At 41.1% G+C, this 56899-nt stretch carries 59 protein-coding genes, 10 tRNA genes, 1 rRNA gene, 2 pseudogenes and 1 riboswitch (1 of these 73 cut by a window edge); of the genes and pseudogenes, 20 read left to right on the forward strand and 52 right to left on the reverse strand.

The window, feature by feature from the left end:
• From ACZYRN_RS13090 to ACZYRN_RS13240, 31 genes are all read right to left on the reverse strand, one after another.
• Window positions 1–117: ribosomal RNA gene (locus ACZYRN_RS13090) — 16S ribosomal RNA — on the reverse strand; the annotation flags it as partial.
• 174 nt (window positions 118–291) lie between these two features.
• A tRNA-Gly gene (locus ACZYRN_RS13095) sits at window positions 292–365 on the reverse strand.
• A gap of 29 nt (window positions 366–394) precedes the next feature.
• A tRNA-Pro gene (locus tag ACZYRN_RS13100) sits at window positions 395–471 on the reverse strand.
• A gap of 13 nt (window positions 472–484) precedes the next feature.
• A tRNA-Arg gene (locus tag ACZYRN_RS13105) sits at window positions 485–561 on the reverse strand.
• Window positions 562–570: 9 nt separating this feature from the next.
• Window positions 571–656: transfer RNA gene (locus ACZYRN_RS13110), tRNA-Leu, on the reverse strand.
• Between the two features lie 95 nt (window positions 657–751).
• Window positions 752–827: transfer RNA gene (locus tag ACZYRN_RS13115), tRNA-Lys, on the reverse strand.
• 4 nt (window positions 828–831) lie between these two features.
• Window positions 832–906: transfer RNA gene (locus ACZYRN_RS13120), tRNA-Gln, on the reverse strand.
• A 14-nt stretch (window positions 907–920) separates the two neighbouring features.
• A tRNA-Asp gene (locus tag ACZYRN_RS13125) sits at window positions 921–997 on the reverse strand.
• A 55-nt stretch (window positions 998–1052) separates the two neighbouring features.
• A tRNA-Glu gene (locus ACZYRN_RS13130) sits at window positions 1053–1124 on the reverse strand.
• A 17-nt stretch (window positions 1125–1141) separates the two neighbouring features.
• Window positions 1142–1232 (reverse strand) — tRNA-Ser (locus ACZYRN_RS13135).
• Between the two features lie 8 nt (window positions 1233–1240).
• Window positions 1241–1315: transfer RNA gene (locus ACZYRN_RS13140), tRNA-Asn, on the reverse strand.
• A 131-nt stretch (window positions 1316–1446) separates the two neighbouring features.
• Window positions 1447–1908 carry a SprT family protein gene (locus ACZYRN_RS13145; protein WP_488912296.1) on the reverse strand — a complete coding sequence of 154 codons (462 nt, stop codon included), beginning with the start codon at window positions 1906–1908 and terminating at the stop codon, window positions 1447–1449.
• 2 nt (window positions 1909–1910) lie between these two features.
• Window positions 1911–4061: a Tex family protein gene (locus ACZYRN_RS13150; RefSeq protein ID WP_488912056.1), complete on the reverse strand. Its 2151-nt coding sequence runs from the start codon at window positions 4059–4061 to the stop codon at window positions 1911–1913.
• Window positions 4062–4277: 216 nt separating this feature from the next.
• A complete protein-coding gene (locus ACZYRN_RS13155) occupies window positions 4278–4874 on the reverse strand; it encodes a PP2C family serine/threonine-protein phosphatase (RefSeq protein WP_488912057.1) in 597 nt (198 codons plus the stop codon).
• Window positions 4874–5668, reverse strand: a complete 795-nt coding sequence (gene sigB, locus ACZYRN_RS13160; RefSeq protein WP_488912058.1) for an RNA polymerase sigma factor SigB — start codon at window positions 5666–5668, stop codon at window positions 4874–4876. Before sigB ends, ACZYRN_RS13155 begins: the two co-directional genes overlap by 1 nt.
• Entirely contained in the window at window positions 5646–6113 is a 468-nt protein-coding gene (gene rsbW, locus ACZYRN_RS13165) for an anti-sigma B factor RsbW (RefSeq protein WP_488912059.1), read from the reverse strand. The genes sigB and rsbW overlap by 23 nt, the downstream gene beginning before the upstream one ends.
• The gene (locus ACZYRN_RS13170) at window positions 6113–6442 is read right to left on the reverse strand and encodes an STAS domain-containing protein (protein ID WP_488912060.1); all 330 of its coding nucleotides are present in this window, start codon (window positions 6440–6442) and stop codon (window positions 6113–6115) included. Before ACZYRN_RS13170 ends, rsbW begins: the two co-directional genes overlap by 1 nt.
• Before the next feature lie 89 nt (window positions 6443–6531).
• Complete coding sequence (locus ACZYRN_RS13175; RefSeq protein ID WP_488912061.1) at window positions 6532–7542, reverse strand: PP2C family protein-serine/threonine phosphatase; 1011 nt, start codon at window positions 7540–7542, stop codon at window positions 6532–6534.
• Window positions 7543–7552: 10 nt separating this feature from the next.
• On the reverse strand, window positions 7553–7948 hold the full coding sequence (locus ACZYRN_RS13180; protein ID WP_488912062.1) for an anti-sigma regulatory factor: 396 nt from the start codon (window positions 7946–7948) through the stop codon (window positions 7553–7555).
• A gap of 4 nt (window positions 7949–7952) precedes the next feature.
• A complete protein-coding gene (locus tag ACZYRN_RS13185; RefSeq protein WP_488912297.1) occupies window positions 7953–8309 on the reverse strand; it encodes an STAS domain-containing protein in 357 nt (118 codons plus the stop codon).
• An 8-nt stretch (window positions 8310–8317) separates the two neighbouring features.
• Entirely contained in the window at window positions 8318–9139 is an 822-nt protein-coding gene (locus tag ACZYRN_RS13190) for an STAS domain-containing protein (RefSeq protein WP_488912063.1), read from the reverse strand.
• Between the two features lie 189 nt (window positions 9140–9328).
• The gene (locus tag ACZYRN_RS13195; RefSeq protein ID WP_018395451.1) at window positions 9329–9679 is read right to left on the reverse strand and encodes a type II toxin-antitoxin system PemK/MazF family toxin; all 351 of its coding nucleotides are present in this window, start codon (window positions 9677–9679) and stop codon (window positions 9329–9331) included.
• Between the two features lie 5 nt (window positions 9680–9684).
• Window positions 9685–9966: a CopG family ribbon-helix-helix protein gene (locus ACZYRN_RS13200; protein WP_018395450.1), complete on the reverse strand. Its 282-nt coding sequence runs from the start codon at window positions 9964–9966 to the stop codon at window positions 9685–9687.
• 136 nt (window positions 9967–10102) lie between these two features.
• On the reverse strand, window positions 10103–11242 hold the full coding sequence (alr, locus tag ACZYRN_RS13205; RefSeq protein WP_488912064.1) for an alanine racemase: 1140 nt from the start codon (window positions 11240–11242) through the stop codon (window positions 10103–10105).
• 92 nt (window positions 11243–11334) lie between these two features.
• Window positions 11335–12303: a LolA family protein gene (locus tag ACZYRN_RS13210; protein WP_488912065.1), complete on the reverse strand. Its 969-nt coding sequence runs from the start codon at window positions 12301–12303 to the stop codon at window positions 11335–11337.
• Between the two features lie 48 nt (window positions 12304–12351).
• Window positions 12352–12699, reverse strand: a complete 348-nt coding sequence (gene acpS, locus ACZYRN_RS13215; RefSeq protein ID WP_488912298.1) for a holo-ACP synthase — start codon at window positions 12697–12699, stop codon at window positions 12352–12354.
• 61 nt (window positions 12700–12760) lie between these two features.
• A complete protein-coding gene (gene cshA / locus ACZYRN_RS13220; RefSeq protein WP_488912066.1) occupies window positions 12761–14251 on the reverse strand; it encodes a degradosome RNA helicase CshA in 1491 nt (496 codons plus the stop codon).
• Between the two features lie 135 nt (window positions 14252–14386).
• Entirely contained in the window at window positions 14387–15073 is a 687-nt protein-coding gene (locus ACZYRN_RS13225; protein ID WP_488912067.1) for an alpha/beta hydrolase, read from the reverse strand.
• A 23-nt stretch (window positions 15074–15096) separates the two neighbouring features.
• Window positions 15097–16473: a UDP-N-acetylmuramoyl-tripeptide--D-alanyl-D-alanine ligase gene (locus ACZYRN_RS13230; protein ID WP_488912069.1), complete on the reverse strand. Its 1377-nt coding sequence runs from the start codon at window positions 16471–16473 to the stop codon at window positions 15097–15099.
• Between the two features lie 12 nt (window positions 16474–16485).
• Entirely contained in the window at window positions 16486–17541 is a 1056-nt protein-coding gene (locus ACZYRN_RS13235) for a D-alanine--D-alanine ligase (RefSeq protein WP_488912070.1), read from the reverse strand.
• 219 nt (window positions 17542–17760) lie between these two features.
• Window positions 17761–18534 carry a hypothetical protein gene (locus ACZYRN_RS13240; protein WP_488912071.1) on the reverse strand — a complete coding sequence of 258 codons (774 nt, stop codon included), beginning with the start codon at window positions 18532–18534 and terminating at the stop codon, window positions 17761–17763.
• A gap of 196 nt (window positions 18535–18730) precedes the next feature.
• On the opposite strand from ACZYRN_RS13240, the gene mgtE reads away from it, so the two are divergent.
• From mgtE to ACZYRN_RS13270, 6 genes are all read left to right on the forward strand, one after another.
• Complete coding sequence (gene mgtE, locus ACZYRN_RS13245; RefSeq protein WP_488912072.1) at window positions 18731–20089, forward strand: magnesium transporter; 1359 nt, start codon at window positions 18731–18733, stop codon at window positions 20087–20089.
• 198 nt (window positions 20090–20287) lie between these two features.
• Window positions 20288–21193 carry a hemolysin family protein gene (locus tag ACZYRN_RS13250; RefSeq protein WP_488912073.1) on the forward strand — a complete coding sequence of 302 codons (906 nt, stop codon included), beginning with the start codon at window positions 20288–20290 and terminating at the stop codon, window positions 21191–21193.
• Window positions 21194–21275: 82 nt separating this feature from the next.
• A complete protein-coding gene (locus ACZYRN_RS13255) occupies window positions 21276–21983 on the forward strand; it encodes a polysaccharide deacetylase family protein (RefSeq protein WP_488912074.1) in 708 nt (235 codons plus the stop codon).
• A complete protein-coding gene (locus tag ACZYRN_RS13260) occupies window positions 21984–22568 on the forward strand; it encodes a DedA family protein (RefSeq protein WP_488912075.1) in 585 nt (194 codons plus the stop codon).
• A gap of 15 nt (window positions 22569–22583) precedes the next feature.
• Window positions 22584–23702 (forward strand): MGDG synthase family glycosyltransferase, encoded by a 1119-nt coding sequence (locus tag ACZYRN_RS13265; RefSeq protein WP_488912076.1) that lies wholly within the window; start codon window positions 22584–22586, stop codon window positions 23700–23702.
• Between the two features lie 95 nt (window positions 23703–23797).
• Window positions 23798–24409: a DedA family protein gene (locus tag ACZYRN_RS13270; protein WP_488912077.1), complete on the forward strand. Its 612-nt coding sequence runs from the start codon at window positions 23798–23800 to the stop codon at window positions 24407–24409.
• A 57-nt stretch (window positions 24410–24466) separates the two neighbouring features.
• Here the strand turns inward: ACZYRN_RS13270 and ACZYRN_RS13275 are convergent, their stop codons facing one another.
• A complete protein-coding gene (locus ACZYRN_RS13275) occupies window positions 24467–24628 on the reverse strand; it encodes an Lmo0850 family protein (RefSeq protein ID WP_488912078.1) in 162 nt (53 codons plus the stop codon).
• A 175-nt stretch (window positions 24629–24803) separates the two neighbouring features.
• Between ACZYRN_RS13275 and cls the strand changes: the two genes are divergently transcribed.
• From cls to ACZYRN_RS13290, 3 genes and pseudogenes are all read left to right on the forward strand, one after another.
• The gene (gene cls, locus ACZYRN_RS13280) at window positions 24804–26264 is read left to right on the forward strand and encodes a cardiolipin synthase (RefSeq protein WP_488912079.1); all 1461 of its coding nucleotides are present in this window, start codon (window positions 24804–24806) and stop codon (window positions 26262–26264) included.
• A gap of 321 nt (window positions 26265–26585) precedes the next feature.
• The gene (locus ACZYRN_RS13285) at window positions 26586–26768 is read left to right on the forward strand and encodes an SE1832 family protein (protein ID WP_488912080.1); all 183 of its coding nucleotides are present in this window, start codon (window positions 26586–26588) and stop codon (window positions 26766–26768) included.
• Between the two features lie 134 nt (window positions 26769–26902).
• A pseudogene (locus ACZYRN_RS13290) lies at window positions 26903–28262 on the forward strand (IS3 family transposase).
• A 53-nt stretch (window positions 28263–28315) separates the two neighbouring features.
• On the opposite strand, the gene ACZYRN_RS13295 reads toward ACZYRN_RS13290, so the two are convergent.
• The 6 genes from ACZYRN_RS13295 to ACZYRN_RS13320 all read right to left on the reverse strand — a co-directional run bounded on the left by ACZYRN_RS13295 (window position 28316) and on the right by ACZYRN_RS13320 (window position 33392).
• The gene (locus ACZYRN_RS13295; RefSeq protein ID WP_488912081.1) at window positions 28316–29869 is read right to left on the reverse strand and encodes a polyamine aminopropyltransferase; all 1554 of its coding nucleotides are present in this window, start codon (window positions 29867–29869) and stop codon (window positions 28316–28318) included.
• Window positions 29870–29884: 15 nt separating this feature from the next.
• Complete coding sequence (locus ACZYRN_RS13300; protein WP_488912082.1) at window positions 29885–30280, reverse strand: DUF350 domain-containing protein; 396 nt, start codon at window positions 30278–30280, stop codon at window positions 29885–29887.
• A gap of 27 nt (window positions 30281–30307) precedes the next feature.
• Window positions 30308–30862 (reverse strand): DUF4247 domain-containing protein, encoded by a 555-nt coding sequence (locus ACZYRN_RS13305; RefSeq protein ID WP_488912083.1) that lies wholly within the window; start codon window positions 30860–30862, stop codon window positions 30308–30310.
• Window positions 30863–30920: 58 nt separating this feature from the next.
• Window positions 30921–31592: a PspA/IM30 family protein gene (locus ACZYRN_RS13310; RefSeq protein ID WP_488912085.1), complete on the reverse strand. Its 672-nt coding sequence runs from the start codon at window positions 31590–31592 to the stop codon at window positions 30921–30923.
• Window positions 31593–31611: 19 nt separating this feature from the next.
• Window positions 31612–32121: a DUF4178 domain-containing protein gene (locus ACZYRN_RS13315; RefSeq protein ID WP_488912086.1), complete on the reverse strand. Its 510-nt coding sequence runs from the start codon at window positions 32119–32121 to the stop codon at window positions 31612–31614.
• A 143-nt stretch (window positions 32122–32264) separates the two neighbouring features.
• The gene (locus tag ACZYRN_RS13320) at window positions 32265–33392 is read right to left on the reverse strand and encodes a diacylglycerol/lipid kinase family protein (protein ID WP_488912088.1); all 1128 of its coding nucleotides are present in this window, start codon (window positions 33390–33392) and stop codon (window positions 32265–32267) included.
• A 208-nt stretch (window positions 33393–33600) separates the two neighbouring features.
• On the opposite strand from ACZYRN_RS13320, the gene ACZYRN_RS13325 reads away from it, so the two are divergent.
• Together ACZYRN_RS13325 and ACZYRN_RS13330 are read left to right on the forward strand one after the other, a co-directional pair.
• A complete protein-coding gene (locus ACZYRN_RS13325; protein WP_488912089.1) occupies window positions 33601–34380 on the forward strand; it encodes an HAD family hydrolase in 780 nt (259 codons plus the stop codon).
• 89 nt (window positions 34381–34469) lie between these two features.
• Window positions 34470–34892, forward strand: a complete 423-nt coding sequence (locus ACZYRN_RS13330) for a hypothetical protein (RefSeq protein WP_488912090.1) — start codon at window positions 34470–34472, stop codon at window positions 34890–34892.
• Window positions 34893–34943: 51 nt separating this feature from the next.
• On the opposite strand, the gene ACZYRN_RS13335 is transcribed toward ACZYRN_RS13330, so the two are convergent.
• From ACZYRN_RS13335 to ACZYRN_RS13350, 4 genes and pseudogenes are all read right to left on the reverse strand, one after another.
• Window positions 34944–35558 (reverse strand): PH domain-containing protein, encoded by a 615-nt coding sequence (locus ACZYRN_RS13335; protein WP_488912091.1) that lies wholly within the window; start codon window positions 35556–35558, stop codon window positions 34944–34946.
• A gap of 126 nt (window positions 35559–35684) precedes the next feature.
• Window positions 35685–35900 (reverse strand): annotated as a pseudogene (locus ACZYRN_RS13340) (YceI family protein); the annotation flags it as partial.
• Window positions 35887–36759, reverse strand: coding sequence for a YitT family protein (locus ACZYRN_RS13345; protein WP_488912299.1), 873 nt, complete (start codon window positions 36757–36759; stop codon window positions 35887–35889). The pseudogene ACZYRN_RS13340 and the gene ACZYRN_RS13345, both read right to left, overlap by 14 nt.
• Before the next feature lie 226 nt (window positions 36760–36985).
• The gene (locus ACZYRN_RS13350; protein ID WP_488912092.1) at window positions 36986–37918 is read right to left on the reverse strand and encodes a manganese-dependent inorganic pyrophosphatase; all 933 of its coding nucleotides are present in this window, start codon (window positions 37916–37918) and stop codon (window positions 36986–36988) included.
• 347 nt (window positions 37919–38265) lie between these two features.
• On the opposite strand from ACZYRN_RS13350, the gene ACZYRN_RS13355 reads away from it, so the two are divergent.
• Window positions 38266–39537 carry an MFS transporter gene (locus ACZYRN_RS13355; protein ID WP_488912094.1) on the forward strand — a complete coding sequence of 424 codons (1272 nt, stop codon included), beginning with the start codon at window positions 38266–38268 and terminating at the stop codon, window positions 39535–39537.
• Here ACZYRN_RS13355 and ACZYRN_RS13360 read toward each other — a convergent pair.
• From ACZYRN_RS13360 to ACZYRN_RS13375, 4 genes are all read right to left on the reverse strand, one after another.
• Window positions 39499–40152: a uracil-DNA glycosylase gene (locus ACZYRN_RS13360; RefSeq protein ID WP_488912095.1), complete on the reverse strand. Its 654-nt coding sequence runs from the start codon at window positions 40150–40152 to the stop codon at window positions 39499–39501. The genes ACZYRN_RS13355 and ACZYRN_RS13360 overlap by 39 nt on opposite strands.
• Window positions 40153–40494: 342 nt before the next feature.
• Window positions 40495–41274 (reverse strand): SDR family oxidoreductase, encoded by a 780-nt coding sequence (locus ACZYRN_RS13365; protein ID WP_488912096.1) that lies wholly within the window; start codon window positions 41272–41274, stop codon window positions 40495–40497.
• Entirely contained in the window at window positions 41275–42279 is a 1005-nt protein-coding gene (locus ACZYRN_RS13370; RefSeq protein ID WP_488912097.1) for a lactonase family protein, read from the reverse strand.
• 299 nt (window positions 42280–42578) lie between these two features.
• Window positions 42579–42722: a Fur-regulated basic protein FbpA gene (locus ACZYRN_RS13375; RefSeq protein ID WP_488912098.1), complete on the reverse strand. Its 144-nt coding sequence runs from the start codon at window positions 42720–42722 to the stop codon at window positions 42579–42581.
• A 258-nt stretch (window positions 42723–42980) separates the two neighbouring features.
• A riboswitch (TPP riboswitch) is annotated at window positions 42981–43090 on the forward strand.
• Between ACZYRN_RS13375 and ACZYRN_RS13380 the strand changes: the two genes are divergently transcribed.
• From ACZYRN_RS13380 to ACZYRN_RS13400, 5 genes are all read left to right on the forward strand, one after another.
• Complete coding sequence (locus ACZYRN_RS13380) at window positions 43075–43725, forward strand: thiamine phosphate synthase (protein WP_488912099.1); 651 nt, start codon at window positions 43075–43077, stop codon at window positions 43723–43725. It overlaps the preceding riboswitch by 16 nt.
• A gap of 5 nt (window positions 43726–43730) precedes the next feature.
• Window positions 43731–44867 carry a glycine oxidase ThiO gene (thiO, locus tag ACZYRN_RS13385; protein ID WP_488912100.1) on the forward strand — a complete coding sequence of 379 codons (1137 nt, stop codon included), beginning with the start codon at window positions 43731–43733 and terminating at the stop codon, window positions 44865–44867.
• Entirely contained in the window at window positions 44864–45067 is a 204-nt protein-coding gene (thiS, locus tag ACZYRN_RS13390) for a sulfur carrier protein ThiS (protein ID WP_488912101.1), read from the forward strand. Before thiO ends, thiS begins: the two co-directional genes overlap by 4 nt.
• A 1-nt stretch (window position 45068) precedes the next feature.
• Window positions 45069–45836, forward strand: a complete 768-nt coding sequence (locus ACZYRN_RS13395) for a thiazole synthase (protein ID WP_488912102.1) — start codon at window positions 45069–45071, stop codon at window positions 45834–45836.
• Window positions 45833–46858, forward strand: coding sequence for a ThiF family adenylyltransferase (locus tag ACZYRN_RS13400; protein ID WP_488912103.1), 1026 nt, complete (start codon window positions 45833–45835; stop codon window positions 46856–46858). Before ACZYRN_RS13395 ends, ACZYRN_RS13400 begins: the two co-directional genes overlap by 4 nt.
• Window positions 46859–46999: 141 nt before the next feature.
• On the opposite strand, the gene ACZYRN_RS13405 is transcribed toward ACZYRN_RS13400, so the two are convergent.
• From ACZYRN_RS13405 to ACZYRN_RS13415, 3 genes are all read right to left on the reverse strand, one after another.
• A complete protein-coding gene (locus ACZYRN_RS13405; RefSeq protein ID WP_488912104.1) occupies window positions 47000–48334 on the reverse strand; it encodes an RNA-guided endonuclease InsQ/TnpB family protein in 1335 nt (444 codons plus the stop codon).
• A gap of 280 nt (window positions 48335–48614) precedes the next feature.
• The gene (locus ACZYRN_RS13410; protein WP_488912105.1) at window positions 48615–49805 is read right to left on the reverse strand and encodes an FAD-dependent monooxygenase; all 1191 of its coding nucleotides are present in this window, start codon (window positions 49803–49805) and stop codon (window positions 48615–48617) included.
• Window positions 49806–50048: 243 nt separating this feature from the next.
• Window positions 50049–51416 (reverse strand): MFS transporter, encoded by a 1368-nt coding sequence (locus tag ACZYRN_RS13415; RefSeq protein ID WP_488912106.1) that lies wholly within the window; start codon window positions 51414–51416, stop codon window positions 50049–50051.
• Window positions 51417–51811: 395 nt separating this feature from the next.
• On the opposite strand from ACZYRN_RS13415, the gene ACZYRN_RS13420 reads away from it, so the two are divergent.
• Complete coding sequence (locus ACZYRN_RS13420; protein WP_488912107.1) at window positions 51812–52573, forward strand: IclR family transcriptional regulator; 762 nt, start codon at window positions 51812–51814, stop codon at window positions 52571–52573.
• A 351-nt stretch (window positions 52574–52924) separates the two neighbouring features.
• On the opposite strand, the gene ACZYRN_RS13425 is transcribed toward ACZYRN_RS13420, so the two are convergent.
• The 3 genes from ACZYRN_RS13425 to ACZYRN_RS13435 are packed head-to-tail and all read right to left on the reverse strand — an operon-like array spanning window position 52925 to window position 55489.
• Window positions 52925–54037 carry a cupin domain-containing protein gene (locus ACZYRN_RS13425; protein WP_488912108.1) on the reverse strand — a complete coding sequence of 371 codons (1113 nt, stop codon included), beginning with the start codon at window positions 54035–54037 and terminating at the stop codon, window positions 52925–52927.
• 22 nt (window positions 54038–54059) lie between these two features.
• The gene (locus ACZYRN_RS13430; protein ID WP_488912109.1) at window positions 54060–54545 is read right to left on the reverse strand and encodes a DinB family protein; all 486 of its coding nucleotides are present in this window, start codon (window positions 54543–54545) and stop codon (window positions 54060–54062) included.
• A gap of 5 nt (window positions 54546–54550) precedes the next feature.
• Window positions 54551–55489: a fumarylacetoacetate hydrolase family protein gene (locus tag ACZYRN_RS13435; protein WP_488912110.1), complete on the reverse strand. Its 939-nt coding sequence runs from the start codon at window positions 55487–55489 to the stop codon at window positions 54551–54553.
• Between the two features lie 170 nt (window positions 55490–55659).
• On the opposite strand from ACZYRN_RS13435, the gene ACZYRN_RS13440 reads away from it, so the two are divergent.
• Together ACZYRN_RS13440 and ACZYRN_RS13445 are read left to right on the forward strand one after the other, a co-directional pair.
• A complete protein-coding gene (locus ACZYRN_RS13440; protein WP_488912111.1) occupies window positions 55660–56418 on the forward strand; it encodes an IclR family transcriptional regulator in 759 nt (252 codons plus the stop codon).
• Between the two features lie 285 nt (window positions 56419–56703).
• Window positions 56704–56899, forward strand: the 5' portion of a protein-coding gene (locus ACZYRN_RS13445; protein WP_488912112.1) for a hypothetical protein. It continues 29 nt past the right edge of the window; the window shows 196 of its 225 coding nt (coding positions 1–196); its start codon is at window positions 56704–56706; the stop codon falls past the right edge of the window.

Below are 56899 nucleotides of genomic sequence, written 5' to 3' on the forward strand. Positions count from 1 at the left end.
TTACTCACCCGTCCGCCGCTAACTTGAACAGAGCAAGCTCTGTCAAGTCCGCTCGACTTGCATGTATTAGGCACGCCGCCAGCGTTCGTCCTGAGCCAGGATCAAACTCTCCAAAAAGTGTTTGACTAGCACATGATGTGCTGGCATCGGTGTTGCAACAGGACGTTGCGAACGTAACCGATGTTCCTTGCTTTGTTTATCTGCAGATGACGGGCATCTGCCAGATAAGTTTAAAACTAAAACGTTGACGTTTTTATTGATTTTGTTCAGTTTTCAATGTTCAATTCGTTATGGAGCGGGTGATGGGAATCGAACCCACGACATCAGCTTGGAAGGCTGAGGTTTTACCATTAAACTACACCCGCAAGATCGACAATATTTCCATTAAAGAAAATGGTCGGGAAGACAGGATTCGAACCTGCGACCCCTTGGTCCCAAACCAAGTGCTCTACCAAGCTGAGCTACTTCCCGTTTTTAAAGTATATGGCGCGCCCGAGAGGACTCGAACCTCTAACCTTTTGATTCGTAGTCAAATACTCTATCCAATTGAGCTACGGGCGCTTATTATAATGGTGCGGCCGAGAGGACTTGAACCTCCACGGGGTTGCCCCCACTAGGCCCTCAACCTAGCGCGTCTGCCATTCCGCCACGACCGCATTAAGCATTTTGTACAACTGATTATTCTTTACCAACAGAATTATATTCTACATGAGCTGTCTCAGTGTGTCAATACTTTTTTTAATTAACGTAATGGTGAGCCATGAAGGATTCGAACCTTCGACCCTCTGATTAAAAGTCAGATGCTCTACCAACTGAGCTAATGGCTCAAAATGGCTGGGCTAGCTGGATTCGAACCAGCGCGTGACGGAGTCAAAGTCCGTTGCCTTACCGCTTGGCTATAGCCCAATAAAAAATGAAAATGGCGGTCCGGACGGGACTCGAACCCGCGACCTCCTGCGTGACAGGCAGGCATTCTAACCAACTGAACTACCGGACCAAACATAATAAAGACATAGAGAAGGGAAGCCGTGAAAAAGCCGGCTTCCCGACGATGACCCCTACGGGATTCGAACCCGTGTTACCGCCGTGAAAGGGCGGTGTCTTAACCGCTTGACCAAGGGGCCTTTTCAAAATGTTATTCTGGCGGAGAAGGAGGGATTTGAACCCTCGCGCCGGTTACCCGACCTACACCCTTAGCAGGGGCGCCTCTTCAGCCTCTTGAGTACTTCCCCAAAATATATGGCTCCGCAGGCAAGACTCGAACTTGCGACCGATCGGTTAACAGCCGATTGCTCTACCACTGAGCTACTGCGGAACGGCAATAGCGTCTTATCGACAATTAGTATTATAGTTTTTAAAAAAGCTTTCGTCAATACTTTTTTATAAAGCAATAAATTAAAAAGCTGCTCAATTAAGATAGCAATTGAGACAGCTCCTGTCAATATGTTAATTAATTATTTCCGATATTCGTCCCCAGCATGCTCCACACACATATTTATGTACATTCATTTTTCGATAGCGTTGATAAACAAATCCACATTCTAGACAACGATAATGTAGAACCAAACGCACCTTCTTTTTCTCCTTTTCTTTTGATAGAGCCCGACAATAACGTGGAGAATCTGTTTCTGCCAAAAGTTTTTTAAAATCAGCATCTCCATGCTTATACCCTTTTCCCTGTAAATGCAGGTGATAATGACATAGCTCATGCTTTATAATACCGATCAATTCTTCCTCACCATACTCTATCGCATGCTTTTCATTTACTTCAATATGGTGGGAATGAAGCAAATAACGGCCTCCAGTTGTGCGCAGCCGTTTATTTATATATGCTTTATGCCGAAATGGACGATTGAAAAACTGAAGTGATAATTCTTCAGTTAATTGCTGAACCATTTCATCTGTTATGATCATTGCTCATCTGCCTGAACCATCGTTAATGCAATCCGTTCTTTCTCTGCATCTACATTTTCGACCCATACTGTTACAATATCTCCTACTGATACAACATCAAATGGATTTTTCACAAATCCTTTTTTCAATTTAGATATATGGACGAGACCATCTTGTTTCACCCCTATATCTACAAACGCACCAAAGTCTGTTACATTCCGAACCGTTCCTTCAAGTTTCATTCCTTTTTTCAAATCTTCCATCTTTAATACATCCGTTTTTAACAATGGTGATGGGAGTTCATCGCGTGGGTCTCGACCCGGTTTTTGCAGTGAATCAATAATATCACGTAATGTAATCTCGCCTATCTCAAGTTCCAGAGCTGTCTGCTGCACATCAAGTGATTGTAATGATTCAGCCAATTTTTCTGACCCGATTTCTTGCTTAGTAAAACCTAGTTTTTTCAATAAAGCAGACACTTCTTTATAACTTTCCGGATGAATAGACGTTTGGTCGAGCGGTTCTTCCCCTCCTGTAATCCGCAAGAAACCAATACATTGCTCAAATGTCTTGCCACCAAGACGCGGTACTTTTTTAATCACTGCCCGCTTTTGGAATTTGCCATTTTCTTCACGATACTGAACAATGTTACGGGCAACGGTTTTATTTAGGCCGGCCACATGTTCAAGCAATGATGGAGAGGCTGTATTGACATCTACCCCTACTCTGTTGACTGCTGTTTCAACGACAAATGAAAGAGATTCAGTTAATTTTTTTTGGGCAACGTCATGTTGATACTGACCTACACCGATAGACTGCGGATCAATTTTAACGAGTTCTGCGAGCGGATCTTGGATGCGTCTTGCAATTGACACTGCGCTTCGTTCTTCTACCTTTAAATCAGGAAATTCCTCGCGGGCAATGTCAGATGCTGAATATACACTGGCACCTGCTTCATTCACAATAATATAAGCCGCCTGTTTTTTCAGATGCGGAATCATTTCAACAACAAATTGCTCCGTTTCACGTGAAGCGGTTCCATTTCCAATTGCAATAATGCCCACTTCATATTGATCGGCGATTTGTTTAAATTGTTTCTCCGCCTCTTTTCTCTTTGCGTTTGGAGGATGCGGATAGATGACATCAATAGAAAGTACTTTTCCTGTTTCATCGACAACAGCCAGTTTGCAGCCTGTTCGATATGCTGGATCAACAGCCAAAACAATCTTTCCTTTTAAAGGCGGCTGCAGAAGCAAATTTTTTAAGTTTTCAGAGAAAATATGAATGGCTCGTTCTTCTGCAATTTCCGTTAGTTCATTACGTACTTCCCGCTCAACGGACGGCCGGATTAACCGCTTATAGGCATCACGCGCAGCAGCATTAACAATCGGCGCTGTTTCACTTCTGTCCGTTTTGACAAATACTTTTGTTAAATAGCGCATAACCCGCTCTTCATCAAAAACAATGCTGACTTTCAAAACATCCTCGCTCTCGCCTCGGTTCACAGCAAGTGTGCGATGAGGTGCAATTTTACTAATCGCTTCTTCATATTCATAATACATTTTAAATATTTCTTTTTCGTCTTCACCTTTTAATTCTGTTTTTACTTTCCCGTATTTCATCATATCGAGGCGGATACGCTTTCTAACGGATGCATCATCTGCTATTTTTTCAGCAATTATATCAGATGCACCCTGAGTAGCTTCTTCTGCATCCAATACCTGGTCGGATATGTATTTTTCGGCTTCCTGTTTCACATTTGCCTGTTTTGGAAAGGTTAAAAGCCACTCTGCAAAAGGTTCAAGCCCTTTCTCTTTCGCCATCGATGCCTTCGTTCGCTTTTTTTGTTTGTATGGCCGATATAAAGCTTCCACGGCCTGTAATGTCATTGCTGCCTTTATATGCTGTTCGAGTTCAGGTGTCATTTTTTCTTGTTCGATAATGGAACGTAGCACATCATCTTTACGCTGCTCCAAGTTTTTTCTGTATGCATATCGTTCAAGTATCGTTCGAATCTCTACCTCATCAAGCGACCCAGTCATTTCTTTTCGATAACGGGCAATAAATGGAATCGTGTTTCCTTCTTCTGTTAACTGAATAACTGCACGCACATTTTTTAGTAAGATATTGGTATCTGCCGCTGTCGCTTTTAATAATTGCTCTTCCATTCTCACGCCTCCGATTCTTTTATTGAATAATTTTATTTTAACAAAAAGCGTTGTTAAACAGTATTGTTGATTGAACGATTTTTGGCTCATTTCATTTTGGAACCCCGGTTACAAGGCGCCTTTCATTTAAGCTTAAAAGGTTGCTCTAGCTCAATGAGCCAAAAATGAATAACGTTCTACAACAAAGCCTATCAAAAAAATAAAAAACCTGCTGATTCACAGCAGGTTTCCGACGATAAACGTCGCATCATCATTCGATTTCGCCGCTACTTCGTTAAGTTCGACAGCGATTTGCTCTGTTGTTCGATAGCGCATTAATTCTTTCGTATTTAACATCGTTACTCCGTCTGAATGAATGAGAAATTTACTTCCTTGCTCATATGGAAACCGTTCCATGCGGTACCGCTGCGGACGTCCAGACAAATAACCGGTGACTGGGAGTGGATAGGTTAATTTCTGATCCGGCCCGTATAAATAAAACCGTATATTGCCTACACAGCTATATTCAAATTGACGGGTGCTGTATTTGATTTTAAAGAGGGCTGTTGCCGCTCCTCGTTTTTGATAAAGCGATTGATTGATTAATTCCATCAAATCCTCTACCGTCTCCGAATGCCAATTCTTCTTTACTACTTCCGCAGCTGCATTGGAGGATTCATAAGCATATTGACCGCTCCCAAGGCCATCTGCAAGCAGACAAATACATTCATCGCCTTGCTGATCAATATAATACGTATCTCCGCAAAAAGAATTCCCATTTTTAGGATAGGTACCAGCAATCATTTCAATAAAGGTATTTTTTATATGCTCCATCAAGATAGATGCCCCGTTGAATATGCCTCTGCCTGAATCGCTTCTTTCAGTTTTTTAATAGCCCGTCTTTGCAGCCTTGACACATGCATTTGAGAAATACCTAATTTATCACCAGCATCTTTTTGACTTAAATTTTCTAAATACGTATACTGAATGATTTGCTTTTCACGCTCAGACAAGACATGCAATACTTTTTCAAGCACAAGACGCTGATCAACACGTTCATAGCCTTCTTCAGGATTTCCCACAATATCAAGAAGCGTAACCGTACTGCCCTCTGAGTCTGCTTCAATCGAATGGTCAACCGACAATGCTTGATAACTTTTCCCCATCTCCATCGCTTCCAGCACTTCTTCTTCAGAGATATCAAGATATTGTGCTATTTCCTCGACACGCGGGGAGCGCTGCAACGAGGTTGTTAATTCTTCATTTGCTGATTTAATTTTTGGCCCGAGCTCCTTAATTCGGCGGGGAACATGTACACTCCAGGTTTTGTCACGTAAGAAACGTTTAATTTCACCAACGACTGTCGGAATCGCAAATGCTTCAAAGCTTTTGCCAAATGAATCATCGTAGCGGCGAATAGCACCGAGCAATCCCATCATTCCCACCTGCACGATATCTTCATGGTGGGAGCGGCCTTTTGAATATTTACGTGCGATTGATTCTACAAGGCCTTGATAATGTTTAACAAGCTTTTCCTGTGCTTCTTGATCACCATTTTCTTGGAATGCCTTAATCCATTCAATAGCCTGAAGCTTCCCCGCTTGGTTAGGTCGAGACGGTTTCTGCATCCCTCTCCACCCGCTCTCCTTCAAGATACTTAGTCATAAACAAAGTGATCCCTTCATTTTGATGCACTTTTACTTCATCCATTAATGTTTCGATTAAGTATAGACCAAGTCCTCCCTCACGCAAAAATTCTACAGAATGATCTGTGTATGGACCGAGCGATTTTTTTGTTTTATCAAAGTCAAAACTTTTTCCACTATCAGAAACAACGACTTCAAGATGATCTTCGTGTAAGCCAAAAACAATCAGCACTTCACCTTTTTCACCTTTGTACGCGTGCTGAACAGCATTCGTAATCGCTTCACTCGTTGCAATCTTCAAATCTTCAATTGTCTCGTAAGAAAAACCCATTCGGCTAGCGATTCCAGACAGTGTTAAACGTGTGACTCCCACGAATTCCGGCTTTGCCGGAATTTTCATTTCGATGTAGTCAACCACTGCCATCATTACATGCCACCTTCTGCGACAGAATTAATATTCATAATGTCTGCAAGGCCTGTGATATCAAAAAGACGTTTTAACCTTTCTGATAACCCAACTAGTTGTAACGTTCCTTCATTTGTATTTAAGCTTTTAAAGAGGCCTACAAATACACCCAGACCTGTGCTGTCCATATATGAAACCCCAGACAAATCAATCACGACATTCGCCTGTTGTTTTTCAGTATAAGGAAAAGTCGTTTCACGCAGTTTAGGTGCTGTATATGCATCAATCTCACCTGCAAGGGTGATTGTTGTTTGTAGTTCTTGCTCTTGTACGTCAATAGAAATGTTCATTCAAATTAAACCACCTTTTAATAAAATATCTAGCCTCTATCAGTTCATTATCTTCTTTTTACCCAATTTACTTGTATAGAAAACCCTTATCATGCTGTTCTTTTTAAAATGATCAATGTAAAATCATCCCGAAGCTGAAAATCCTGTAAATATTCAAGTTCTTTGTAAACTTTATCCGCAATATCCTGAGCACCGAGTTGTATGTATTTTTTTATATAGCCAATAAGTGTATCGACTTCTAAAAATCCATCTTCCGTCCGGCATTCCGTTACACCATCCGACATAAGCAAAATAACATCGCCTATCTCTACTTTTCTTTCGTATTCATTATATTTCGTTTTTTTATCAACACCGAGCAACAAGCCTTTTGCTTTCATTTCTTCAAATGTTTCTTTTTCACTATTATAAAAAAAGCCTGGTTCATGCCCGGCTGAGGAGTAATAGAATGTATGGTTTTCAGGGTGGTATATCCCGCTAAACATGGTAATAAACATCGTTGGGTCTACATTTTGTTCAACGACACGATTTAAGCGTTCTAGCACATCTCCCGGCGCCTGACTGTCGTCTGGCATACTATCCATTGAGTATTTAATCATCGACATGCAAAGTGCAGCAGGAATTCCTTTACCGATAATATCAGCAATCGCTACGCTAATTGCACCATTTTCATGAGAAACGAAGTGATAATAATCACCGCTCATCTGCTTCGCCGGCACGCTGATTGCCCCGATATCCAGAGATGGGAGGTAGGGAATTTTTGTACCGAGAAGGGTTTGCTGCATGCTCGCAGCCACTTCTATTTCGTTAATTAACTCCCGCTGAATGGTACGTAAGCTCTGATGTTCACGATAGGCAAGACCATATGCCATCATCACTTCAAGCAAAATATCAAGCGATAAAAGCAATGATTCCGGCAAATCAGGCTCCAACTGCATAAGAGATGTTTTATGAAGGCTAATCATTTCTTCTGGAGACACTTTACATTCAAGCAATTTTCTGCTGAACTTCTCACTCAAATAAAGTGCCTGTTCAGTTTGATCGCTAATATATGTTTTTAATATTTCTTTATAGTTATCAAGCATCGTGTCTCTGAAATTCATTCTTTTCCTCCTACCTGAGCCACTTCACCGACTGAATAAGAGTACCTTCTCCCAGGTGGGATTCGATCGAAAACTCATCCATCAACCGTTTAACTCCTGGCAGCCCTGCGCCTAGTCCACCGGAAGTCGAAAATCCATCTTCCATTACTTTGCGAAGATCGGAAATACCCGGTCCCAAGTCGCGTGAAATGATCGTCAGTCCTTTCTTTGCTCCATCCTCTATCTTTTCTATCGTAATTTCCCCTTCGCCTGCGTATAAATAAATATTACGCGCCAATTCACTGATTGCAGTCGTGATACGGGCTTGATCCACAATACCAAAGCCGAGTTCTTTTGCGACATTTCTGCCAAGTTGTCTCGCCGCTACGATATCCCATTCATTTATTATTTTAACACTAGAGTCCATCACTTCAGTCCCCCAGTTCCCGTTGAAGTTTCTCCAAACCTTTTTCGAGATCTAGTGCAGTCATGACTTCATCTAAGTGAATACCCAGTTCAATCAATGTAATCGCAACGGCCGGCTGAATACCAGTAATAACCACTTTCGCGCCCATCAACTTTGACATACTAATTACATCGCCAAGTACTTTTGCAATAAAGGAATCGATAAAGTCAATGGACGTAAAATCAATCACAACGCCGCGTGCACTTGTTTCATGAATTTTATGAAGAAGGTCTTCCTGAAATTGAAGAGCCGTCTGATCATCGAGTTCCCATTGAATCGATACGAGTAAACAGTCATGCAGTTTTAAAATCGGAATTTTCATATTCATTCTTACACCTCCACAATTTTCCTTGACGTCAGCATAAGTGCCTGTTCGACACCTTTTTTCAGTGTACTTGTCGTTGTCACGTCTTCTAAATTAATGCCTAAGTGGACGATCGTCTGAGCAATCTCAGGACGAATGCCTACAATGGTGCATTTCGCACCGACGAGGCGTACTGCTTCTGCTGCTTGAATTATATGATGCGCGACCATTGTATCGACAACTGGTACGCCTGTAATATCGATTAAAACAACTTCCGCACGGTGATTGACTACCCCTTCAAGTAAATTCTCCATGATTTTTTTCGCCCGTTCTGTATCAATCGTTCCGATAAGCGGCATAACCGAAATCTTATCAAAAACGGGAATAAGGGGTGCTGTCAACTCCTGAAGCGCAATTTTTTGAAGAGAAACGGTTCGCTCCCATGATGTTGTATAAGATTGCGTAATTGTTTTATACATAGGGAATATCCAATTGTTAATTTGAGCAGTAAAATCACCATAACTGTTACGATCAATGTTTCCTTCTTTTTTCATTCCATCCTCAACGATTTGTCCAAATATCTGCAAACCATCCGTGATCATCGTCAGCGGCCAGCCGAGATGGACAATTTTTTTCGCGAATTCAATCGCTCGATCATGAAATGCTTCTGCAGATTCTGAAAAATTCGACATAACTAGCTCAACAAACTCCACACTCGTCTTGACAAACATATGATCGGACATTGTTTGAATAGCTCGTTCGTCTGCTTCTTCGCGCATCCGTTCGATCCATTCATTTAAAATCTCATCACTATGAGAATGTACGTATTGATAAATTTTTTTACGCATTTAGTTCGCTCCAATCATCATTCCACTGCAATATATTGCCCCCCCTGGGGGGTTGCGTCAAAAACATTCATTATTTTCATTATAATGGTTATATGAACAATTAAAAAGCAGAATCATCCGTTTGGTTGAGAAATATTAAAATTAAAATTCATAAAAAAAAACATCTACGTTTCTCCGCAGATGCCTTCTTTAAAATTGAATAAGACCTAAACTGATTTGCAAGGCGTCGTCCACTTTTTCCATCATTCCATCGTCTAGCTGGGTTATTTTATCTGTCAGCCGCTGCTTATCTATTGTCCGGATCTGCTCGAGTAAAATGACGGAATCTCTTTCAAAACCATACCGCTCAGCATTAATTTCGACATGCGTTGGCAGTTTGGCTTTCTGAATCTGAGCTGTAATGGCCGCAACGATAATAGTGGGACTGAACCGATTCCCGATGTCGTTCTGGACGACAAGAACAGGCCGGACGCCGCCTTGTTCGGAACCGACAACAGGGGACAGGTCTGCAAAATATACGTCACCACGTTTTACGATCACACGGTTTATCCTCCACTTACTAAACGTTCGACTGTGTTGCCTGCTTCATATTCAGCCTGCATTGCTTCAGAAGCGATAGCAAGGTTGATTTTCGCCATTTCCATGTATCCGCGGCGCATAGACTCACGAATATGACGCTTTTTTCGTTCACGTAAATACATTTTTGTCGCACGATAAATAAATTCACTTCTGCTAATTTCTTCCTGCTCTGCAAAACAGTCAAGTTCATTTACAAACTGCTTGGGCAAGTTTACTAACACATCTGTCGTCGTACTGGATTCAGACAAGAACTACACCTCCACCAATCACTACACACGTCTCTTTTTTGTTACTGTCCTAAACATCATAACATTGCCTGTTCCAGGATGGAAGAGGCAATTAAAAAATATCTTCTAATAGTAAGTAGGAAGTGGTTCATCCTAATTACAATAACGGATTAGATATATGAATGATCTGCCCCTTTTCTTTATAGACACGTGGAACACGCGCAGTGATGACACACGGAACTTCGTAATTGATCGTCTCAAGTTTTCTCGCTATATCATCTATTGTTATTTCCTCCTCACCTTGGCGGCCAATAAGCGTAACTTCCGTGCCACATGAATATTCATGCGGCAGGCGAATCATACACTGATCCATACAGATACGGCCCACAATCGGTGTTCGCTTCCCATCAACGAGTACTTCCTGACCACTCAGCTTACGAATCCATCCATCAGCATATCCAATTGGCAACGTACCAATCCACTCTCCTTCCGACGCTTCATACGTTGCTCCATAACTGACTTTTTCTCCTGCATGCATTTGTTTTACATGGATAAGCTTTGTATGTAAAGAAAAAGCCGGCTTTAATTTGAACGGCAGCAATGATTGAATCTCAGGTGATGGTGTCAGTCCGTACATCGAAATACCAAATCGTACTGTATTGACACCCGCGCCTCGGAAACGAAGTGTTGCAGCACTGTTTGCACAATGAATATAGGGCGGTTTTTCTGAAAGGGATGAAACAAGCGTTTGAAAAGCGTGAAGTTGCTTTTCAAAATAAGCTGTATGTACTTCATCTGCCGTCGCAAAATGAGTAAATATACCCTCAAATACATATGATTTAGATTCATTTAGTTCATAGACGATTGACTGCAATTCATCGAATGTTTTCACACCTAGACGGCCCATCCCTGTATCACATTTGATATGTATAGACAGCGTTTGATCTCTTTCCATCTGCACATGAGTAAACCATTCTTTTTCATAAACGGTTAAAGATATATTATGTGCGGCCGCAATACTCGCAGTGTGGGGACGACTAGCACCGAGAACGAGAATCGGTGCTGTAATGCCCGCTTTTCTTAATGATAATGCTTCATCTAAAAAAGCAACCGCCAGCCCTTTTGCTCCTGCATTAAGTGCAGCGTTCGCTATCTGTACATCGCCATGGCCATACGCATTCGCTTTTATGACAGCAAACAGTGTCATTGAATCTGCTAAATGTTGAATCGCCTTTGAAACGTTCCACTTTATTGCATCAAGATTTATTTCCGCCCATGTATCACGATAATAATCCATCTTCTTCACATCCTAGTTTTCTTTAAAGTCATGATGCTTTCGCTTCTATTTTACACACAAAAAAAGCGGCGGTAAACTATGACCGCCGTCCTTTATTTTACTGCTCCGGGCTGCATAGAAGCTGCCAGGTATTCCATTTCACCTTTCGTCATTACGTCGGATGCGATCATAAATTCAACATCATTATATACCCATGTTAACGATCCTTCTGCTGATTCACCGGCTGCAAATCCCATATCTGCCATGTTACCTGATGCAGATATGATACTTTGTCCATTTAGAGCGGATGCTCTTTTTTGAATAAGCGTAAACGGCTTGTCTCCTCCATATGTTAACACGACTCTATCTCCTATTTTCGTTTCATCAATCAGCTTGGAATCTGTTATAGCGACTGGATAATGAACAATGAATTCTTCTTCCATTGAACCTGCTGTTTCTTTTACTTTTGTTTCCTTACGCTCAAAATCTTTTTTTGCAAACCTCGGATTTAAATCCATCTTTTTGAAAATGACAGTAATAACGGGCTTTTTCTGTTTGTCCAACACTTTGACCATCGCCGGTGTCATATCATCTTTATTAAATGTTATTTGCTGCCGTGGCAGAATCTTGCTATTTGTGTAGCGTGTTTTCGTTTCAAATACGTAATGCTTGGCTGTTTCTTTAAATGTTGCTTCTCCATCCGCCTTTATATCAGCAGCAAGTGACTCAAATAAATAAGACTGACTGCTATTTTCCGGCCAATTATTATCATACTTGAAACTTTTGCCAAGGGAAGGTGTCATAACGTAAATACCTGATTTGTTTTTCAAAATCGTCTGACTATGCTTATTAGTGACCGAAGCAAGATGCACGCGGTAATACGTATGCTGCTTATTCCAGATTTCCACATTATAGCTTTGTTTTTCTTTGCCGGCTTGAATTTCAAGTACGGCTTTCGCTTTATACCCAGCAGCGTTTTTTGCTTTCTCGTTAATATCTGTCACAACATCTTCTTTCGTCGGCGCTCCGCAGGCAGATACCAGAAGTAAAACGATTGCTAGTAAGCCAATCCACTTTTTCATTGCCGCACCCCTCTCATAAGCACTATATGAAGAGGTCAAGAGCAATATTCATTCGATCACAACAACTGCCGCAGCATATTCACGACTATGTGTAATTGTAATATGTACACCTTCTGAATAAGGGCGAATCAAGATCGGCCGTCCTTTTTCGTCTGAACTAATTTCAATATCTTGAAATGATAAGTGTTCACCAATGCCGGTTCCTTCTGCCTTCGAAAAAGCTTCTTTCACTGCGAACCGGCCGGCTGCGTATTCCCACCGGCGGCTTCCATTTTTATCGTGAAAAGACACGAGTTCCTGCGGTGTTAAAATACGTTCAATAAACTTCGGCTGTCGCTCGATCAAACGGCGAATCCGAGCAATTTCCACAATATCCATGCCGATCCCTTTTAGTATCTTGTTCACTTCCCTTCAAAAAAAGCCATCCCAGTCTGTACTGGGATGACTCACTTCTTTATTAGTTTGAAGAATATTTACGACGTCCGCCGCCTGAACCGCCTGAACCACCCGAACCGCCTTTACGGTCACGATTGCCATAAGTACGCCCGCCGCCTTGCCGGCCACCGCCACTTGATTTCCGATAGCCTCCGCCGCCTGAACTCTTACTACGGAATTTATCGCGTTTTTGTGGAAGTGATGATTCACTTGTAATATGAACAGGTGTACGATCCGGCTCTTTTGTGATCAGTTTTACAGCTGCTGCCACAATGTCTTCAGGGCTATATTGATCAAGCAAATTTTTTGCGAATGTACGGTATTCTGTTAATTCATTTTTCCTAATCGCTTCTTCAAGCTCTGTTACCGCTGCCTGCTGCTGACCGCTAAGTGCATCATCCCATGTTGGGGCTTCCATTGGTGTCATACGTTTTTTCGTTGTGCGCTCCACTTCACGCAGATAACTCATTTCACGAGGATCCACGAATGTGATCGCCATTCCTTCTTTACCGGCACGGCCTGTACGGCCAATACGGTGAACATAACTTTCTGGATCCTGTGGAATGTCATAGTTGTATACATGTGTAACACCGGATATATCAAGACCACGCGCGGCAACATCTGTTGCGACGAGCACATCGATTTTACCTGCTTTAAAACGATTCAACACAGTAAGACGTTTTGCCTGTGTCAAATCACCATGAATTCCCTCTGCCTGATAACCACGAAGACTAAGTGCATTGGCTAGCTCATCTACACGGCGTTTTGTACGGCCAAAGATGATTGCAAGTTCAGGTGTTTGAACGTCCATTAAGCGGGCAAGAACATCAAACTTATCCCGTTGCTGCACTTTTACGAAATATTGATCGATATTTGAAACCGTCATTTCTTTCGCTTTAATGCGGATCATTTCTGGATCTTTCATAAAACGTTCTGCAATGGTACGGATTGGTCCCGGCATTGTTGCTGAGAACAGCAGTGTTTGGCGTTCTGCAGGAACATTTGAAAGAATGGATTCAATGTCCTGAATGAAGCCCATATTCAACATTTCATCTGCTTCATCAAGAACAAGCGTTTGGATGTTTTCAAGTTTTAATGTACGGCGATTAATATGATCCAAAATACGCCCTGGTGTACCTACGATAATATGTGGACGTTGTTTCAATGCACGAATTTGGCGTTGAATGTCTTGTCCGCCGTATACAGCCAATACACGCGTACGTTTGCCGCTTCCTATTTTGTAAAGTTCTTCTGAGACTTGAATAGCCAACTCACGTGTAGGTGCAATAATAAGCCCTTGAATTGCTTCATTTTTCGTATCAATTTTTTCCACCATTGGAACACCGAAAGCAGTCGTCTTACCCGTACCCGTCTGCGCCTGTCCGATAATGTCTTTTCCTGCAAGACCTAATGGAATTGTATCCGCTTGAATTGGGGTCGCTTCTTCAAAGCCCATTTTGTCAATAGCTCTCAGCGTCTCAGCGCTTAAGTTTAAATCTTTAAATTTCGTCAATAGTTTCTTCTCCTTCTATGTTAAACTGCTGTCCGCACAAAAAATACCCTTCTACGTTCATGCGAAGAGCAACATGTCTATTACATCTTACCATTTCACGATCAAATTTTCAATGCGCATTTTTATAACTTTACGTTACTTGGACAAAAAAGTAAAGACTTTCTCGAAAAGTTCTTCTTTATTTCCAGTATGGCAAATTAAATGCTTCGCTTCCCGTGAATAATAAAGATGACGCTCTGCTGATGATACATGCTTATAAATGTAATCCGCACTTGTGACCGGTACAATACTGTCTTTCGTTCCTTGAGCAATCAATACGGGTGCCGTAATCTTTTTTAGCTCTGGACGGGCGAGACGTACGACTTTTTGAAACTGACGCGCGGCGGCCGGCGGCGTTATCATCAGTTTTTCCCGGTAACGCAAAAATAATTCATTTTTATGAAGCTGCTTTTCCCGCAAATCCCGCACCATTTCCTGAACGTCTTCTTTTATCTGCTTTGGATTTACGTATTTTACCGCTGCGCTAAGCAGAACTAGTTTACTGATTGAATAACGGGCCGTCAAATAAGCAGCAATCAATCCACCCATCGAAAAACCGATTATATACACTTCTTCGCATTCTTCAAACATTTTTTGAAGCGCTAATTCAGCGCAGTCGATCCATTCTGTACAAGTACAACCTTTCAGGGAGAGCGTCTCACCGTGTCCCGGTAAAAGAGGCACAATGATTTTCCAGTCGGTATGCTGCTGCAAATAATCTGCAATCGGTGCTACTTCATATGGCCCTCCTGTAAATCCATGTATACAAAGGCAGCCAATCATGACTGCTCACCGCTTTCCACATCTTATTTCGACAATCCGTCTACGACTTCTTCCAATTTCATGCCTCTTGACGCTTTAACCAGCAACAATTCCCCTCCCTCTAGAACACCCTCAACTGCTTTAGTTAATTCATGTTTATCCTGAAAGGCAAAAACTCTGTCGGGACCTAGTGCACTTTTCGCTCCAGATGCAATAAACTGGCCAAGTTCACCATACGTAAATAAGTAATCGATTTTATCTCCATCAATCACCTGACCCGTCTGATAATGAAAAAGTTCCTCATCCAGCCCAAGTTCAAGCATGTCACCGAGAATGATTATTTTCCGGTCGTAGCCAGGTAGTTCTGATACGAGCGAAATAGCTGCTTTTACCGATGTTGGGCTGGCATTATAGGCGTCGTTTATTATCTTTATACCCTTTTTACCTTCTACCCACTCCATCCGCATCTTTGTCAGTTTTACTTTGCGAAGACCCGCTGTCATATCTCCATATGGCACAGCAAACAAGCTTGCGGTTGCAATAGCTGCGAGCGCATTTATAACATTATGTTGACCGAGTACTGGTAACTTAAATCGGACAGACGGTTCTTTATTTATTGTAAAAATACTTCCATTTTCCGTTTGTTCAACAAATACAGGATAAAATGTGTTTAACTCGTCCAAACCGAATGTTACCGTTTGAAATGACACGTCTTCCGTTATTTTTTCAGTAAGATACGGTTCATCACCTAAATAAACAAGCGTTCCTGCACTCGATAAACCCGCTGAAATTTCCAATTTCGCATCTGCTATTGCTTCTCGCGAGCCGAGATCCTTCAAATGGGATTCACCGATATTTGTAATAATCGCTACATCTGGTGTAGCCAGCCTTGATAAAAGCTCAATTTCCCCTCTGTTGCTCATACCCATTTCAAGCACGGCCACTTCTGTATCTTCACTTAATGACAGCATTGTTAATGGCAGACCAATATGATTGTTATAATTACCTTCTGTTTTTTGAACACGGTACTTTTCTGCCAATACAGCAGCCGTCATATCTTTAACTGTCGTCTTGCCATTGCTGCCCGTAATACCAACGACTTTCACGTTAAGTGAATCGCGATATGCTTTTGACAGCTGTTGGAGTGCAAGCAATGGGTTTTCCACGATCAGAACCGGCAAATCTTCCGGCGCTCCTGGTATATCTTTTTGCCATAATGCCGCTCCCGCACCATTTTCAATGGCCTGCCGTACATATTTATGTCCATCTGTGTGTTCACCCGCGAAAGGAACAAACAAACAGTTTTCGCCTGCTTCCCGCGAATCAATGGACACCCCTTCAATAAGTCGTTCATTCCAGATTGTTACATCATTTTCTACATTTATCATTTTCGTTAACTGCTCAACTGTTTTGCGAATCATGAGCGCCCACCCTTAAACCGTATATTTAATCTTTTGTTTTTCTCTATGACGTTCCACCGCCAAATCAATCATCTGTTCAATAAGCTGCGGGTATTCAACCCCTGCTTCTTTCCAAAGAAGCGGGAACATGCTGAATGGCGTAAAACCTGGCATTGTATTTACTTCATTAATTAAGAAGCTCCCACTTTCTGTTAAAAAAAAGTCGGCACGAACAAGACCCGAGCAGTCGAGTGAACGGAACGCCCGAATTGCTAATTGTTCCATTTCTTTTTTCTGAGCATCTGTTATATTAGCAGGGATAATAAGTGCCGTATCTTCATCCTCATATTTCGCCTTATAATCGTAAAATTCCTTTTTCGGTAAAATTTCACCAATCACCGAGCAAACAGGCGCCTCATTTCCAAGGATCCCCACTTCGATTTCCCGGGCAACAACACCTTCTTCAATGATGACTTTTCTGTCAAATTGAAATGCTTCTTCCATTGCATCAGCAAGTTCTTCTTTGCTTTGGCATTTGCTGATACCGACACTTGAACCAAGATTTGCTGGTTTTACAAAACAAGGCCAGCCGATTTCACGTTCAATTAACGCGCACCCTGCTTCTTTATTTTGTTCCCATTCTATCCGTGTCATATGTGTGTAACCTACTTGTTTTAATCCTGCTTGTGCAAAGACATTTTTCATAATCACTTTATCCATGCCTGCAGATGAGGCGAGCACTCCGTTTCCTACATAGGGCACATTTAAAACTTCCAGCAAACCTTGAACCGTGCCGTCTTCTCCATTTGGTCCATGTAAGAGCGGGAAAACAACATCGTATTTTCCCTGTGCAAGCATGGAAAGAACATGTTCTGTCCCGCCGTTCCCAGTCAACTGTAATTCTTCTATCGTAGAAACAGGCGTTTCTAATCTTTTCCCCTCTGTCCATGTCCCGTCTATTGAAATGTAGATAGGGTATACATCAAATTTATATAGATCCAGCGCGGCTGTCACTGCTTTCGCCGTTTGCAATGATACGTTATGTTCCGCTGACTTTCCCCCATAAAGTAACCCAAGTTTCTTTTTCATTAATAAGCCTCCAAAAATTTCAGTATTTTCTATTTTACCATGCTTTTCTGTCATAAGAATAAACTTTCCGTCCGACTTCTTACTCAAATTATATAGTATGCTTACGTTATTTGAACATTAACAATGTTTCGTCTTCTTTTTTATATTAACTTTTAACGAAAAACGCTGTATATCTTGTTCGCTAAAAAACGGATTCTCATAACGAGAATCCGTTTATTTTCATTGTGAAAATACGCTCCATTCATGTGTTTTCTTATCAAACACGAACCGGGCATTTGGCAATGTTTTGAAGCTTGTTTCATACTCGTCAAACACATCGTCCATACTAACATGATCACCAACGACCCAGATTGGCACTTCCACTTTTAAGCGGCTTTGCTCTGCTTTTGCTAGTGAAATGACAACTCCCTCTTTCATATCTCCATAGGCAAGGGCGATCATTTCTGGTGGAATCGGTGGAAATAGGGATCCTTTTTTCAAAACGAAAAAGGACCGTTCACTGCGAAAGAAACCTAGTTTTAAGGAAATGACTTTACCAAGCACGCTGTAAAAATCAGGCATGTGACGATAATACGTTTTATTGAACCATTCATCATCGTGCGATAAGTACGCATAACGATTGTTCAACTTGCTGTAAAACGGACGTCGCAAATGTTCCTTGCTGTGAGCCAGATAAAGAAGTTCTGAAATTTCGTGTCCGTCCAATTCATTCAGTCCATCTATATCCTCAAAGTCAACCCAGCAAAAATCACCATACTCCCCTACGTCTTCCTTCATTAAACGTTGCAGTCCATCCGGTTCAATGTAATCGAAACGGGTATGCATATTAAAGTCACTATCCTCGAACTTGTGCTTTAATAAGAGTAAATGCGGGGGCGTCTCCGGAATCGCCTTTATAAATTCTTGAAATTCAATTCCATATGATACAACATATTGATTAATGGGGTGTAAATGTATATAAATCAATTCTTTCATATTTCCGGGACTTTTCAATCATATGACCTCCACATCACGACGAATTGCATAGCTGCCTCTATCTTTTTTTGTTATACTGTTATTTTATCAAAATTCATTCATCTTCGTATGTAAATTTACAAGGAATTTCATAAAATGTGTGAAACTTTTTTACCTATTTCGTTCTATACTAAATGAGCAGCTGTAATTTCACATAAAAGGAGGGCCTCTGTCTGTGATTTCCAACTTAACGGAAGATCAACTCACCCTGCTCGTCATCAAACTCTTAAAAGAAGGCAAAAAAACAGACCTGCAGCATTTAATTGATGAACTTCATCCGTACGATATGGCAGCCATCTATCGCAGCCTGCCGGAGAAACATCTCACGCGTTTTTTGCTGCATTTATCGATTCCGGTTTTAACCGATATGATCCAGGAGCTTGAAAGTGACGAACAAATGACCGTGCTCCAAAGAGTCGGAAAGGAGCGATCCCGAAAAGTACTTGACGATATGGACAACGATGATCTCGCTTCTCTTCTTGATGACATGTCACCAGAAAATATTAAAACTTTCTTGTCCGGTATGAAAAAAGAAGAATCCACCATCGTTGAAAATATGATGAGCTTTCCTTCAGAAACAGCTGGACGGCTTATGACAAACCGTTTTGTATGGATTAAACATTCCTATACAGTAAGAGAAGCTGTTGAAAAGCTGAAAAGTTTTGCCGAGTTCGCGGAAACAATTAACTATTTATATGTCATTGATGACGATAAAAAACTGGTTGGTGTTGTCTCTTACCGTGATATGCTTTTGGCAGACGCCCATGAAAAAATTGCTGATATTATGTACGCACGTGTGATTTCGGTCAGTGCGCACACCGACCAAGAAGAAGTTGCCCGTCTCATTCAACGCTATGACTTCCTTGCCATTCCGGTTGTCGATGAAACGAATGTTTTAATTGGTATCGTCACGTTTGATGATATTATCGATGTCGTTATTCAAGAAGCAAATGAAGATATTGAAAAGTTGTCTGCTTCGGGTAAATCAATTGACTTTGATACGAAACCTCGTGTAGCGGCATTCAGACGCCTTCCATGGCTCGTACTGCTTTTATTTATCGGACTCGTATCTGGCAGCATTATTTCCGGCTTTGAAGATACACTTCATCAAGTCGTTGCACTCACTTATTTTATGCCAATGATTTCTGGTATGACCGGTAACACCGGCACACAGTCTCTAGCCGTTGTCGTCCGCGGGCTTGCTTCACGCGATATTGATATGAAAACAGTTCTGGGGCTGATCATGCGCGAATTTGGTGTTGGATTGATCATTGGTGCTGTATGTGGTATCCTCATCTTTTTTATTGCCTTTTTCTGGCAGGGCAGCGCCATCCTTGGATTTGTCGTCGGCGCTTCTCTTTTGCTTACATTAATCATCGGAACGCTTGCTGGTACGATTATCCCGCTCATTTTATATAAGCTGAACATCGATCCGGCAGTGGCATCAGGACCGCTTATTACAACGATTAATGATATTTTTTCGCTCATCACATACTTTACAATTGCCTCATGGTTTTTAACACATCTTTTATAATAAAGATTACACAATTTGACCGAATTATCTGTCTTTAATATAATAGAAATAAGGAAGAAGAGAACGAGGGAAAGAGGGTGATCAAATGGGACATTGACGGTAAAAATAGCATCATATTCTGCTGGTTTTTCAAATTTGATCATCACATTTTATAGGAGGTGACTTCTTCTTTCGCACCCTGCGGGAGAAGAAATCTGATTGGACATATGGATTACACTTATCGCTGTTATCCTTGTAGCACTATCGTTTACAGCCATCCGGTTTATGAAAAGAAGAGAAAAAAATGAAACTGGAGATCCCCCCTCGATGGGGCGTTCCTCTGCTTTGCTTGCTGAAATAAACGGTGCCCACAATGACAGTACTCTCTCTGTATTAGGTGACAGAAGTGCGACAGAAGTCATGGTGCCTCGCACAGAGATGGCCTATATGGCAAAAGATGAGACTGTTAAAGAATGCATCAGCTTGTTTCAGAAAACAAAATTCACACGTTATCCAGTCATTGACGGCGATAAAGACCGAGTTATCGGCTTTGTGAATTTTAAAGAAGTCATCGCAGAATACGTATCTGATCCTTTAGTGGGGGCAAAAAGTATTAAACATTTTATCCGTCCCATCATTCGTGTCATTGACTCTATCCCTGTTCATGAACTGCTTGCGAAAATGCAAACAGAACGCATACAGATGGCTATCTTAATTAATGAATATGGTGGTACCTCAGGACTCGTGACAGCTAAAGACATTGTCGAGGTGATTGTTGGAGAGCTTCATGATGAATTTGATATTGCCTCACCGCCTGTCATTCAGATGATAGGGGATCGTCATTACATTGCTAGCAGCAAGCTGTCTGTATCGGAAACAGCCCAACTGCTGGGCATTGAAATGAATGATGATGATGTTGATACAATTGGCGGCTGGATACTGACGGAAAACTTCGATATTCAATGCGGGCAAACGATCGAATATAGCGGATTTTTATTTACTGTTTTAGAAATGGAAGATCACCAAATCCGGCAACTCGAAATCAAGCCGGTGACAGCTGTTAAACGAATAGAATCCTCCATGGATTCATCCGCTATTCCAATAGCTGCACCTAATAATGCTTAAAACCCGCTTTTCAGCGGGTTTTATTTTTTATATACCGGGAAAATTGACTCATAGACTGGACTTTATCAGGTTGGAGGTTTTTATGAAAAGAATTGTACAGGCGGCTCTGCTGCTAGCTGCCATATGGACGATTATTCCGACTGCTGCAGCACGAACATGCTCAACACGTGTAAAAAAACGCGGCTGCGACCGAAAACAAATCGCACTGACATTTGATGATGGTCCGGATCCAGTCTACACGCCTCTTCTACTTGACACATTACAGAAATATAATGTACAAGCGACGTTTTTTATTGTTGGAGAAAAAGCAGAACATCATCCTGATTTAATACGTCGTATACAGAAAGAAGGACATGACATCGGTATTCACAATGACCGGCACATTTCCAACTGGCTGCTATCGCCTTCCGCTATGAATCATCAGCTTGATCGTGCCGCAGAAAGAGTCTCTGCTATTACAGGGGAACGTGTTACATTGTACAGGCCGCCTTGGGGACATTTTAATCCAGTTACGCTGTCAAAAGCAAAACAGTTCGAGACGATTATGTGGACATCCATACCGGGGGACTGGAAAAAAAACATGACTGCCCGAAAATTAGCAAATAAATTATGCCATGCCCGGTCAAACGGTGCCATTATTACACTGCATGACAGCGGGAACACATTCGGCGCTTATAAAACAGCTCCACTTATGATGATTGAATCACTTCACTTGTTTTTATCAGATGAAGATTCTAGAAAATACGAATTCGTTACAGTCACCACTTTGTTTAATAATCAGAGGACTTAAATGGAATCATTAATCGCGGCTTATTTATCAAAATATGGATACGTCATCTTATTTTTCACTGGCCTATTTGGGATTGTCGGTATTCCCACACCGGAAGAAAGTTTGCTTATTTATATCGGTATGCTTGCGAAAAACGGCTCTATTTCCTTTGCACCTGCTGTTGCTGTTTTAACAGCAGGTGCCTTTACGGGCATGCTCGTGAGCTACACGCTTGGACGAATAATCGGGCAGCCGCTCCTTGACCGGTACGGTAAATATTTAGGCGTCACGAAAAAGAGGCTTCATAAAACAATCATGCACTGGAATTTATCAAAATCATTATTACTCGGGTTTTTTATCCCTGGTATTCGTCAGTTTAATCCTTACTTCGCCGGTATCGCAAAATTTTCCATTCCTTTATTTATCACTCTTTCCGTTTTAGGTTCTTTTGCATGGGTATTAGTTTATATATCTGCCGGTTTTCTTATCAGTTCATATATTCAAATTGAGCCAATTTATTTAAGTATCGCTGGCGCGTTTTTTTTCATTGTGTTTATGATCCGTTTGATTGTTCAATGGAGAAAATCGTCACATTCCCGTCGTTAAAGGAGTCAAAATTATATGAAAATTATTGTGCTTCCTTTATTCCGTCTGCCATCTGGACATCATAAAGCAGCGGAAGCCATTATTGAACGCATTGCTTGTGTTCGACCGGACGCTCAAATTCAAACGGTAGATTTATTAAGCTATTGTCATGAATCACTTGAAACAGTCGTTTCAAAAATGTACATGCAGTGGATCAGTAAAAACCCCGAATCGTACAGCAAGTTTTATAAATCATTTATTTATACACCGGACGGCAAACGAAATGAGCGCATGCCTATTCACGTCTGGGATAAATATTTTGAGTTCCGTCTTGCCCGCATGCTTGAAAAAGAACGTCCAGATTATATAATTTGTACACACAGTTACCCGTCAAAGCTATTAAATCATTTGAAACAACTTCGAAAAATAGACGTACCTGTCATTAATGTCTATACTGACTTTTTTGTCAGTGACGTGTGGGGAAAACAAAGTATCGACTATCATTTTGTTCCTCATCTGGAAGCAAAAAAATGGCTTGCAAAGTTTGATGTGCCCGGGAATCGAATTTTTGTAACCGGTATTCCTGTACATCCTTCATTTGAAGTGGAGCATGTGCATTCCGAACACCGTTCTATCCTTATCGCTGGCGGCAACAGCGGACTTGGCCACCTTGAAAAACTGCTGGACAATTTGCAAACTGATACACTTTCATATACGTATAATGTGCTATGCGGGCATAATGCAAAACTACGCGAGCTAATTCTATCTCTCAATCATCCACTTATTAAGGCACTTCCTTACATGAGCAGCCGGGAAGAGATGAACCGTTATTACGAAGAAGCTTCGGCCATTATTACAAAGCCGGGCGGCATTACTGTCAGTGAGGTTCTTGAAAAAGAGCTGCCTGTTTTTATTGCAGGTGCTCTCCCTGGACAGGAAGAGTTTAATGCGGACTATTTAAAAAAGCGGCAGCTTATTTATGAATTAACAAATAATAAACCGGTCGAACAGCAAATTACAGCCATTATTGACAATGACATTGAGCGTAGCAAGTGGAAAAAACGGATTGACATGTACCGCTTTGAAAAAGAACATTCACTTGAAACAACCCTTATCAATATATTCGGCAAAGAATCATCCTTAATCCCGCTTTAAATGCGGGTCTTTTTAATGGAGAAGATGAACTGTAAAGTGCTATAATTTCTTCTTAGGCGTTTTAAGCTCAAATCTTCTGTGAGAAAGGAATGGCCATGGAAAATTGGATTATATCAATGATGGAGCAATATGGATTATGGGGTGTCTTTTTTTTAATCGCACTTGAAAATTTATTTCCACCGATTCCATCTGAAGTGATTTTAACATTTGGTGGGGTTATGACCGGATCAACGGATTTGACCGTTACTGGCGTTATTTTAGCATCAACAGCTGGATCCGTTATTGGAGCCGTTGTATTATACGGAATCGGCCTGTTAATTGATGTGGAAAATTTAGAGAAAATTATTGACCGGTATGGCCGTTTTCTTCGTGTCACAAAAAAAGATATTCATCGTGCGGATAAATGGTTTGATAGGTATGGTGTATGGACAGTGTTTCTTTGCCGAATGGTGCCACTTATTCGCAGTTTAATCTCTGTCCCAGCTGGAATGTCAAACATGAACTTTTTTCTCTTTTTAATCTTCACGACAGCTGGAACGCTAATATGGAATACAGTTCTTGTCAATCTCGGTGCAGCATTTGCTGATTCATGGCATACAATCGTTGAATACATGGATGTATATTCAAACATTGTCTATGCAATCCTTGCCATCTTGTTTATTGCTGCGATTGTCTGGTACTTGAGAAAAATACGCCGTCGTTCATGAAAAAAGTCCGGGAATAGCTTCCGGACTTTTTTAAAACACATAAATGATTCACCTTCCTTATCCGATATGATAAGATGTAACCATTTTTGTGGAGCCAGCCGTTTCACAACTGTCCTGCAGTGCTTTCCAAATCTCTAATCTGGATTTTGTTGCTGTTACTTTTACACCAAGCCTGGCAATTTTATCAACTATTTCGCGAGTCCTATCTGCACTCTTCATCAGTTATCCACCCTTTAATGTTTTTTTGTTTATACGTTTTATATAAAAATTTGTTTCGTTTTTTTAAAATGTATTCTTCTTTTTCCCCGTTTCATTGATTTCAATCCGATTTATTCTTATTTTTTTCTTGTATAATAAACAGTAAGGACAATTTTCAATTAGGTCGGTGATAAAGGTGACAATCGATATTTCAATCTGGCCATGGGCTGCATATACTTTATTCGCATTGAATGTTACATTCGCAGTAGTCGTTATTTTTCTTGAACGGCGTGATCCTAGCGCCACTTGGGCATGGCTTATGGTCCTTTTTTTCATCCCTTTTCTGGGCTTTTTTCTTTATCTCGTCTTTGGACAAAATTTAAGCAGAAGCCGCCTCTTTGATTGGGACGATAAAAAGAAAGTCGGGATTGAAGAGCAGATCAATCATCAAAAAAAAGCCATCAAAGGAAGTGTTTTTCCTTTCGCCAACCCGCATACCCAGGAAAATGAAAAACTGGTATATATGCTGCTCAGTCACAATGACGCTTTTTTATCTGAAGATAACAGCGTCGATATTTATATAGATGGCCATGCTAAGTATGAAGCATTAATAGAGGATATACGTAATGCGAAAGAACATATACACCTTCAGTATTATATCTTCCGCTTTGATGAACTTGGAAAAAAATTAATTCATTGTTTAACTGAAAAAGCAAAGGAAGGCATTGAAGTCTTTGTGCTTTTTGATGACTTAGGCTCGAGAAAGTTAAGACGGCGCCATTTTAAGGAATTGATTGAAGCGGGAGGCGTTGTAGAAGTGTTCTTCCCTTCGCCTATTCCTTACGTTAATTTACGTCTTAACTATCGTAATCACCGAAAAATCGTCGTGATTGACGGACAAATTGGCTACTTGGGCGGATTTAATGTTGGTGACGAATACTTAGGAAAAGATCCATCATTCGGCTACTGGCGTGATACACATTTGCGGGTGAAGGGCAGCGCTGTTCATGCCCTTCAAACACGATTCATATTAGACTGGAACCAAGCATCAAAACGGCATGACTTTGTGTATCATGAACGGCTTTTTCCTGTACCTGCAACAAAAGGCGATGTTGCACTTCAAATAGTCACAAGCGGCCCAGATTCTGAATGGGAGCAAATTAAAAGCGGTTACTTTAAGCTGATTACAACCGCTAAAAAGTCCATTTACATTCAAACTCCCTATTTCATTCCAGATGCGAGCATTTTAGATGCACTCCGCATCGCTGCTTTGTCTGGGATTGATGTGAAAATTATGATTCCAAATAAACCTGATCATATGTTTGTTTACTGGGCTACTTATTCCTATGCTGGTGAACTTATGAAAGCTGGAGCAAAAATTTATATTTATAACAATGGATTCATTCATGCAAAAACGATTGTCGTAGATGAAAAGTTAAGTTCAGTTGGTACCGCTAATATTGATGTGCGAAGCTTCCGATTAAATTTTGAAGTGAATGCATTCATGTATGATTATGAAAGCGGCAAAGCACTTGCAAAAATTTTCAGGAATGACATGCTGGTCTCCTATGAATTAACACCTGAATTGTATCAGCAGCGCTCTTTATTAATTAAGTTTAAAGAATCCATTTCTAGATTACTATCGCCAATCCTTTAAAAGAAGCGAAATTCGCTTCTTTTATTTTTTTGTGACAAATTTTCGAAAAAAGTTTTGAATTTTTTGTGAACATGTAGTATGATAGCTTTACAAACTACTTAAGGAGTGATTGGTATGGATCGAGTATTGACAAAGCGTTTAAATAAACAAGGACTTATTTTTGTGGCGGTCCATACGGTATTTTTCCTTAACCTTGCCATCGAGTTCATTGTTTCTTCTTAATTTTAAAAAATGAGTATCGGTTCACTGCTTCATGCAGTGGCCTTTTTTATTTTCCACGTGTAAAATAAAAGGACGATTATGCATAAAGGCGGGATTCTAATGAAAAAAGCACAAATTGAATATAAAATTGCCGAACTGAAAATGGATTACATGCGTGTGCAAGGCGACATTGAAAAACTGGAGTCTACTGGACATGGCACGACAAAAGCAGAAGAAATGTTGACTGCAATGGAGGAAGAATTGAAAGCCTTAAATGACCAATTGCTTGCGGCGACGGAATAGCACAGCTACGCTAAACACGATTATTGATGAAACAACAATGTTTTATAACAGAACCAATCACAAAAAGGTCGCCCCAGGTATGAACTGCACCCCAATTGTTAGACATAACTAACAATTGGAGGTGCAGTTTTTTTATGGTAAAATTTTCTCCAGAAGAAAAAATACAGGCAGTAAGACAATATTTAGATGGTAATGAAGGAGGAAAAACAATTGCTAAATCTATTGGTGTTCATCTTAGTATGCTTCAACAGTGGATTAAACAATATGAATTTTTCGGTGATGATGCTTTTGAAAAACGCTATACATCCTACCCCGCACAGTTTAAACTAGATGTACTTAATTATATGAACGAACATAGAACGTCTATCAGGGAAACAGCGGCGATTTTTAATATTCCCTCTTATGAAACGCTTCGAAAGTGGAAAATTTCTTATGAAGCAGGAGGGGTTGATGCCCTGCAATCAAAGAAAAAGGGGCCTCTATCCATGAAAAATAAAAATAGTAAGACAACAAATATTCAAGTACCTAATGACGGATCAATAGAGGCATTACAGGCGGAGAATGAACGTTTACGTATGGAGAATGCCTATTTAAAAAAGTTGAATGCCTTAGTTCAAAACAAGGGAAAATCACCAAACAGGACAAAGCACAAGTAGTCTATGCATTAAGGCATGAATTTCCGGTGAAAGCACTTCTTCGGCTCGCAGATATTCCGCGCAGCACGTATTATTATTGGGTGAAAAACTTCGATCGTCTTGATCCAGATACAAAGCTGAAAGTATTGATTCAAACTATTTTTGACGAACATGAAGGTCGTTATGGCTACCGCCGTATTCGTGATGAACTTAGAAATCGCGGACATAGAGTAAACCACAAAAAGGTACAGCGTATCATGAAAGAACAAGGACTAAAATGTCTTGTCCGCATGAAGAAATATCGCTCTTACAAAGGAACGGTTGGTAAGATCGCACCAAATATTCTAGATCGCAGCTTCCAAGCTGAAAACCCAAACCAAAAGTGGGTTACGGATATTACGGAGTTTAAATTATGGGAGAGAAATTATATTTATCGCCAATATTAGATTTATTTAATGGCGAAATCATCACCTATACACTTGGTTCAAGACCCACTTATTCACTTGTCTCAACCATGTTAGATCAAGCTTTCGAACGTTTAACAGATCAAGATGCCCTTCTTATTCATTCGGATCAAGGCTGGCACTACCAAATGAAGCCATACCGTTATGCCCTTAGTGAACGAGGAATTATACAAAGCATGTCCCGAAAAGGGAACTGTTACGATAACGCTGTTATGGAAAATTTCTTTGGCACCATGAAATCAGAACTTCTTTACCTAAAAGAGTTTGAAAGTGTGGAACACTTTAAACAGGAACTAGCAAAATATATAGAATACTATAATCACAAACGAATCAAGGCAAAATTAAAAGGCATGAGCCCGGTACAATACCGAGTCCATGCCCAACAAGTAGCCTAACGAAATAACCTGTCTAACTTTATGGGGTCACTTCAGTAGTGAGGCGGCTCTTTTCAATAAAAACGCCACGATTTTTCATAAACTTCAATTAAATTCGGCCGTATTAATGTATTCGGTTGTAATGTCACTGGGCGCCCATTCTCATCTTCGATAATAGCATCTTCATCTTTCCCAAATACACCCAGTGCTAGAAGCATGTCTGCCGTTAAATATCGGGTATTGCTTATAATACTCAGTTTAGACAATTGTACAGGTTCACGCGAGGCTAAAATAAATCCCCAGCCGCCGAAGCTTGGAATATCTGCATGCAAATTTTCTGTTTTCAATCCCGTCTCTTTAATTGTTTTATCAATCGTCCAGTACACTTCCGGCGCAAAAACAGGGCTTGTCGCCTGTACAATCGAAGCACCATCCGGCTGCAAGTGATTACGGATAAGTGAATAAAATTCCTGTGTATAGAGTTTATTTAGCGATTCATTATTCGGATCTGGTAAATCGACGATAATAACATCATACAAACCAGTGGATGCTTCAAGAAACTGAAATGCATCGTCGTTCACCACATTGACACGATCATCATCGAGCGAACCTTCGTTTAATTCCGTCAATAAATGATTTGTTCGGGCCTCGTTAGTCATAGCTGGATCAAGATCGACGAGTGTTACCTTTCCCAAATCTTCATATTTCAATAACTCCCGCACAGCAAGCCCGTCCCCGCCGCCTAGAACGAGGACATTGTCATGACGCTTGGCAGCGGCCATCACCGGATGCACAAGGATTTCATGGTATCGATGCTCATCAGATGAGCTGAATTGTAATTGCCCATCTAGATAAAGACGTGTATCCCCTTGCTCACGTGTTAAAATAATTTGCTGGTACGCTGTCTGTTTGGAAAACACAACTGGGTCATGATACAATTTTTGTTCAAAATGAAATGCTGCTTCTTCTCCAAATAGAGCACCTGCAATTAAAATAAGCAACAATACAATACCCGATGCTGCATGTAAAATGAAACGTTTCAATTCTTTTTTAAAACGGAATACAATCCAAAGCGCAACGGCCACATTAATAAGGGCTACGAGAAACGATGTCTTGACCAGACCAAAGTATGGACGGAGTAAAAATAAAAAGAGCAGCCCGCCTACTAACCCGCCAGCATAATCGGAAAAAAGCACTTTCGCCGCACTTTTTTGCAAGGAAACACCAATTTCATTTGCTTTACGGATTAATATCGGCAATTCTACACCGGTCAAGGTGCCAACAAACAATGTAACACCATATAAAAAAAGGGCATCTGTCCCGTCTGGCAAATAAGCTGTAACGCCAAAAAGCATCATCGCTGAAAAGCCGCCAATAAGGCCCACGCCGTATTCGATCCAAATAAAGGATGCAATCAAATGATTCGTTATTTTTTCACTTATGTAAGCGCCGACGCCCATTCCGGTTAAAAAAAGGGAGATGGTAAGCGTATACTGCTTCACTCCATCTCCTAAAATATATGAACCGAGAGCACCGAACAGCACTTCAAATATGATTCCGCAAATCGATACGATACCTGATGCATAATAAATCGATCTGCTTTGCCGGTTGGATTCCTGTTCAGTCATATCATCAGCACCGCCTTACGAAATCGAGGCGCCTATAACAAACGCCAGACCAACAGAAACAGAGAATGAAACGATGCCTACTGCTAGATTTCCCTCTTTCAACTGCTCTTCCACTGAAAAATTTCTTGTGAACACTTCAAATAGAACATAGGCTATTAATTGAAGCACCATCCCGAATAATCCCCAGTACACTGTTTCCAAAATGGTATCATTGTGAAAAATAGAAAACATAAGAATAATGCAAATACCGATAATTTTCCCGCCAATTGACAACGCAACCGCTGTATTGCGGCCTTTAATTTCATCCCAATCTTTATACTTTCTCGTTATTTGTTCAAAAATCACTAAACCTACTACTACGACTGCAATGGCAATCGCATAATATAAAAACGTTAACAAAAATGGGTTCACGATTGAATCCCCTCTCTTAATATACTATTACTTGCCTGATCCCGGACCGCCGCCTCGAAATACAGAACCTCTCCCGTATGTACCAGACGAAAATGAACCATAGTATCCGCCGCCTGAGTAGCAATCATCATTATTTCGACGGCACTTGTTCGATTGTGATCGCTCCCAGTTTGAACCGAAACGGCCATTTAGAAACGAACCTAGCAGCATTCCCGAAAAGAAGCCGGGATTGTAATGCGTGCGGACAAACTCATCTTCTGCTACTTCAACAAGCGTCGATCCTGGATTGTCCGGATCTTCTGTTAATATAATAAACTCGTCATCATAGACGAGTACTTGCCTGCCGTCTACTTCTTTACCAGTTTGTTCCGGTTTCTGTACTTCAATTAATTCTGCTGCTGTATCCGAGACACTTTTATTTACCCGGTATACAAGCGCGCGGTCATTTGAACTTGTATTGTTTTGAACAGCATCAATGAACGTATAATTTTCATCAATATACTCATCCGCCTCTGACAGTCCGCACGCAGCAAGAAATACGACAAACGCAATCGTACCGGTTAGCCATCCTTTTTTTGTCATAAATAAAACACTCCAAATGAACAGAAACGGCCCGCCCATATACACGGGCCGCGGTTCCTTATTCTTTTCCGAGCTTTTGTTTAAGCGCGGCCAGTTCGTCATCAACAGCACTGTTTTTCTTCAATGCAGCCAGTTCGTCATCCAAGCTACGCGATCCAGCGCGTAAATCTTCTGATGTTTCCGCTTCTGCTTCATACTGCATCACTTTCTCTTCCATCCGTTCAAAGCCGAGGCGTGATTCATCACCGCCAACTGACGACATCGCCCGGTTCATTTTTGTTCTTGTTTTTGCAGATTCTGCTCGCGCTTTTAACGAATCTTTTTTCAAGCGCATTTCCTCATACTCACGCTTCATTTCGGACAATTTATCACGCAGAACTGCGACATCTGAAGCCGCTTGTTCATGCGCGGTACGCATGGAGTCTGCTTGCTGGGCGTGAACATTTTTATCTTCAAGCGCACGGCGGGCCAAGTCTTCATTTCCGGCTCCAAGCGCATCAATTGCTTGCTGCTGGCGCTTTTCCACCATGCTATTCGCATCATCATATTTCTTTTTGAGCATTTTTTCATTTGCCAGCTGTTTTGCTACAGCAGTTTCTGCATCGCGAATGTCCGCGGCCATTTCCCGCATAAATTGATCAAGCATTTTAACAGGATCTTCTGCTTTCTCAAGCGCCGCATTTAACTCTGACCCTACATATGTCTGTACCCGTTTAAAAAATTGAAACATGTTATCTCCTCCAATTTGTTTAGCTTCCCGCCAGGATAGTCACTTCATATTCTTCAATTTCATACCCGTAACTGACTTCGACATCTCCGCCCCATACTTCAACAGATAAAAAATGTTCTCCGGAATCGTCCGCATAGTCATAATAGTCCACATTTTTTCCATGGATGTTCTCACTGCGGCCCTCTCCTTTTACATATGCCTGTCCCTGCTCTTCTAAATGATATGTGCGGCCGTCATGTGTCACTTTTCGTGCACCCAGTTCAAGCCCTGGCAGGCGAATCGTTTCATATATCCCCACTTCAAGCTCATCATCAAGCTCAACGCTGAGCCAGCACACTTTCCCGTTTGCCGCCAATTGGTATGCATCCCACGTATAACCGCTGTCATTATAATGAATCTTGCCGGTCACTTCATAATCGACAAGATCATATGTGACGAAATCGCCTACACGTACATTTAAAAGCGTACGATCTTTAGTTTCGGGAATTTTTTCGTCAGCTCCTTTGAACAGACGCTTAAAAAAACTCATTTGTTTTCACCTCACCTATATGTACGCACAAATTATTCCTTAGTTTCATTTTTTTGAGTATAACAAAAAACAAAACCGTAAAAGCACACAACTGATGATTTGATTCCATTGTCACCTGCTAAAATATAGTTTATTTAGCTATTTTAAGGAGCAAAAATGGTTAAATGGCCTTGAAGTACTTTTAATTCAAGCGGTACAGCCTCTGTCATATCACCGTCTACATTTGCTTTTAACTCCATTAATGAATTGATTCTTAATTTTTCCGATGTGAAATAAAGAACATCTGGATCGTTTTGAAAGTCCCCTTTTAATAAATTTGCCCCAATCCGCAGCAATTTAGGCAGCGCCACATCTTTTACAATAAAGCAGTGAAACTGTCCATCCGCCACTTTCGCATCAGGTGCCAGCTTTTCAAAGCCAGCAACTGAATTCGTTAATGCTGCTAAAAAAAGAAGCGATTTTTCTTCATATATGCCGCTGTCTGCCTCTACTTTGATCGTAAATGGTGTTTTATCCGTCAATGTTTTTAACCCTTCAATAATATAGGCAAGTGGTCCCAGTGATGTTTTCTTTTCGGATGTCACTTCACCAGTCGCTTCAGCAATGCCTCCCAGCGCTAAAATGTTTAAAAAATAATGATTATTTATTTTACCAATATCGGTCAATTTTGTTTTGCCACCCAGCACACCAATCGCTTCTTTCGGATCAAGCGGTATATTGAGCGCACGCGCAAAATCGTTCACTGTTCCAAGAGGTATGACACCCATAACAGGACGATGCGGCTGTTCAGCAAGACCGTTGACCGTTTCATTCATTGTCCCATCTCCCCCCATGGCGATAACGGCATCATACTTTGATTCGCATGCTTCTTTTGCAAAGCGCGTCGCATCTCCTTCCCCTCCTGTCAGACATACATCAACGCTGTACCCCGATTTTTTAAGCTGTTCCATTATTTGATCAATGTGTTCTTCTGCTTGTTCTTTTCCAGATGACGGATTCGCAATAATCATCGCTTTTTTCACTGTGGGAACCTCCTGCTTTCTCGATTTACGATTCCGGTAAAAATGACCAGTGCCTAGTTCGTCATTTAATCGCTGTTCCATTTGTTCAAGATTCTCTTTCGTCACAGGCGGATCATTTTCCGACCATTTGACATTATAAATGAAGTAATATTGGTTGATAAGCCGAAAAATGACGGTTGAGTTTGGAAAATCGTCATAGATGGCTTTTATGTTATACCGCTTCGTGTACGACCACTTTATTAAATTCATACTTCTTCACCTAAGCATGGTATACCCTAAAAATGATGAAAAGAACACCGTTATGTGTCCTTTTTCGCTAAATTTAGTGAAAGAAATACAATAGCGGACGCAGAATGAATTCACCCCCATTTTTATCTTTTCTTTATCAAAAAAGAGGATTTTTACGTTTTTTGTCGAAATAGCACCTAGACTACACCTACATGAAGGAGACAATATTTTGAAAAAAGCACTATTCTTTGACCTCGATGATACACTTCTGGATGATAAAAAAAGCATTCAAACAGCATTTGACGTAACATGTGGTGAGATTGCCGATAAATATGGAAAAGATGCTAGAGAGATTGAACAGCATGTCCGCACTGCTGCCCGCGCGCAATACGAAACGTATTCTTTTTATCCAGTGACGGTTTCAATCGGCATTAACCCGTTTGAAGGACTGTGGGGTAATTTTGGTGATATTCATTACAAACCATTCCGTGATATGGGCGAAAACATTGCAGATTATCAGCTGAAAACTTGGCAAAATGGCTTTTCTGCAGCAGGTATCCCCCTTGTAGAAGCGGAATGGGCACGTGAGCGTTTCCGTTCCGTGCGCCGTAACTCACCATTTGTCTACGAAGAAACGTTCGATGTACTAAATGAACTTCGTGAAAAAGGGTACCATCTTCTTTTACTGACGAACGGAGCCCCCTCACTTCAGTTAGAAAAATTAACAATGACTTCAGAGCTTGTCCCTTATTTTGACCACATTTTAATTTCGGGTCATTTCGGGTTTGGCAAGCCGGAAAAAGCCATCTTTGATCATGCACTGAACCTAATGAATGTCGAAGCGAAAGACGCCCTTATGGTTGGCGATAATCAAGGAACGGATATTCTTGGCGCAACGCGTGCTGGCATTGATTCTGTATGGATTGATCACGGCGAAGGCAAAATCATTGATGGGGCAAACCCACACTATACGATCAGCCGGTTAAATGAAATTTTGACGATCGTATAAAAAGGTTTACTTTTCTCTCAAAACGGGTATATATATATGTTGTTAAAAAGCATATAAACCTAGTTTTAACAGGCAGAGGAGAGAAATAGATGAATAAGCATATTGAACCGTCCAAATTGGACATTAAAGTTTTTGATCAGAAAGATAGCCGCCCTTTTGTAGAAAATGTGATAATCGATAAAGAAGTATATGAGCTTCGTGACGATACGATGAGAACCCCGCTTGAAAAAGCGGAAGTCTTTGAACAGCTGTTGCAAACGGAAGATGAATGTGAACTGTGGATCATCCCTGTTACCGAATCGACGTCTTCCTTCACACAAACGTTGTCAGAAGAAAAGACATCCGCTCTTTTCGGCATGCTGTCATCAATCCGTGAAAAGGTACAGCGCGACCGTCTTTTTTTAATCGTTGGCGGCAACTGCTCTACTATGATCAGCAAAGTTGAACAGCTAGGCTATAACGCTGTTCCGTGTGAACAGTCTGAACTTGAATCTCTAACAGTCGAATATTGAAAAATGAGGAGCACTCTGCAGAGTGCTCCTCATTTTTTTATAATTGCATTTCTAGTTATTAATATATTTTTCAAACACTTTCCCAAAATCTTTCGCGCGGTATCTTGAGCTTGATTGCACTAACCAGTTAAATGCATAATTATTTATTTTTTCGAATTCACCCGCTAGATCGATTTGTGTCTTCGTAATATGTTGAATGCTGCTTGCTGACATATCAAGACTTTGCTGTGAATAGCCAAGATAACGCTCATTTTCTTGTTGCATTTCAGCAATTTTTAATAAAGCCTTATACAAATCTTTTAATTCCTCTAAATGTTTTTTATGCACATCAATCGAATACGTTTCATTGCCAAGCGTAAATTTAATTTCTACATCAAGGTCAACTGTCCCCGCCGTCTCAAGCATAACATTGGAGACTCGATTGGTGACATAGTTGAATCGGCGCAGCATTCTCTTTTTGCTAACCGCATTCGCACCATCAACATGAACGAGACCAAGATTTGTGAAGCAATACTCATCTGCTTTTGATTTAATTAAAAAATAAATTTTTTCATTATCTTCATGCATAATGTAATCATCAGCATCTACCTTATCGTAATCCGCTGGTTTAATCACTGCACCAACATCGCTTAATCCAAGCACATCCGCTGCCACTTTTCCAAACATATATATCCTCTCCTCTTTTATACAGTATGCGAATAAATACGTTTTAAAAAGTAAAAAGTTTCATTAATTCTGCCCAGTTTCGATAAAAAAACTTCAAAGTCTCATTGACTTTGAAGCTTCTGCCATTTATTCACCAACTATAAATTCAAAATTTGCACTGAATTTTACATCTTTCCCTACAAGTACCCCACCTGTTTCCAGTGCAGCATTCCAAGTTAAGCCGTAATCTTCACGGTTTACTTTGCCTTCTGCATCAAAACCGGCAATAGTGCTGCCATCCATCGGGATTTTGGATGTACCATTAAATTCAACTTTAATTGTTTCAGTATTAATGAATGTCTTTTTTCTTAAATCGACCGCCGCGCACTTCTGCGATATCTGCTACTGCGAGAAACGCACTATCATCCATATCCTCCACGATCGATTTTAGTTTTGCTTCTTCAAGACGGTTAATTACACAAAAAATAACTTTCTTCTGATCACCTGTGTATGCACCTTCCCCATTCAAATAGGTCACACCGCGTCCAAGACGGGCAATAATGGCTTCCCCAATTTCCTGGTATTGGTCGCTAATGATCCATGCTGATTTCGATTCATCAAGACCTTGGATAACAACATCAATTGTTTTAAAGGCGATAAAATAGGCAAGTACGGAATACATCGCCCGGTCCCATCCGAATACGAATCCACCCCATAGAAAAATAAAAATATTAAAGAACATGACAATTTCGCCTACAGAAAAAGGGAGTCTTTTATTAATTAAAATGGCGAGTATCTCTGTCCCGTCGAGTGAACCTCCATAACGAATAACGATGCCGACACCCGCTCCGAGCGCCAGCCCCCCAAATACTGCCGCAAGTAAAATATCCTCTGTAAACGCGGGGACGGGATGAAAAAAAGTAGAGGCAATCGATAAAACCGCGATACCGAAAATCGTTGATAACGCAAACGTTTTTCCGATTTGTTTATAGCCGAGGTAAAAGAAAGGAATATTTAATAAGAATAAATACAGACCGAGCTTCACACCAGTCAATTCCGACAAAATAATGGAGATCCCGACAATTCCGCCATCCATAATCGAATTTGGCACAAGAAAAATTTCAATTCCAACAGCCATCATAACCGCACCAGTAAAAATAAATAAAACTCGTTTAATCCACTTTCTAAAAGTCAATCTTTGGTGCTTTTTTTGGAGCTGGATCTCTTTTTCCGTCTGTGATTCAAGTCCCGTTTTTGGTTCAATTTCCGTTATTGATTCATTGCTCACACGTTCACGCTCCTACTCTTTATTTCTTTTATTATAACTATTTTTTACATAAAAAAAAGCACCCTTCTTGAAAGCGCATTCATTTTATTCGATAAACCTTGCTTTTTTAAAAAAAAATCCGTTCGAAAAGAAGATCCTTTTCGAACGGAAAGATAAGTTCTTATTTCGCCTGTAAAATTTCTGTTAAAATGGGAACAATTTGTTTTTTGCGTGATACAACGCCTTTTAGAAGAGCCGTATTGTTATCAAGCTTCACATTATATGCTTCTTCAACAGCAGATGCTTCCGCTCCCAACGCAATTGCAACAGAGTCGCTGTTTAAAATATCCGTAATGACAACGAGGAACAAGTCTAATGCTTTTTCACCAATCACATTATTTACCGCTTCTTCCAGATCTGCTTTAAGGGCTAGAACGTCAGCTGGATCAATTGCATTGATCTGAGCAATTTCAACTTTTTTGCTGCCCATTGGAAATACTTTTGCATCAATAGAAATAAGCTCTGCAGCTGTTTTTCCGCCTAAGTCCGCACCAGCTTTCAACATATCAAGACCATATTCTTCTGCGTTTACACCAGCAATTGCGGCTAATTCTTTCGCTGCTTTTACATCTTCTTCTGTGCAAGTTGGTGATTTAAATAAGAGAGAATCAGAAATAATTGCAGACAGCATTAAGCCAGCGATATCTTTTTCAATTTCCACACCATTTTCTTTGTACAATTTGTTCAATATCGTTGTTGTACAGCCGACTGGCTCAGCCCGATAATACAACGGGTCCGCTGTTTCAAAGTTTGCGATACGATGATGATCGATGACTTCAAGAACCCTTACATCGTCAATGTCGTCAACACTTTGCTGACGTTCGTTATGATCGACAAGAATAACCGTTTCGACTTCAGGTGCAGCTTTTTCGATGAGACGCGGTGCTGTTTTATTAAATTGTTTCAATGCATATTCAGTTTCACCGTTTACATCCCCAAGACGAACTGCTTCTACGTCAAAGCCTAGCTTCGTTTTCAAGTCTGCATAAACAAGCGCTGAGCAGATTGTGTCCGTATCCGGATTTTTATGACCAAAAATAAATGTTTTTCCCATGTGTTTTCCCTCACTTTATGTATATATTCCGTTTTATCGCAGGTTAACGGGCTGTAAGACCCCCCACTTCAAGTCTGGAGAAATCGAAAAAGGATAAGTAGGGGACAAACTGCCCGTAAAAGCCCGATTCGTTCATCTAACCATCAGCGGAGGACGAAAGAAAACCTCCGCTGATAGAAGATTCACTTTATTTTAACGCAAAACAGAAAAAGATGCCTTAATTAATTTCAGTATAACTGAAAATGATTTAAATTCCTATAAGGTTAATTGGTTTAAACGTTAAATTATTGTAAATGGCAGGATGCCTTCATAAAAGTGCGAATTACTAATAAAATGGAGGTGTTTTTATGCAAAAAAGTCAGGGTTGGAAATTATTTTTAACATTCCCGGTACTATCATGGGCGCTTTATGATTTTGCTAATACGATTTTTTCATCAAATATTACGACGATTTTTTTCCCGTTTTATGTACAGGAAGCAGCCGGGGGAGACGAGCGGCTCGATCAAATTGCCAGTACGTTTTTATCTTATGCGAACGCCGTATCAAGTTTTTTCCTCGTATTATTTTCCCCGCTGTTTGGTGTATGGATCGACCGGACTGGACGAAAAAAACGATATGTCATGGCATTTGCGCTGGCAGCCATTATCTTCACTGCGTTAATGGGCTTGATAGCCCCGCTCAGTCTTGGCCAATTTGGCGGACTTCCGGCAGCATTTGCCGCAGTCGTTGCATTATTTGTTGCCGCAAAGTTCTTTTATCAGTCCAGTTTAATTTTTTACGATGCGATGCTGCCGGATATCGGAACAAAAGACACGATGGCTGTGCTGTCCGGGTTTGGAGTCGCAGTCGGTTATATAGGGACGCTTGTCGGATTAGCTGTCTATCCGCTCGTAAGTGATGGCAATTATGCAGATGCTTTTATTCCAACCGCTGTTCTCTTTTTTATCTTTACGATGCCTATGCTCTTTTTATACAAGGAAATACCAGGACCTGTCTTAGATAAACGACCATTTTTCGCCGGATACCGCGACGTTTGGCATACGTTTAAAGAGATGCGCCGATACCGGCCGATTTTTTTGTTTATGATTGTCTATTTTTTTATGAATGACGCGATTGCCACAGCGATTGCGATGATGGCTGTCTATGCAAAAGCAATTATCGGTTTTACATCTGGTGAATTCATTTTGCTTTATCTTGTATCCACGGTTTCAAGTATTGCCGGCTCGTTTATTTTTGGCTATATTACTCGGGCTGCTGGTGCAAAAAAGGCCATCTTTTATGTTGGACTTATTTTATTCTTTGCTTTACTCCTCGGCACGCTGGCAATGAACCGTCCTATGTTTTGGGTAACCGGCAGCCTGTTCGGCATCTCGCTTGGCGCCATCTGGGTGACATCGCGCATTTTTATTATTGAACTGTCACCTGAGGAAAAACGCGGCCAATTTTTCGGTTTGTTCGCTTTTTCAGGTAAATTATCAGCGATTGTTGGCCCTCTTATATACGGAACGATCACGCTCTTACTCGCCGACTATGGTAATATCGCAAGCCGAATGGCACTCGCTTCTCTTATGCTATTCGTTTTAATTGGATTGCTCGTTCACCGAAAGATTCCCCAGTAATGTACGCAAATTTTTCATGTCGGAATGAATAAGTTCCAGTAAACGGCGATTGTAGAAAATAGCCGCTGGATGAAAGGTCGGAAAGATTCGGTATTCTTTTTCCGTCCATTCATATTTATCCTCATTCAAGCGTATAAGGGGCTGAATAAGCAATTTACCATGAAGCTCAGATACTTTTTTTTCTTTGCCGATAAGCCGCTTTAAACCTATGTTGCCAAGTGTGACGATCACCGGAGCCTTTACATGTTCAATTTCATAATCTAAGAGCGGTGCATGAGCCATGATTTCACCACTTGTCGGCGCCCGATTGTATTTTCGTTTAATTTTTGTTCCGTCCGGACCGTTTTTCTCACCCCATTTATAAGGCCGGCTCCGGACGGCACTCGTTATGTATACCTCTTCTCTTGTGACACCGGCTATCTCCAAAAACTTCATCAATTCATTACCCGCGCGTCCGCTGAATGGAATGCCGTTGCCGATTTCTGTTTCACCGGGTGCTTCACCGACAAGCATCACTTTTGCATATTCCGGACCGCTTCCGTATACAAACCCTTCGACTGGATATGAATCAATCCTTTTTTTCCCTAAAATTGCTAACTCCTCTGGAATTCGCATTATACTATTCCCCTTTACCGTTCATTTGTTCTAACCGTGACTACACTAACTATCGATTGCGAATAATAAGTAGAGCAAATAGCGAATATTGGTCAAAATGAGTTCCATATGCGTGTTCCGGAATGTGTCCTTCCTTCAAAAAAGGAGCCCTACTATTGAACAAGGGCTCCATACTTTTTATTGTGTTAGCATCTCTACTGCATTGTTGCTGACTTCTTCGGGCACTGTAATAGGCTCTACACTATTCTGACCACTCTCACGGCTGAATCCATAGGGTTCTTTTTCGCAAACATCCCAGTAATTTAAAAAAGTTTCGACAAATTTCCCTCTTTGTCAGAAAAGTCACAATAATGATTCGATTCCATCTACATAAACAACCGAACCAGTCACATGGCTTGCAGCGTCACTTGCCAAATAGTGAACGAGATCCGCGACTTGTTCCGGCTTTCCAGAACCTCCTGCAAGCGGCTGATTGCCTTTCGGATACTCAATTGGTATACGAATTTCTTTTAATTTTTCCTCTTCCATGTTGGTACTTTCATCAATATTCGTTTCAATTGCACCCGGACAAACCACATTGACTCGGACTTTAAACTGTGCAAGTTCAACAGCAGCCATTTTGCCAAGACCGACTTGACCCGCTTTCGTTGTTGCATAGGCAGAAAAGCCAAAATTTTTAAATGTTCGTGTTCCATTAATAGACGATGTAATAATGATGCTTCCGCCGTTCTTTTTCAAATAAGGTATAGTATATTTTAACGTTAAAAAGGTACCGGTTAAATTCGTCATCATAACAGAATTCCAATCGTCTGGATCCAAATGTTCAAGCGGTGTGAATGTCCCGTTTTGCCCAGCATTTGCAAATACAATATCAAGTCCGCCCCATTTCGCAGCCGCCTCATTAATCGCTTTTTCCATCTCCTCTGCTTTTGACACATCCGCTTTCACATGAAAAACGCGATCTTCACCAATTTCTTTCACTAATTCATCTGAATTTTCCGGGCTCCGATCCAAAAGCACGACATTGGCTCCCGCTTCCGCAAAACGAATGACCGTTGCACGGCCAATGCCAGAACCTCCCCCTGTGACGAGTGCTGTTTTTCCTTTTAATGAAATATCCATTTACTTTTCTCCTTTCTTAATGACACATACTGGTGCTGGAATTGTAATTTTCTCACCTGTAAAAACGGGCAGGCCATTTTCTTCTAGTTTAAATAAGGCAAGTTCATTTGAATCTTGATAAGCTGTAATTAAATAGGGTGCATCTGGCAATACGTAAAAACTGCGCGGCGTTTTACCTACCCCTTCTACGTGACGCGGCTGTGAAAGTGCCCCTTTCCCTTGAATATCAAAAACAGCAAATCCATTCCACCCACGAACAGACGCGTATAGAAACCTCTTATCAGGACTCATTTGTAAATCGGCGCCTGTATGAACGCCTTTGTATCCTTCAGGAAGAGCGGCGACTGTGTCTAGATGCACCATGTACCCCCCTGTTTCCACCTTGTAAATTGAAACAGTTGAATTTAGCTCATTAATAACATATAAAACCGGCATGTCCGGATGAAAAAGCGCCATCCTTGGTCCAGAACCCGGTGCTGTTTTCACTTCTTTTACGAGCTTAAGTTCGTTTTTTTCATATACAGCAAGTGTATCGGTTCCAAGGTCGCACGCGACTATATGAACCCCATCTGGAAATGGCGTAACAGAGTGAACATGCGGCGCATCCTGCCGTTCTGCATTCGGCCCGCTTCCTTCATGTTTCACAAATGCTGTTTTCGTCAAGCGGTCGCCGTCACGTTCATATTTTGTTACGGATCCCCCGTAATTAGCGGTCCAGGCGGATGTTCCTTCTGCGTAAATATGACAGGGCGCCATTTCACCCGCATCTGCTGCTGCTTTTCTGTCTAATCCATCTTCATGCATTTTAAAAAGAGCCGCTTGGCCCTCCATCGTTTCGGAAGCCGCAAATAAATAACCGTCTGCTTCTGATAAAAAAGAAGGATTTTCAACCCCGGCATAGCGGTCCGTCACATTTAACGTTTCATTGTCCGTGTCCACGTTTACTTTATAAATGCCAGGTTCTTCCTTTTTCGCATAACTGCCAATCCAGAGTGTATAATTCAATCAATCATCTCCGTTCTTTCTATTTTTTGTTCATAACTTCAGCTTAGTATTTGTTATTGCTGCTTTCATGACTTTACTTGACCCCATCTTTAACCACTAATTTAAACATCTCTCTTCTTATTACCCGCCATTCTCTTTTTCATACGTGAAATAAAAAGTTTATGATTTTTCCTCCCTCTTTCCTATAAATTTAACTTCGCGATTACGCAGAGAATCATATATTCTATTGCCCATTCAACGTTAAAAAAGCTCGAACGCAGTCATTTGCGTTCAAGCTTTTTTCTTGATTAATTATTTATTTAGTTGTTTCTATTATTTAAACTATTTAAACGAATCAATTCATCAACCGTTAATTCATAAAGCTGACGGTCTTCATATTTAAAAATCCCCTTTTCCATTAACCGTTCAATCCATATCATTTGTTCATTCTCTGTTATTTGCATATGGTCTTCCCCTTTTTTTCTTATTACCTTTATTCTATTCCCTCGATGCGCATATTATGAAACATATTTCACGACAAATTTTTACAAAAAATAAAATAAAATTCGCTTTTCAAATACCCTCCTCCATCTACTTTTAATCTATCTTTTATGTTAAAACTACGTTGAACCATATTGTTGATCGAACGCTTTTTGGCTTATTTAAACTATTTTCATAGGTGACATTATCTGAATAGTATGATAAGCTAAGAAAAACTGAATACAATCCACTGGAGGTGCCTTTTTAAAAGGCTGAGATCAAAGTGATTACTTTGGGATTCCTGGAACCTGATCCAGTTCGTACTGGCGTAGGAAAGTGGCGAGACCTTTCTTTATATTGTCTTACTTATACAGCGCTGCTTTCCCGATGTGGATAGCAGCGCTTTTTGTATGTTTAAAAATGGAGATGATGCATTTGATTCATGCAGTGACAGACGGTACCGGCCTTTCTGAAAAAGCCATTATGACATCTGCCTCTCTTTATCCAGATGTTGACGCGATTTGTATACGTGAAAAGCAGTTACCGGAAACAGACATTGATTCAAAAATACAGCACCTCATAAAAAGCGGGATTCCGCCTGAAAAATTAATCGTTCATTCCTACCCTGATCTTGCTGTTCATTATGGGCTGCAAGGGGTTCACTTTACAGAATTCGATGAACGGCTAAAAACATTCAAACATTCCTATCCGAATATACAAGCGGGCAAATCTACTCATTCTGTGAATACAGCGAGACAGGCAGAGATGGATGGTGCTGACTATATTTACTTTGGTCACATCTTCACAACTCTTTCAAAAGAAGGCCTCCCTGGCCGCGGATTGGATGCGCTGCGAGACGTAACAAAAGCCGTTTCTATTCCTGTCATCGCAATTGGCGGCATTCACTCAGGTAACGTAAAGACTGTGATTAAAGCAGGCGCGGCCGGCGCAGCAATGATTTCTGCTTTTTTTAAAAAAGAGGGGTGAACACGATGAAACGATATGATGTTATTATTGCCGGCGGCGGTGTGATTGGCTGTTCAATTGCTTATCGTCTAGCAAAATCCGGTTTGTCTGTGGCTGTGTTTGACGCCGGTACAGCAGGCAAAGCATCGATTGCAGCGGGCGGCATGCTTGGTGCGCAAAATGAATTTGAGTATGAAAATCCGCTTATGGATATAGCGCTTGAAAGCCGGGCAATGTTTCCGGATCTTCGCGATGAGTTGTTCGAAGAGTCCGGTGTAGATATTGAATTGCGCAAAGCAGGACTGTTAAAAGTAGCGGCTACAGCCGATGATCGGCCTGCTCTTCTCAAGCAGTATGCTTTTTTAGCCAGCAAAGATGCATCTGTTCAGTGGCTCGAGCCCGATGATGTGCCATCTGTAGAATCATGTATGTCCAAGGAAACAGCCGGTGCCATTTATTTAGAAAAAGATAATCAGGTGAAAGCACCGCTGCTCGCCCGCGCATTTTTGCTGGCGGCCGTCAACGCCGGTGTCCATGTGTACGAACGAGAGGCTGTTGTTCAGATCGCCGTGGAAGCGAATACAGTATGCGGGGTACATACAGCCCGCGGAGTATTTTATTCCGATCGTGTCATTAATGCAGCCGGCGCATGGAGCCATACATTATTTGAGGATGCGGGTTTCGTGCCGCCGATCATTCCAGTAAAGGGTGAATGCGTGTCAGTGAAACTGACTGAAGCGGCACCTGTAAAAACCGTTTTTGCGGTTGATGGCTGCTACATCGTGCCAAAGCGTAATAAGGAGATGTTGATTGGCGCGACATCTTATCCCGGCTCATTTGATTCATCCGTTACAGCAGGCGGCATCCGCTCTTTGCTTAACCGGGCTGCGCGGCTTTTGCCTGTGCTGGACGAAGGGATCATTGACCGCACATGGACCGGAGTGAGGCCCCAATCATCTGATGGATTGCCGATAATCGGCGCCCATCCTTCTATTAATGGTCTTTACATATGCACCGGCCATTACCGGAACGGTATTTTATTAAGTCCTGTAACTGGGGTATTAATGGAGCGGTATTTAAATGGCTGCGAAAAAACAGCGGCCATCCTTGCCCCTTTCTCTCCAATCCGGTTTCAAACAAAAAAGGAGGAACTATTGGTATGAACATGACCGTGAACGGACGTGACGTGCAACTGCCAGATCACGTCACAACAGTCCGCGATTTGCTGAATCACTTTAAGTTAAATAAAGAATTGGCAATTGTCGAACTCAATCAATCAATTTTAGACAAAACAACACGCGATGATGCGGTGCTCAGTGATGGCGACCGGGTTGAAATCGTTCAATTTGTAGGAGGCGGATAATATGTTAAACATTGGACCTTATTCATTTACATCAAGATTGCTGCTTGGAACCGGAAAGTTTCCAAATTTCGATATTCAAAAAGAAGCAGTAGAAAAATCAGAAACAGAAATTTTAACGTTTGCAGTGCGCCGAATGAATATTTTCGAACCAAATCAGCCAAATTTTTTAGAAAAGATTGATGTAAAAAAATACACACTGCTGCCAAATACGGCTGGGGCGAAAACGGCGGAAGAAGCGGTTCGTATCGCAAAGCTTGCAAAAGCATCCGGACTTTGTGACATGATTAAAGTCGAAGTGATTGGCTGTGATAAAACACTGTTGCCAGACCCGATTGAAACATTGAAAGCATCTGAAATGTTGCTTGAAGAAGGATTTATTGTTTTGCCTTACACATCTGATGACGTGCTGCTCGCAAAGCGGCTTGAAGATCTTGGCTGTCACGCAATAATGCCGGGTGCATCGCCAATCGGCACAGGTCTTGGCATTATTAATCCTCTCAATATCCGTTATATTATTGAACAGTCTTCTGTACCGGTTATTGTCGACGCTGGAATCGGGGTGCCTTCTGACGCAGCAAAAGCGATGGAACTCGGGGCCGATGGTGTTCTTCTCAACACAGCTGTTTCGGGTGCACGCGACCCTGTAAAAATGGCTGAAGCGATGAAATACGGTGTTCTTGCAGGCCGTGCTGGATTTGAAGCGGGGCGTATCCCGAAAAAGATGCATGCTGCTGCTTCGAGTCCATTGGAAGGAATGAGTGTACTTTGACCGAACGGTATTCGCGCCAAGTGTTATTCTCCGAAATCGGAAAAAGCGGTCAGGAAACACTTCACAATAAGCACATCTTACTTATTGGAGCGGGGGCACTCGGGGCAGCGAATGCGGAAATGCTCGTCCGTGCCGGCGTTGGCCGCATCACAATTATTGACCGGGATTATGTTGATTTTTCGAACTTACAGCGTCAAAACTTATACACAGAGCAAGATGCGATTGATCGGATACCGAAAGCAGATGCTGCAAAGAAAAGACTCTCAGCAATTAACTCAGACATTATCGTTGATGCGTTAACCCTTGATGCAGATGCTGATTTTTTTGAGCGGTTTTTTTCTCGTAATATTGTCGATCTTGTTATTGACGGCACCGATAACTTTGACATCCGCTTTATTCTTAACGACGCTGCTCAAAAATTTAAAATCCCATGGGTATACGGTGCTTGTGTCGCATCAGGCGGTCTATCACTGCTTGTTATCCCTGGCAAAACGCCATGTCTCCATTGTTTAATGGATACAATCCCTCAAGCAGGCGCTACGTGCGATACAGCCGGCATTATTTCTCCAGCTGTTCAAATGACCGCTTCTGTGCAAACCGCAGAAGCATTAAAATGGCTTACAGGCAATATTGATGCTTTACGCAGTACCGTTTTTTCATTTGATTTATGGACAAATCAGTTTTCATCCGTTGATGTAGCCCGACTAAAAAAACCGGACTGCCCATCATGCGGGGCAAATCCGGTTTATCCATTTCTTTCATATGAACAATCAACAAAGTTTGCTGTATTATGTGGCCGGGATACCGTCCAAATCCGGCCAGCTGGCATTGATCGGCGCGACCTTCATCTTTTATCTGAAAATGTGAAAAAAAATGCCGATGTAACGCATCAAAATGCTTTCTTACTCTCCTTTAAAAAGGAACCTTATACGGTTACCGCGTTTAAAGATGGCCGCGTCTTTATACAAGGTGTATCCTCTGTAGAAGAAAGCAAAAAAATATATTATCGCTACTTTCACTGACCACCCCCACGGCTGAAGCCATGGGGTTCTTTTTCGCGAACATCCCACTTGCCTTCTTTCATCGAAAGAGGCAGAGGCGGAACTTAGGCGACCAACTCTTGAGTGAAAAACAGTCTTTCAAGAGGGCAAGGTCTGTGCCGACTACGCCATTCGGCTGGCGATACGTTTTTCTTTTTTCGGTCGATCGTTTGGATGTTTCGTTTTTTGTCTTTGTTCATCTGACAAAAACCGTTTATACCAAACGGGCTGCTTGTAGATCACCGATAAGAGCGGTTTCGTGGCCATGTGGTGTTGTTTACGGGCGATGTTTTGCGCGCCATTGACATCACGATGGATTTCTGTTTGGTGAACAGAACAAATGAAATGTCGTCCATTCGCATGGTGTCTTCCCCCGCAAAACGGACAGTCTTGTGACATATAGCTTTCTTCTGTTTCTTCCACTTCGATGCCTTTTAACTGCGCTTTATACGTGAGTTTTTGTTTGATTTTCCCTTGATTCCACAAAGAAAGCTGCTGTCTTCGTTTTTTGTTTGTCCTTTGTTTCTTTTGGCTGTGTTTCTTCGTGTTTTTTTCGATCCCAGATACATGCCCGATCACAAAGTTTGTGACGTGCTCTTCCTCTAAAAAGGCGACAATTTCTTTCGTTGTCTTATGTTCCAAGTGTTCGAGCTGATTCTTACTTTTTTGGCGAATCCGACTTTTCGCTTGCCGGTATTTTTTCCATTGGTTCGATCCTTTTTTGCAGCGGGACATTTTCTTGCTCAAATCGGCTAATGCCTTGGCACGGAATTGAGAGAGACTGCGCATCGCTCGTCCGGATACTAATAAAGCTTTCTCCTCTGTTGCCACCGTCACCGCATGGATTTCCCCTAAATCCCCGCCAGCTACTTTCCTGTCATACGCAGAAAGGTCTTTTTCAGGAACAGAAACCGCATAACAAAACCAGTACGCTCCGTTTCTCCACACGATTTCCGCATAATTACAGCTTTCTAGGTCTTCGCCAGATCGATTGGGTATGAAAACCGCTTTGTTTTTCTTCGGAACCTTTTCCGTCCACGCATTCTTTTTCTTCTTGGTTATCAAGTCTGAAAGGGCATATCCATACTCCGCTTTTTTAATCGTGATCGTCTCTTTGGACACGTCCATAGAGGCTTTTTTTAACGGAATACAATAATACTCTTTTTTTCGCCACGGATATTTGGCTTTTTTGTCCGTTTTTCGCAGCTGCCGGATCGTTTCACGGTTCGCCGCGTATTTATCCGCAATCGCTTGAACCGTTTGAGAATGAAGATCATACGTTTGTTTTCGGATGGCTTGAACCTCTGTTTTACTCAGCCACTTTTTACACGCGAAATAATAAGAAGCCGTTTCCCGAACAATGTCATTCCATACGGATGCGGCTTCCCGCTGCATCATTCTTAATTCATTATATAGCTCCTCATTATAAGGAATTCGAAAGGAATGTGTGACAAACATAGTGGCGCCCTCCTTCCTCACTTGATACGTTCATCATAACAGAATACATGTTCCTTTTACAAAAAAAGTGTCGAGAAAACAAAAAAATCGAACAAGTATGTGCCAAAGGACATGCCTCGTTCAACCTCACTCTCATCCCATGTCTAAAGACGATGGGCTTTCCCGTTCGGAAAACTTGTAACCCCGTCCATTTGATATGGCGGGGTTACCTGTTGTAGACCTTCAAACTTCCTCTTTTTTCTTTTAAAAAAGAGCCCTGTAAATTACAGGGCTCTTCACTTTATTTCACTAAACTTTTATTTTTATGATAGCCATATAGGAAATCCGTTGCGCTGAAATCATTTGCTTCGCGTGATTTGAAGATCGTATCACGGAGCAATAAAGCCAATTGATCTTCTGCATGGATAATTTCGCCCCACGTTCTTGCATTCGTTTGCACTTTTGCTGTACGCGGAATACGTTGTTCTTGATAGTTTTGGAAAACTGTTGCGTAATCTCCGTCATTTTTCAGCAGTTCATCTGCCATGCATGCTGCATCTTCAAGCGCCTGGCAGCCGCCTTGTGCCAAGTATTGAAGCATCGGATGAGCTGCATCGCCAAGAAGTGTAATGTTTCCTTTTGTCCAGTTATTAATTGGCAAACGATCGTACATCGGCCAGCGGATTTGACGTTGGATGAAGGAAAGAGCATTGACAACGAGCGGATGGCATCCTTCAAAGCGTTTATCCATTTCCTCTGGTGTACCCCAGTCATCTGATCCTTCTTTATATTCAAATGATTTAAATACAACAACCTGATTGTAAAGTTCACCGCGACGAACCGGATATTGAACGAGATGAAGATTCGGGCCAATCCACATAATTACGTCATCAAGGTTATTGTCAGCTGAGATTTCATTAATTGGAATTGTACCGCGATATGCAACGTATTCAGAGCAAATAGGCTCATCATCGCTAAATAGTTTTCGGATATTCGATTTAAGGCCGTCTGCCCCGATCAATGCTTCTGCCGCAAATGTTTCACCACGTTGGTTCGTTACTAAGACACCGCTTTCATTTTCATCTGCAGATTGGATAGCTTGATCATTGAATAACGTAATTTTATTCGATTTTTGGCACGCTTCAAGCAACACTCTATGCAAATCGGATCTGTGCATAACAATATATGGCTGACCGTAACGTTCTTGAAATTCCTCACCAAGATCCAATACTGTTAATTCTTCTCCTGTATACACATCTTTTAATACAAGACGTTTCGGGAATACAGCCAATTTATTAATTTCATCAATCAGTCCAAAACGATCCAGAACCGCCATTGCATTTGGGCCAAGTTGGATGCCTGCGCCTACTTCACCGAATTGGGGGGCTTGTTCAAGAACAGCTACAGTTTTCCCTGCTTCGACCACACCAAGTGCTGCTGCAAGTCCACCAATACCGCCGCCAACTACGATTACTTCGCTTACATGTTTCATATAATTTCCTCCTCTTATATTCCACTAATAGAGAACCTTGTCTATCATTAATATAATTCTAAATTATTTCTTTATATCTGTCAACCGCTTTCATGAAATTTGTCCATTCCCTTTATCTTCTTTTTTCATTTTTAGTAAAAGAGGATGTACTTGAATCAAAAGATAAAGAACAAAAAGCAGGTACGATGAAATATCATACCTGCTTTTCACATTCTTTATTTAGTTCTCATATCAAACAGTGGCTTATTCCGCTAATTTAGCGTCTGCCATTTTGATTTTCTCTTGCTCGGATTTCTTAGTCCGATTAAGATAATAAGCTCGCTTTGCAGGTACAAAAGATAAAGCGATAGCCGCAATCAGACCTGGTATAGCAAACGCAATAAAGTTGAATTGAATCGGTAATGTAACGGATAATAGGAATCCTCCTAATATTGGACCAAGCATTCCACCCATTCGACCAATTCCAGAAAACATTCCTAGAGCTGTAGAACGCATAGTTGGTGAATAATATTGTGATATATAAGCTTGAACAATATTTTGAGCTCCAATTGTAGCAGCTCCTGCAATCGCTACCAATAAATAAATGACAAATGTATTTCCGCCAAATCCAAGTAATGTTAGGGCAATGGCACCTGAAGCATACATGGGTACAAGCATTTTTTTGGAACCATATTTATCACAAAGACGCGCAATAATGAGCGTCCCTATAATCGCTCCACCTTGAAGCGCAATCAAGAAACCTAAGCTTGAATTCAACGCATAACCCGCTTCAATCATTAATTTAGGCAACCATGTATTCAAACCGTATACCATTAACAAACAAGTAAAGGAAGCAATCCAAAACATAACCGTACCTAATGCTCGTTTTTCTTGGAACAATCCTACAACTGGAACTTTAGATTCCATTACTGGAAGTTCCATGAGCTCATCATCTTTACTATACGTAAATTTAGGGTCGACTTTTTTCAGTATGCGAAACAGCTCTTCCTTTTTACCCGTTTTAGCTAAGTAAACTGCAGATTCAGGAAGTCTTTTATACATCAACGGTAACAATACTAATGGAAGTGCAGCAAACCAAAATACAGATTCCCAGCCAAATGCCGGCATAATTAAAATTCCCAGTGTCGGTGCAAGCATCCCACCAACAGAGTATCCACAAAGAACGATAGAAACAGTCATACTTTTCATTCTTTTCGGAGAGTAGTCCGTTAATAGCGCAATAACATTTGGCATAATGCCGCCAAGTCCTAAACCAGCTATAAAGCGATAAATAGAGAAAGTAGTCGGATCATCTGCAAACCCGCATAATGCAGTAAATAAACTGAACAATATGAGCGAGATAGCCGTTACTTTTTTTCTGCCAAGACGATCTGCCAGTATCCCTAAAATCATCGCTCCGAACATCATACCGAATAATCCGTAGCTACCCATCGCTCCTGCTTCGACCGTCGATAAGTTCCACTCTTGAATCAACTTGGGAACAACCGTTCCAAAAACAACTAAATCATATCCATCAAATAAAATAATCAGAAAACACCACGCTAACAAACTTAAATGAAAGCGGTTAAATTTACTATTGTTAATAATTTCAGCCGCGTTGACCTTCACCATACTGATCCCTCCAAATGAAATTCCGAGATTTTTAAAGCGCTTACTTTTTATAAAAAAAGTATTTCCCCATTATTCTCACGATTTTTATTATAAAAATAATGGACGCTGTTTCTTAATAGGAGTATAAAGGATCTTGAACTATGTTTCAATAAAAATTTAAAAATACTTTTTATTATTCAAAAATTATGCGTATTGATTGCTTATAAAAAGCGACCGTAAGCACACCTTTTTTCAAACAGGTTCATGATCTCTACTTGTTTTTCTTGCTCCTTCACCGTACGATATAGAATAAACAAACTATTGAAAGAGAGGTGATTTCTGCACTAAAAAAGGCCCGAACAGTCTAGTATAGATGAATTGCTCTATTTATCTATGTTTTTAGTAGCAGGGAAGATATGACAAAAAATAAAAGTCCACAAGGAATTCAATCACTGCAACTTGGCATTAATATTATCGATGTCTTTCTAGAACAGGGAAAACCATTAAAGTCTTCTGATGTTCAAGAATTAACTGGCATGACGAAAAGCAATTTGTACAAATATTTATACACCCTTACCCAAGCCGGTATCTTATACCGCGATCCCATTCAAAATGCGTATTCACTCGGCAGCCGGCTGATTGAATATGGAAATGCAGCTCTCGGCAACACAGACATCATTGGCCGTATTATCCCTCACTTAAAGGACATCAGCCAGCAAACGTCTCTAACAACATTATTGGCAATTTGGTCACATGATGGTCCCGTTATCGCCCACATATGGAACGCTAACTACGGCATTAACATCGGCGCTCAAATTGGTGCAAAGTTGCCACTTTTGTCATCATCCGGAAAGATATTTGCTGCTTTTATGAACGGAGCAGAAGCACGCGATTGGGAACTGCGGGAACTTAGCAAATTGACAGAAGTAAAACGGAAAACGTTCATCGCTGAACGTGAAGAGATAGAAAAAAACAAGTTTACATGCGCAGTGGAACCGCTCATTGAGCACATTTCATCATTTAGCGTACCTCTTCTTGATTTCGAAAAAAATTTAATCGGTGCACTAACTATTGTCGGTTTTACACCGCATATTCCAACCAATGCAGATGATGAAATCAGTCAATATGTAATCCGGCAGGCCTATAAAGTTTCAGCATCATTCGGTTACCGTCCATAAAACCATTCTTCACTGAATGGTTTTTTATTTTTTCCCGCATTAATGGGCAGACTTTGAAAAGAAAAGAAGGCTGCATTTAGGATCAGCTGTCCGTAAAAGTCCGATTGGTTCGGGCCGAGCTGAGCGCCTGGTCACTCAGATAGTGTCGCAGAACGCAGACTACGACCGTCACTTCCTGTGACAACGTCTACATGACCCACATCCTATGGGCCTAAACCCCCCACGAAATGAAGTTTCACTTTATCATGCGAATCCGCTCCGCTTTTTTGCGTCTAAAGCAATACAAAAAAATGCCTGCCGCTATATTTCAGCAGCAGGCACATCTATATCAACAAGCAATTCTTTTCATCCTTAAGCTAAGAACGGTTTGAACTCAGATGTCACTTCTTGTTGACCATTGTTTTTATCATACGCTTCTTGTTTTTCAATATCGAATTTTTCCATGATTGGAAGGTCATTAACAGTGAAGAAATACGTATCTTCCGCTGCCACATGTTCAACCCAAGCCCAGTTTGGAACAGCAAGGAAATCTCCTTCTTCCCAATCGAAACGAACACCATTAATAATGCTGTATCCAGAGCCTTTATAAACTTGATGGATCGATGCACTTGTATGACGCTGTGCTTTCGTACGGAAGCCTTTAGGGAACTTCTGAATCCAAGCAGCAATCGTTGGGTTCGCTGTTTGACCAGTAGAAGGGTTAATGAATTCTACAGCATATCCTTCGAATGGATCCGGGTCAAATTGGCTTAATGATTCAATCGCCTTATGTGTGTGTTCCCATTTGTATGATCCTAATGGTGCAGTAGACGGTTTACGATCCGTAACAGGACGTAACATACCTGCAGCGTAACGTTGTGAACCGTAGTTATCCGGTACTTTCGGTTGTTCAATTCGTTCTGGATAGTTTTCAAAGAATGTGCCACCCAACGCATAAATGGTTGGTATATCAAGAACATCTGTCCAAATCATCGGTTTTGTTCCTTCATGACCATGACCATGCCAAAGGTCTTTCGGTGTAATTAAGAAATCTCCTTCTTCCATGAAGATTCTTTCACCTTGAACAATACTATACGCGCCTTCCCCCTTCGTAATGAAGCGGAGTGCATTTTGGGAATGGCGGTGAGAAGGAGCCACTTCACCAGGTTGAAGCAATTGAACCGCTGCATAAAGAGTTTGCGTTGTAGAAGCCCAGCCCCAAGGCTGACGATAATCTAAACCAGGGTTTTGTAAATAAATCGCTCTTCTTTCCCCGCCACGGTCTGGAGTGAAAATTTGAGCCGCTTCCATTAACTTCTTCTCGAGTAAACTCGCTTTCCAAAGATACGCTTTTGCATGTGGTTCTGGTGATTTATGCATCAATGCTGGAATTGCTTCCCATAGTGGACCAAGATTATATTGGCGAATATCTTTCGTGAAGTCTTGTACGATTTGACTTTTCATAAATTCAGTTGTTTCTGCCATCTTTATAACCCCCCTATAATAGTTACTTGCTTACTTTAGATAAGTTACGTTGAATTTGACCCTCGTGTTTATTGACATGCTGGTCAATTAAATGATCAATAATAAATGAAAGTGGTTTCGTACCAAAGTTAGGATTTTTGCTTGGTGCCTCAGCTGCCAGCTGCTCAGCAGTTATGTTTTCGATTCCGTCTTTTACCTGTTGTTTAACTTTTTCTAATTTTTGCAACATCTCATCCACGCTCACCGCGTCCACTGTGGCAGGCCTTACAGCTTCTAAACGAGGTTCATGCAGATGATTTCTCCCCCACTCTTTTCCGGGTGATTGAACAAGTTGATCAATTTCCTCTACCCAATAAGGCAATGCTTCAACAATGTGGGCCATAATTTGCATAATGGACCATTCATCTTCAGTTGGATTCCATCGAATCGTTTCTTCTGATAATCCTTTAACCGTTTCGATAATACGATCAATTGACTCACTAACGGAAGTAATCGCGTTTTGTGTCATACTTATTACTCTCCTTTTACAGCGCGTACTTTATTTTCTAAAACACCGACTTTTTCAATTTCAATGCGAACTACATCGCCATCTTTTAACCATACTTGCGGATCCATTGCTTGAATGACCCCGCCAGGAGTTCCTGTAATTACAATATCACCAGGCTCTAGTGTAGCAATGGTAGATAGGAACGATACTAATTTTTTAACCGTGAATACTTGGTTCGCCGTATTAGTGCGTTGACGCTCTTCACCATTTACTGTTAGAACCATTTCCAAGCTTTGCGGATCTGTCAATTCATCCGAAGTCACCATCCAAGGCCCCATTGGCAAACTGCCATCGACCGTTTTACCTTGTAACCATTGGAGTGTACGACGTTGGAAGTCACGATAAGTAACATCGTTAGCTACTGCATAACCTGCAACATAATCAAGTGCATCTTCTTCTGGAATATTTTTACCTTTCTTCCCAATCACAAACGCAAATTCTGCTTCATAATCTAATTGTTCTGAAATCGGGTAGAAAGGAATATCATCTTGTGGCCCAATCAGCGTATTAGCAAATTTAGCAAATACAACTGGATGAGAAGGAAGTTCACGTCCCATTTCAAGAATATGCTCACGGTAGTTGTGCCCTACAGCGAAGATTTTCCCTGGGTTTGGAACAGGAGCCCCAATTTTCACCTGTGATTTTTCGAATACAAGCGGTACATCGCTTTCATTGTTTCCAAGCGCATAAGCCACTGCTTCTTTTGCATAACTAAGGCTTTCAGCACCCCCCTGCAAAAATCCGGTCATGTCGGCAGGTACGTATGCTTCTGCAATTTGAGCTGCACGAATTTTCCCTTCAGAAGCAAGTTTCGCTTTGTAAGCTGCGTTTAGATCTACCACTTTTTCTCCTTCAAGAGACGCAATACGTGTTACACCATTATTTGTAAATGTGACTAATTTCATTTTTAGCATTCCTCCTGATTCCACTTTTAGTTAACACTGTTCTTTATTTATATAAAATTTATCGTATCCGCTTACAATTGTCAACATTCAAATCCACTATTTTTCAATTGGACAGCTTTCTGAAGTTATGCCATGATTATGTGAAAAAACTGATTGAAAGGAGCAATAAGATGGAAACGAATAAATCAGTGCCGGTTATCGGATCATTACAGACCGGTATGCATATTATCGAAACGCTTATTAAACAAGGCCAGCCGCTTAAGTTTACTGAAATTCAAGAGCTGACTGGCATTACAAAAAGCAATTTATATAAATACTTAAATACACTAACCATGCTCGGTCTGCTGTACCGTGATAAGAAACAAGGATCTTTTTTTCTTGGCAGCAAATTGATTGAATACGGCAATGCGGCTATTGGAAGTGAAGATGTTATCAGTCGCGTTACCCCATATTTAAAGGACATTAGCCGCCATACAAAACTAACTGCTCTATTGTCTGTCTGGACGCATGACGGACCTGTCATTGCTAACATATGGAGTGCCAGTTACGGATTAAATATCGGCGCCCAAATCGGCACAAAGCTCCCTTTGCTATCATCTTCAGGGAAAATGATTGCTGCGTTTCAGCCTACATCGGATGTCGTTGAATGGAAAATGAATGAACTAAAGAATTTAACGGATGATGAGAAAGATCAATTTGAACAAGAACTCGAGATTATTCGCCGCACCTATTTTTCATACGCCGTCGAACCGCTCGTCGATCACGTTTCATCATTCAGCGTGCCGATTTTAAATTATAAAAAAGAATTAGTTGGTGCTGTTACCATTGTCGGTTTTACCCAATTGATACCTGAAACGCCCGATACTACTATTAGCCAATTCGTTTTAAACAATACATTCGAACTGTCGGAATCATTCGGCTGGCATTAACTCTTGCCTCTCTTGAGTTTGCCCGCAGGCACAATTTGGAGAACGATGGACCGTTAATTTCACTATCATTCCATACCGTACATTCGAAAAGAGCTGGGTAAATGAAGATGAATACATTAATGATCAAGGTAATTTGTAAGCAGTCTCGGTTTACGGTTGCTTTTTTGTGGTCAATAGACTACGGCTTTTTAAAGCATATTCCCCACTTGACACATTTCATTAAAAGTTCACATGCAAGTTATGCTACACTGACAAAAAGAACATGAAAGGATGGACAGAAAGTTAATGAAACGATTTATTTTTGTCATTCCGGTTATGATCCTCGTTTTTTCAATTGCAACGTGGATGTTAAATAAAGATTTTTCCATGATTGACGCGCAGACACGCATTTTGATTGCCAGTGGAGCTTCTGTGTTTTCCGGCATTATTACGTTCTTTCTTATGCGCAGTGACATTGAACATATCACGGAAGCACACCGGG

It is taken from the genome of Domibacillus sp. F004 (assembly GCF_057814295.1).

Bases quoted from the DNA above. Each gene is read 5' to 3' on its own strand.
- ACZYRN_RS13150 (WP_488912056.1), bottom strand. From the start codon at position 4,061: ATGGAAGAGCAATTATTAAAAGCGACAGCGGCAGATACCAATATCTTA.
- ACZYRN_RS13155 (WP_488912057.1), bottom strand. From the start codon at position 4,874: ATGGAGCATATAAAAAATACCTTTATTGAAATGATTGCTGGTACCTAT.
- sigB (WP_488912058.1), bottom strand. From the start codon at position 5,668: ATGCAGAAACCGTCTCGACCTAACCAAGCGGGGAAGCTTCAGGCTATT.
- rsbW (WP_488912059.1), bottom strand. From the start codon at position 6,113: ATGATGGCAGTGGTTGACTACATCGAAATGAAAATTCCGGCAAAGCCG.
- ACZYRN_RS13170 (WP_488912060.1), bottom strand. From the start codon at position 6,442: ATGAACATTTCTATTGACGTACAAGAGCAAGAACTACAAACAACAATC.
- ACZYRN_RS13175 (WP_488912061.1), bottom strand. From the start codon at position 7,542: ATGAATTTCAGAGACACGATGCTTGATAACTATAAAGAAATATTAAAA.
- ACZYRN_RS13180 (WP_488912062.1), bottom strand. From the start codon at position 7,948: ATGGACTCTAGTGTTAAAATAATAAATGAATGGGATATCGTAGCGGCG.
- ACZYRN_RS13185 (WP_488912297.1), bottom strand. From the start codon at position 8,309: ATGAAAATTCCGATTTTAAAACTGCATGACTGTTTACTCGTATCGATT.
- ACZYRN_RS13190 (WP_488912063.1), bottom strand. From the start codon at position 9,139: ATGCGTAAAAAAATTTATCAATACGTACATTCTCATAGTGATGAGATT.
- alr (WP_488912064.1), bottom strand. From the start codon at position 11,242: ATGGATTATTATCGTGATACATGGGCGGAAATAAATCTTGATGCAATA.
- ACZYRN_RS13210 (WP_488912065.1), bottom strand. From the start codon at position 12,303: ATGAAAAAGTGGATTGGCTTACTAGCAATCGTTTTACTTCTGGTATCT.
- ACZYRN_RS13225 (WP_488912067.1), bottom strand. From the start codon at position 15,073: ATGATTGGCTGCCTTTGTATACATGGATTTACAGGAGGGCCATATGAA.
- ACZYRN_RS13230 (WP_488912069.1), bottom strand. From the start codon at position 16,473: ATGATTCGCAAAACAGTTGAGCAGTTAACGAAAATGATAAATGTAGAA.
- ACZYRN_RS13235 (WP_488912070.1), bottom strand. From the start codon at position 17,541: ATGAAAAAGAAACTTGGGTTACTTTATGGGGGAAAGTCAGCGGAACAT.
- ACZYRN_RS13255 (WP_488912074.1), top strand. From the start codon at position 21,276: ATGAAAAGAATTGTACAGGCGGCTCTGCTGCTAGCTGCCATATGGACG.
- ACZYRN_RS13260 (WP_488912075.1), top strand. From the start codon at position 21,984: ATGGAATCATTAATCGCGGCTTATTTATCAAAATATGGATACGTCATC.
- ACZYRN_RS13265 (WP_488912076.1), top strand. From the start codon at position 22,584: ATGAAAATTATTGTGCTTCCTTTATTCCGTCTGCCATCTGGACATCAT.
- ACZYRN_RS13270 (WP_488912077.1), top strand. From the start codon at position 23,798: ATGGAAAATTGGATTATATCAATGATGGAGCAATATGGATTATGGGGT.
- ACZYRN_RS13275 (WP_488912078.1), bottom strand. From the start codon at position 24,628: ATGAAGAGTGCAGATAGGACTCGCGAAATAGTTGATAAAATTGCCAGG.
- ACZYRN_RS13285 (WP_488912080.1), top strand. From the start codon at position 26,586: ATGAAAAAAGCACAAATTGAATATAAAATTGCCGAACTGAAAATGGAT.
- ACZYRN_RS13295 (WP_488912081.1), bottom strand. From the start codon at position 29,869: ATGACTGAACAGGAATCCAACCGGCAAAGCAGATCGATTTATTATGCA.
- ACZYRN_RS13305 (WP_488912083.1), bottom strand. From the start codon at position 30,862: ATGACAAAAAAAGGATGGCTAACCGGTACGATTGCGTTTGTCGTATTT.
- ACZYRN_RS13310 (WP_488912085.1), bottom strand. From the start codon at position 31,592: ATGTTTCAATTTTTTAAACGGGTACAGACATATGTAGGGTCAGAGTTA.
- ACZYRN_RS13315 (WP_488912086.1), bottom strand. From the start codon at position 32,121: ATGAGTTTTTTTAAGCGTCTGTTCAAAGGAGCTGACGAAAAAATTCCC.
- ACZYRN_RS13320 (WP_488912088.1), bottom strand. From the start codon at position 33,392: ATGAATTTAATAAAGTGGTCGTACACGAAGCGGTATAACATAAAAGCC.
- ACZYRN_RS13330 (WP_488912090.1), top strand. From the start codon at position 34,470: ATGAATAAGCATATTGAACCGTCCAAATTGGACATTAAAGTTTTTGAT.
- ACZYRN_RS13335 (WP_488912091.1), bottom strand. From the start codon at position 35,558: ATGTTTGGAAAAGTGGCAGCGGATGTGCTTGGATTAAGCGATGTTGGT.
- ACZYRN_RS13350 (WP_488912092.1), bottom strand. From the start codon at position 37,918: ATGGGAAAAACATTTATTTTTGGTCATAAAAATCCGGATACGGACACA.
- ACZYRN_RS13355 (WP_488912094.1), top strand. From the start codon at position 38,266: ATGCAAAAAAGTCAGGGTTGGAAATTATTTTTAACATTCCCGGTACTA.
- ACZYRN_RS13360 (WP_488912095.1), bottom strand. From the start codon at position 40,152: ATGCGAATTCCAGAGGAGTTAGCAATTTTAGGGAAAAAAAGGATTGAT.
- ACZYRN_RS13365 (WP_488912096.1), bottom strand. From the start codon at position 41,274: ATGGATATTTCATTAAAAGGAAAAACAGCACTCGTCACAGGGGGAGGT.
- ACZYRN_RS13375 (WP_488912098.1), bottom strand. From the start codon at position 42,722: ATGCAAATAACAGAGAATGAACAAATGATATGGATTGAACGGTTAATG.
- thiO (WP_488912100.1), top strand. From the start codon at position 43,731: ATGAAACGATATGATGTTATTATTGCCGGCGGCGGTGTGATTGGCTGT.
- thiS (WP_488912101.1), top strand. From the start codon at position 44,864: ATGAACATGACCGTGAACGGACGTGACGTGCAACTGCCAGATCACGTC.
- ACZYRN_RS13395 (WP_488912102.1), top strand. From the start codon at position 45,069: ATGTTAAACATTGGACCTTATTCATTTACATCAAGATTGCTGCTTGGA.
- ACZYRN_RS13405 (WP_488912104.1), bottom strand. From the start codon at position 48,334: ATGTTTGTCACACATTCCTTTCGAATTCCTTATAATGAGGAGCTATAT.
- ACZYRN_RS13410 (WP_488912105.1), bottom strand. From the start codon at position 49,805: ATGAAACATGTAAGCGAAGTAATCGTAGTTGGCGGCGGTATTGGTGGA.
- ACZYRN_RS13415 (WP_488912106.1), bottom strand. From the start codon at position 51,416: ATGGTGAAGGTCAACGCGGCTGAAATTATTAACAATAGTAAATTTAAC.
- ACZYRN_RS13420 (WP_488912107.1), top strand. From the start codon at position 51,812: ATGACAAAAAATAAAAGTCCACAAGGAATTCAATCACTGCAACTTGGC.
- ACZYRN_RS13425 (WP_488912108.1), bottom strand. From the start codon at position 54,037: ATGGCAGAAACAACTGAATTTATGAAAAGTCAAATCGTACAAGACTTC.
- ACZYRN_RS13430 (WP_488912109.1), bottom strand. From the start codon at position 54,545: ATGACACAAAACGCGATTACTTCCGTTAGTGAGTCAATTGATCGTATT.
- ACZYRN_RS13435 (WP_488912110.1), bottom strand. From the start codon at position 55,489: ATGAAATTAGTCACATTTACAAATAATGGTGTAACACGTATTGCGTCT.
- ACZYRN_RS13440 (WP_488912111.1), top strand. From the start codon at position 55,660: ATGGAAACGAATAAATCAGTGCCGGTTATCGGATCATTACAGACCGGT.